We start from the raw sequence: 56139 nt of genomic DNA, 5'->3' as shown, positions 1-56139 counted from the left end.
GCGCGCGTGCTGGGCGCATTGGGACAATCTCGTTTGTCGAGCAACCTGAACCAGATTGCCAAAGCTGCACATCTTGGTGCGTTGCCTGTCAACCCTGAGCTTGAAAAGGAACTAATCGAAGCCTGCAATGCAATCCGTTCAATGCGGTCCGACTTGATGCACGCTTTGGGCTTTCCTGGCACTGGAGGTGAGCCGTGATCTTGAAAGGTTCTCAACGCGGTGGGGCAATGCAGCTGGCACGTCATCTGATGAACGCAGAAGAGAACGAGCACGTTGAAGTTTACGAGCTTCGCGGGTTTGCCTCTGAGGCGTCGTTATCAAACGCCCTGCAAGAAGTCGTGGCAATTTCCAAAGGCACCCAATGCCAGCAAATGCTTTTCTCTTTAAGCGTCAATCCACCTGTCGGTGAAGCTGTCTCCATAGCTGAGTTTAAAGTGGCGATTGAGCGCGCGGAGGCAACACTCGGTCTGTCTGATCAACCCCGCGCCATCGTCTTTCATGAGAAAGAGGGGCGACGTCATGCGCATGTCGTATGGTCGCGGATCGATACAGATGAGATAAAAGCTATCAATCTGCCGCACTTCAAACTGAAGCTCAAAGACCTCTCCAAAGATCTGTATCTAGAACATAGTTGGACTCTGCCGGATGGCTTCAAAGATAAGTCTCTCCGCGATCCGATGACCTTCAGTCGGGAAGAATGGCAACAAGCCAAGCGGGCAAAACAAGATCCGAAGCAACTCAAGGCGATGTTCAAAGAATGCTGGGAAGCGTCTGATAACCGCACGTCGTTTCGCAGCGCTCTAGAAGAAAAGGGCTTTTTTCTCTCGAGGGGAGATCGACGCGGTTTTGTCGCCGTTGATTATCGCGGCGAGGTCTATGCCATCGCCCGCTGGTCGGGACAGAAGGTCAAGGATGTCAAAACCAAGCTGGGTGATCCTTCTTCCCTTCCATCTGTCGAAGAGACTAAAGCTCAAATCGCTGAACGCATGACAGGGCTGATCAAGCGCTACATCCGGGACGCTGAAACAGCGCTTGAAACCAAAGAAGTGGCCTTCGACCTCAAGCAAGCGCAGATCAAAGAACGTCACTGTGCTGCACGCCAAAAGCTGATTGAGAAGCAAGCTGAACGCTGGGCGGATGAGACCGTAGCCCGCGCAAGCCGTTTCCGAACTGGGATTGCCGGGGTGTGGGATTGGCTCACGGGCAAATCCAAGGCGATAGCCAAGCAAAATGAGGAAGAAGCCTATCAGGCAATAAAACGTGATGACGAAGAGCGCGAAGAACAGCGGCAAGCCCAGCTTGAAGAAAGACGAGAGCTTCACGCCGAACTCTTAGAACTAAAGGCCAAACACTCCGATGAAGTTGCCGCTCTGAACGCAGATGTGGCCAGCTATCTCGACCTTGGCGGTGACCATGACCAACAGCACGTTGTTGATCATCATCATGATAAGAATCTCAATCGCACCAACCGTCATCAAGATCATCAGCCAGACCGTGGCGATGTATATGAGTTATAAGCCTGTTCCCCGGAGCCGCTTTCGCTGATGCCGATCAGGAGCGCATGAGGTTCTGCGTCAAGGGTGCGCAGCACCTGTAAGGTTCCCTTGATGCTGGTTCTCATGTGTTCCAGGCAGACAAGAGCGAAGTTGGCCTGCGGGAATAGGTGCAAAATGCTTGTTCCCTGGTGAGCTTGAAGTGGATTTCTTGTTATATCACTAATGAAAAGGGCCACGCGATTAAGCGTGGCCAACTAATACTACGCCATTGGTCTAGTCGTCCTTGTTGTCACGGTCACGAACAACAGATGCGACAACGATACCAAAAGCAGTCAGAGCTGCTAGCGCGTTAAAGAACGCAGTAATGGCGTCTAAGTATTCACATGACAGAATTAATCTCCGTTTCGTCTCGTTAGACATTGGCCTTCAAACTCATGTTTTCAAGTCTCAACACTTTCTGTCGGTGTCTGCATCGCAGTCCATCCAAACCTTTCACTTACGAGGTTGTGGGGAAGCCGGAAAGGCTTCGGATAGACCGGGGCCTCTTGAACAACCAACAGGAGGATCACATGAGACTGATCACACGATTTGATCTGGCAAAGCTCTCAAGCGCTGAACTGCACAAGCTGCAACGCACAACCTTCGGCGCGCTTGTCCGCAGCGACTTTGGCACCGTCACCCGGCGCAATGCCCTGGCCAGTCTGGAGAATATCGAGCGTGAGCTGATCTTGCGCATGCTCTAACCTCTGTGCGGTAAGCCATACCAGCTTGTCGCCTTCCTGAAAGCGGCCAACGAAGCGGCCAAAATTGAGGACAAGAGAACGCTTTTTTGAAAGCTAAATGTATGATAGTATTTAATCTATCTGTTTATCAGAGTCGGCCAAAGAACCGGCCAAGAAAGAGTATATGACTGTACGTGATGACGGAGAAGCAATCGGCCTGTTTGAGCCCCTGATGGTATCAGAGGGCTCCCCTCATCGTGGCAAGCTTAATGATTTGGCGCTGGACCTAGCTGAAAAGTCCACTGGCTTTCGAAGTAGCCTGCCTGCATCGGTTGCCTTAGCGCTATCCGACCTCGTGCGATCTATGAACTGCTACTACTCAAACCTCATTGAGGGGCATGATACGCATCCAATTGATATTGAGCGCGCACTCGCTGGAGACTACAGCGCTGATCCGCACAAACGGAATCTCCAAGAGGAAGCCAAGGCGCATATCGCCGTCCAAAAGTGGATTGATGAAGACGGTTTGACGACCCCGCCGACCGCGCCTGATGCGATCATCCAGCTACACCGCCGATTTTGCGAGTTGCTACCGCCTGATTTACTTGTCGTAGAAGACCCAAAAACCGGTGAACAGGTTCCGGTTGTCCCGGGAGAACTCAGGAAGGGATACGTACAAGTTGGACAGCACGTTGCGATTAGTCCAGATGCGGTGCCGAGATTTCTGGAGCGAATGCATCAGGCATACGCAAGAGCAGGACGTATAGACAGCATCCTCGCTGCAGCTTGTGCACATCATCGTCTCTTATGGGTGCATCCGTTTTCAGACGGAAATGGTCGTGTCACGCGCTTGATGTCGTATGCCATGTTGCGTGACAGCCTCGATACGCGCGGATTGTGGTCCGTTGCGCGCGGTCTTGCCCGCCAGGAACAAACTTACAAGTCTCACCTCCAGTCTTGCGATACCCCAAGACGCGGGGATCTGGATGGCAGAGGAACGCTCAGTGAGGGAGCGCTAGCATCATTTGCCGAGTTCTTCCTTAAGACATGCGTCGATCAAGTTGAGTTCATGTCCGGTCTTATGCAGGCAGATCGTTTACGTGACCGTATTATGATTTGGGCCGAGGAAGAGATGCGAGCTGGTGCGCTGCCACCAAAGTCTGATCTAGTTCTCAAAGGCGTCTTGTATCGCGGGGAATTAGAGCGGGGAGAGGTTACAGACTTACTAGGCATGAGCGAACGTGCTGCCCGACGTATCACATCAGCACTTCTAAATGCTGGCGCACTCCGTTCAGATAGCACACGTGCGCCACTATTCCTGGCGTTTCCGGCTAAGTTTGCGCATAGGTGGATGCCGGGGCTGTTTCCAGAGGAATAGAAGGACTTCGCGCCCCTGACTTTGGATAGCTTGCAAACTTTTGGTATTATCGATGCTCGTTTCACGTGTAGAGTTACGAATGGACGATTTTGATGTGATTTTTCAACAGGCAACCCAGAGCCTGGATACGGAGTACTTTCAACTCCCAATTGCTGAGGGCACGCCAGTCTACCGTGAACGCGTCTACTGTTATGAGCTTTATCATCAGATGAGAAGCCGATGGCCACTCGAGACCGAATACCGGCTCAATGGTGAAATCGATAAAAGGACGCATCCGGTTCTTGCAGATGCTAGAGGCGTTGGGTCTATTCCAGATTTCTTAGTCCACGTTCCCGGAGACATGGATTACAACTACGCAATTATTGAAGTTAAAAGATCTGAGGCCAACCGATCTGAAATCAGAAACGATTTTATAAAACTGAACTCATTTTTAACCCGAGGAAGATATCAAAGAGCGGTGTTTCTTATCTTTGGAGAAGGTGCCGCCTCAGTCGCTAAATCCGCGTTGAGTTTTCTGGACACCCAACCAAACAGTTCATCTATCGAAATCTGGCATCATAGTGAGGTAGGACAACCAGCCACCCGCATACATGCTGCGTGATCAATTTCTTCAAAAGGTCTCGCAGCTAGTCAAAGGTTGACGACTTTAAGATGCTAGATCCGCGCAAACTCTTCGCCTACGACAGAACGCAGTAACTCAAGTAGTTCTACACGGTTGGAACTCGCAGAAGCCGAGTGAAGTACATTGTCAAAATTGAAGAGTAAGCCAGAGTTGCGCCTTGGATTTAAAAACAAGCATTCAGTCCAAACTTCGTCACCCCGTTCAACCGTCGCAGAGTATTTCAGAAGCCAGTACATCAGTACTTGGCGAAAATCTCTTGCCATAAAGTTTCGGTCGGTATGTTTCACTTCAATCAAGATGTTTCCCAAAGCAAAATCTCCATGTCCTGATGCGATCCATCCCAAGCCTGGTATCGAAGGAGCAATGGAAAGCGATGAGGCCGGATGCTGATCCTCAACATTGCGTAACATAGCGACGAGGTTTTGCGCCGTGTGGGATGCCAAGTCTTTGTCCCGCTGGATAAGCGTATCCGGAATCTTCGCATCAAAGTGTTTTTTCTGGCGTTCGACGGCAATATCAAGAACTTCATCCCAGCTTGGATTATCTTCGCCGGTTAAGACTTTCTCTGCCCGCGCCACTGAAAGTTCAAACAGCATCGCCCTGCGTAGTTGACTATTGCTGACAAGATCTTCCGAAACACGACTTACACCGATGAACGAGAATGCTGTTTTATTTAGCGCCGCAACAAGACCTCCTGTAAGTCTCGGAAAAAGAATATCCAACACTCCGGGAATGTCTCGCGCGACTGTTCGCGGATCTCGAAATGGTAATCTATTGGCCATTTTCTTCGACCCAAGTCTGGTAACAGGAGGCAAAGGTTGCCCCTTTGTTGGGCTCGAAACCCAGGCGCCACGAACCTCTTAGTGAGCCGCGAAGTTGATCTCTAGCCTTTTTGCCTTCATCTCCAAAGTTGCCAGCTGCAAGCCATAGCATTCTTTGTTCTTTGGGACTTAAATTCTGCCATTGGCCGCGTAAGCGAGTAAAGCTCGGGCGGTCGGGCCAGTGCCTCCAGCAGTCTATGCAAGCCCGTCTGACTGTACTCGATGAACTATGATCATAAGTATACCTTACATAGACTCCTCTTGCTTCTGTTTTTCTGAATCTAATGGCACGAAGAAAATGTAGATTGTTGGCTTCAGGTATCAAAAGATGAGGTACCTGTGTCGGGATGGCGTCAAGAAGACCATCAATTTGCTCAAATACCGGAGCAAAATCAATGTTTGCGCGAACAGCGTACACACCGCGTAAAATCTTTGACCACGATGCTCGAAACGAGTCTAAGTTACCCGGGTCCAGGAGGGTCGCACATAGTTGCGCTGCGACTTGAGGCTCCTGAAACTTTAATGCTCGACCAATTTGTGCCATCACGAAAGCGTCTGGTTGAGATTTCTCTTTCTCGAGATCAAGTAAGAACTGAATATCGATTTCATTGAAGGATTTTTTGAGTTGATCGTACTGCGCTTGGGCAGTGTCAGAGTATGGATCAAAATGCAGATCCAGTTCACGTAACGCGACGGTTGTTTCATCACCTTGCCCAAGCTGAACTGCTATAAATTCCTTGTAGTGGCTAGCGCTAAGGATCGTTGTCTTAGTCCGGTTCAGAGACAGACCATAGTCCGCCAAGGTATTAGAAAGAGTAGACAGCGCAGCATAGGCATCTTGCTGAGACGTGCATATCAACGTGAAGTCATCGACAAAGCGGTGCCAAACGATGTCCGAGTCCGAAAGAGATGCATCAATAGGTGTCATCAAGACTTCAGCAAGAACCCTCGCGCATTGCCCACCTACCGGGAGCCCAAACGATCTTCCAGATGCTAGTTTGTTGAGTATTCTATCAACCTGAACCGCCACTCTAGAGTTTTCGGGCGCAAGGTCATCAAGCAAGTTTTCCAATCTGTGATGATAAATGTGCTCGTAGAAACCTGAGATGTCTGTTTGGACGACAACAGCCTCCGCTTGCTCCAGAATCGGTTCTTTTAGCGTTGCTTCCTTGTAAGTTCGCCAAGATCTAGTTCTGTCAAACAATCCCTCCCCACCTGCACTCAGTCTATAGGAGTGCGCCCGATTGCTTCGGTTCGGTTCATTTGCTTCGGCTATAGCAAATCCTAGACCATTCAAATAGAGGTTCCAGAAAGGATGTATCTTGGTCGTAATCCGAAAACCATAGGAGCCAGCTGGAACAAGAAGACGCTCCGCGCCAACCGTTAGTTTGTTCATGAAGGCTCTGGCGTTGCATGCCGGCCTAGCGTTAACGTTTTCAAAAAGCCGAATGCATATTTCAGCAAGATCATCAGCCTTATCGCGAATGAAGCCTGCTTCTATATCGTAAGGAAGTGTGTCATTTTCGCCGCTTTGGCCGATTTCTAGAGCCGCCCTGCGAAAGTGGTCTTTTTCAACATTCAACACGTTAGCAGTCTCCCTCATCTAAGATGCTAGACGCGACTAGTAAATTCTGACCACCAAACTCTGTTTGTTTTCTGTCTGACAAAAGGAGGACCGTAAACCATGATAGCTTAGCTAACTTCTGTTGTTCAGTGAGCGTGAAAAAACGTACTGTCGTAAAATTCATTTCGTATATTCTTTTGCTGATTGATTTCCTTGTTCCCAGGCGTCTTGTATGAGAGTCGGCTCGGCGAGGAAAAACTCACCTCCTAATGATCGGCCTCTTGGCCTCGAGCTCAAGATCTGCTGCATAACACGCTCGCCGTGTTTAGCATGTTCAGACGTTGGATAAGCTTTCATGTCGTACTTTGGTCCAGAATGAAGAACCTCCCATCTGAAGGCGCATTCTGGGATTGTCCGGTTGTGATCATCGCAACGTGTTTGGGGCGACTTCGAAAACCCCGCTTTAACAATGATTTGGCCGTTCGCCAGTTTGCCAAGAAATGCGTCTGTGTCACCCTTCAGTCGTAAGATGTACAAGTGTTTTGGCCCTTCAGATTCACGGGTCACAAACGAGCGCTGCGACACCGGCCCGGGTTTGCTAGGAGCCAATATTTCTGTGGCACTACCCGCCGAGGAGCCAAGGATTGGGTTCTCGCCGTAGACATCAACCTCTTGCAAATCGAGCTTTAGAATGTTTTCGGCCTCAGCCTTCGATAGTTGAACGCCGCGGGATCCGATGTGCTGCCATGCACCTGTTCGTGTGGCTTCTGGCGCAAACTTGCGAACATTCATGCGAGATTCTGGCGTTACACGCCAAGCTCGGGTGGTCCTTACCGCATAGTTCCAACGATCAGCTTGATCCGGATCAACTCTCTTAACGTCCCATGCGAGGGGGTGCATGAACTGTTCAGCAGATCCAATTTGATGTGAACACTGCTGAATTCCAATGACGTTGTAGAGTTCGTCCTTTGGAGCATCGCCCGATCCGTAAATGACCACAAGTACACCCGGTTGCGTTTGCCTCAAGAACCCTTGCCGTCTCGTCTCATCAGCAAAGCCAAGAAATCCCCATTTCTCGGGGGCAAAGCCATAAAAGCTGGTCAACCAAACATTCGGCGTATCACGCTTTATGGCTGTTATGGGAAGCATGAGTTCATCAGCAATATGGGCGTCTTCGAAGGCGCGTACGCTTCCATAGCTGCGTACGACATGGGCCTGAACAGAAGGCATCATGCCAGTGCCACGCTCTGGCCAATCATGTGCTGCAAACATTTCAGGAAAGCCGCCATAGTAGTCCTTTGCAATCCGACTGATGGCTTGCGCATCGCCACCTTGCGTGTAGTTGGACGTGTCGCTCATGGCCTATGCCCCGCTGACTTAAACGAGTTTTCCCTGCGTCTGGCGAAAAGGCAGGAGGACGAGGGTATCCTAAGAGATCGAGCATCAGCCTCTTTGCGCTTAAACAGGCCGAATCTTGTTTCGATGTTTGAACAGCATGTTTTGAGCTGCCCTCCCGTTGAAGCGGTTTGTTCAATACTAAATGCGTACATGCGCGCAAACTCCTAGCGTGTTGTAGAAGCTTAGCATTCTCGCCAGCGTTGTGCACGATTGAGCTCACTAAGGCATGGAGATATCCACAAACCCTCCAGTCGCCGTCTATTTGGTCTCGCTGAAGGCGTCTCCATGCGAAGGCGCAGGGTTCGAATGTACATGGTTCGGTGTTGGTGGAGAAGCAGTTCTCCAAGTCTGACGAGCTGGGTTTCAGGGGCAGCGATAGGCTACTGGGAGTGATCCATCTTCGGCAAGATGGCGGCATCCAATCCGCGCAGGGTTGGTCAGGGATGCAAGGGGTGTGACACACTCCTGCTCGATGGGATGGATCCAAGGAAGGGGAGCGCGAATGCTCCCTTCCTTTGGTCTCGATGCAGTCGTCTCCATGAAATGGTCAGGATTTCAAACGGGCAGGAACGCCCTTTGATCGATGGGTGCAGGGAGAGCGAAGTCTCCTTGCTGAGTGGTTGATCGGCGATACGATCTGTTGGCTCTGTATGGGGTCAATGCCCAGAAAGAGCCATCGCCGGGAGGTTGCACAGGAGGGTGGAAAAGCTTGCTTTGGAGCGCCTCCTTGCCAAGCGTTTTGTAGTACAAAACACAGCTTGCGCCTCGCGTTATTGCGGGAGTTTGGAGTTCGAACCGACATAGGTGGAAAAAGTTCGAACTATGAGCTCTAAGAGACCTGCATGCAGATGAAAACTTTCACGAAACTATTATTGAGCGACAATATCCTACCCGGCATATCGTTGAGATCGGAATGCGGGCATGATCGGCTGCTTTTTGGCCTCAATCTCCTTGGTGCTGTCCGATTTACCGCCAGTTATTGGCAGCATGATTTCGCGCTGAGCGAGGTCTCGTGGCTTTTTGAAGGCAGAGGAAGGTGACTTCTTTCTGCCAATTGATGCTGCTGCAACCGTGTCTAGCATTGCAGGAACGTTGATGGTGGCTCCGGAGAACATGTCAGAGACAGAGATGATCTGGATAGCCGGGATATCTCCAAATAATGTGTCCACTTTGCCGAACTCGCGTGCAGCATCCCGCATTCCCTTTGTCGGTTCATGTGCACAAATAAGAACACCGATAGCCTTATCGTCTCTAGTCAACCGGCGCTGTGTTTGAACTGTTCCCGCTAGATCCCGGACCATACCGGGATTCAGACTGCGCCCTCCTTTCACTGAGACGATACCTCTGCTTCGCTCATCGCTCGCAGTAAGATAATAGAAAGTTCCGTCAATGCCGCCATCGTTCCTGAACTTACCGGAATGCATAGCACCAAGCGCACTTACTGCCCACTCCTCGAACTTGAAAGGATGGTTCTTGGCCAGCCAGAGTGCTCCATCGGCACTTTTGGGAATGCCATAAACGTCGTAGGTGACGCCACTGAAATGGTGTTTAAGCCGGTCCTGAACGACATGCATCGATTGAACTGCAACATCAATTCCTATCCAGCTTCTGCCCATCTCCTCGGCTGCATGGAGGGTCGTTCCGCAGCCACAAAACGGATCGAGGATTGTGTCACCTGGGTTTGAAGACGAACCGATAATTCGCTCAAGTAGCGCCAAGGGCTTCTGCGTTGGGTATCCAAGCTTCTCCTTGCTGGATCCATGGAGCGGTTTCACGTCATCCCAATCGTTTTGTAGTGCTACGCCCGGCATTTCGTCCAAATAGCGCTTGTACTGAGGCACGTTCCCAGGGCGAGTTTGGATTATTCGTCCCTCATGGTATAGCTCATGCATTCTTGCTTCAGAATAGCGCCAGTATCTTTTAACACCGAGGAACTCGTAGGTTGGGTTTCTCTTTTTGGGATCGGCTCCTCCGGGAGCTGTTATGTCGCCAAGCCGAAACCTCCTGCCCGTCTTTGGCTCAATATGACGATAGAACTTGTCGACATAGTCTTGCTTGTAGTCTGTATAAAGCGTGTTCCACGTCCATTTAGACGATTTAGTGTAAAAGAAGATTGTATCACGGACGTTTCCGAACTGTTTTCGCCCTTGCGCACCATCATTGTGTGCACTCTGACGCCTCCAGCTTAGCTCTGTTCGGTAGTGCTGCGGTCCGAAGATCCCGTCTAAGACGATCTTAAGATAGTGACTAGCTGTCGGATCACAATGAAGATAGAGGCTGCCGGTCGGTTTCAGAATCCTGTGCAATTCGACAAGGCGAGCTGTCATCATTGTTAAGTATGCCAGCATGTCATTTGTGCCGAGAATTAATCTCAAAGACGATAGAACGTCTGCTGCCTTCCCGCCTTGCGAAAGAACATCCTCGAACGCTTCATCCGCGACGTCACCCCACGACCAGGTGTCGTCAAAGGTTGAGATTTGCGAGTCGGCCCATTTACTTTTGTCGGGGCTTCTAAAAAGCAAGTTGTAGCTAGCATTCGAGTTGAAAGGCGGGTCGAGGTATACTAGATCAACGACTTCATCCGGAATGTATTCGCGCAGAATGTGCAAGTTGTCGCCGAAGTAAAATGCGTTTGTCATACAGATCTCCGTCCTCCTGGCGAAGCAAACGCCCGCGCGTACGGGCTACCCTTAAATGTAGAGCCGTTGCTAGAGCGGAGTTAGCCCTTCAGGACCATCATCTTCATGTTGAGTCATTGGTGCAACGCTCCGTTGTGTAACGGGCGTGCTTCAAAGCAATATGTTGATCTAACCCATGTGCCGTGGGTCATCTCGAAAACAACATGTCCTAAGAGAAGGCATTAAAATCAGTTGTCTTATGGTCTAAAAAGATTCTTGAAAGCTGGGTCGTCGTCGTAATTTGTGCGCTTTAGAGCGACCGGACGGGAACCTGCAAGAAAGAGTACTTGCCAGCCGCCGCTCCTCGCAAAGTACCGCCCAACTTCTTCTGGTGTCAGGAGAGGACTTCGCTGGATATTTTCTGAAAGATTTTGGCTGTATGAGGCTGACTCTGATTTGGTCTCAGATTTTGCAAATGCACCCAGGATACCTTCTTTTTGTCTCGCAGAAAGCTGCTGTAGCTCTGGCATTTCTGACGAACCCCTCTGAACGTTCTGAGAAGAGCTTTCGAGGTTCCTTATGATTTCAACTTCGCCAAGTCTGTCGGAGATGTGTTTGAGTGTAGTCAGGTCGGTGTTTCCGAAAAACTGTAGCAAACCAGCATTTCCAAGAAAGGTTTCCCAACTTCCCTCGTAGTGTCGTTGAAGCTGTGTGAGGTCCTGAAGTATCGTCCACAGCTTAACTCCATATCCGGCCATAAGACCCGCTGCCTTTTCGAGGCAGGCCATGTGTCCAAGTACAGCGAACTCATCCAAAACAAACAGGACTGGTTTGCCGTCAGTTCGCTTGCCAATGGCTTCCATCCGAGAGAATGCTAGGTTGAGGAACATCCTCAACCAACGAGCGTGAGACGCAAGACGCCGTGCCGGAAGGCACAAATACAAGCTCACCGGTTTCTCGCTCGTTTTTAAACTATCAAGTTCAAAGTTCGACCAAATTAATGATTTCCGCATCGCCGGACTATCGAGAAACTTCGTATTTCGTCTAGCAGTGCTTAGGATGCTTCCCCGCTCGCGGTCGCCAACTTGCTTGAGCAAAGCGGCTGCTCCCGAGATTACCCCGCCAAATGCCTCACAATGCTCCATCTCATTGAGCAAGATTCCAAATGGGTCGATTTTGTCTTCTTGTAGCTTTTGCCCATTCTTCTCAGCTAAAAGTCTCATTTGAAGCGCGATATCGGTCGCTCCCTGCGTCAGCAACATGCGGACTTGAACCAGATTGCGCTTGTCTCTTTCATCTTGATGCCTTGAGCAAACAAAGAGGATCAATGCTTCAATAAAGGCCCGTGCGGACTCATCCCAATGTGCATCCCTAGAGTCAGCAGACACGACAATTGCATCTGCAATCAATGAAGCTTCATCAAGCGCGTCCGGGCTCTTTTCGTCGATCAAATCAAGGGGATTAAATGTCCCTCTCAGATCATTTGGCACTCCAGAAGCATCAAATGGATCCAGAACAAAGACTGAATGACCAAGTTCGCTCCTGTTGGTGGCTGTATGATAGGCGTTTTCTCCCTTTGGGTCGATAACGACGCAACTCTCAGGCCAGACGCATAAGTTCGGAATGATGCAGGAACGACCCTTGCCGGCGCGGCTGCCAGCTACGGTGACCACATGTCTGTCGTCATTGTAGCCAACAGCCACATCCTCTTCTGTTCGACCTAGCCATAGATCTCCGGGTTCAAAGCCGCCATGCAACTTGCCCCAGCCACCTGTTGCAATCGGAACATCTTTGTTGGTTTGGGACGGGTTCCCGCGTGGAAATCTCATTGGTGATACACTAGCTTTAAGTTCACATAAGGCATTATCTGGAGAGCATCGGTATGATCGATAATGACGACGAATTCGATATGAACAAGCTATATCCACAGACTGTAAAAGACCAAATCGAGGAAGAGGGCAAAACACAGACTGAGGAAGGTTTAGAAGAGACCGAACTAGAAATCACAGTCACACTCGAGCCATCGGAACTTACCTTCGATCCACCTTTGACGGCGGCTGATAAGGAACTGCAGCGTTTGGACAATGAGGCGGAGATTGCGCAGCGAGAGCTGGAAGAGGCCGAACGTGCCCTAAAATATACGCTTGATGGAAGCGAAATTGGACAAGACGAACTGGAGAGTGGTAACCTAAAAGACATTTTTGATAAAGGAAGAGAAGAATAAGGTATTGAATGATTGAAGACTTTTTACCAAGGCATGAAGATGATGATGTTCTGATAAAGGCGGCTTTCCCTATACCAGAGAAAAAACACAGTGCTTGGGTGCGGCTGCCGAAGTACTACTGGCGGCTTCTTGACTGGATGTCGGATCGCCGGAATGTGACGGCTGGCTACATTATCCACCACTATGCGATTTCTAGATATGAGGATTGGAACCAGATTTCAGGGTACTTTGTGATGTTCATTGACGATTGGATTAAGTGGGAAGCGGAAGGGATTGCCGCAAAACGAAAGGTGCATCGTGGTGGTTGCAACGTCTACCTCAATAGTAGTTTGCCCGAGAAGCGTGTTCCCGCGGCGAATGATGGTCGTGTGAAGCGGATCGAAGCGCACAATTCAAAGCCACCCGAAGTGCCAGAGTAACTTACGCCAAGCCTGTCCGAGCCAGCTCCAGTATTTGTCTAACGAGACGATAAAGACATCTTCGATAGGTGCGTTTGGGCTGGTACTGCACTGACCTATGAAGACAGCGATGAATCCAAGCAAAAAGAACGTCCAGGCCGTTCCAATCATGCTTCGGATTGGACGTAGGATTCTCTCAAGTACCACGCCAATCGCGATAACCTTGACAGTATTGAACTGGCTTGAAGCCATGTAGCGCACTCCAGCCGTGAAGATAAAGGTCACGGCAAGAATGCCGGAGGAGTTTTCTGTGAAGCTGAAAGTATCTCGGAAGAGCTTGATGGTCTGCACCAAAAGAACGGTTACAAGGGCCCATAGACCAAGAAAACGAGTAGCCTTAGATGCTAAGAGTGGGAGCGCCTTTGCTGCGCCTTGTCCGGTTGGGTGGCGTTGAGCGTTTGACAATTGATCTTCAGTTGGCTCAGCGCCTGACTTGTATTCCCCCGTTTTGTCGCGAGTGTTTACCTCGCTGCTATGTGGATCAAATCCTGTCATACTATGAACCCTCGCAGTCTTCGCCAAACATGTCGAATAGGACAATCGGCGTGGTGCAACGGAGAACACGACCAATTGGATAGACGGTCTCTTCGGCCCGGATCAACGATCGCAAACTGACCTGAAGCGGCGCCCCCCAAGGGCTCCACAAGTCACCCATTGCATTGAAGCGGTCTTCGAGCCCTGGTCTTGATAGTTCAACATCAGAGCGCAACGTGATGGGCACTATCAGTATCAATCCGGTTGCCCCTGCTAAGATGGCTCCGCATGCCACCTTCGGCAATCGGAGCTGATAACGTGCAATCATGGAAAGCGCCACGATCAGCTGTAAGCTTGCAAGAAGCCAGGTCGATGCAAGGCCGATTGCAGGCGCAAATGCATACAACATCACAACTTCGCCAAAGGTGTTCAGATCGCCCTCATTTCCTAGACGCCGGTAGTCCTCTCCGACTAGACGTGCGTAGTAGGCGGCGAGATCGTCAACTAAATCGTCCCTGTGCCCATCTTCTGTGAAACTGTCCCAGGTAGCGGCGCAGGGATTTGTGACCTTCGCTGACATTCGTTCTCTGGCATACTCCGCCAGTTCGTCCGTACTTCCCAGCGCACTAAGAAAGTTAGGAATTTGTATCGCGCGTAGGTTTTCTTCGACAGTAGCGTGGACTTTAGCTTGTACAGCTGGATGTTCCAAAAATTCCTGCTGATTTCGGATCTGCGGAACGATATCAGCGCCTTCGCCAAACAACTCATCGATCTTTTCGAACCATTCCTTGCGTACGGCTTCCTGGTCAGAGCTTCTTGAGAAGTCCTTTGCTGTACTATTCGATGCTTTCGTGTAGTCGGCAAACAATTTGTCGAGTGCAAGACAGCTTGCATCCATTGCACCGTTGAAGCCGACGCTGACAAGATCATGGTTGCGAGTGAGATCGTTTTTAAGAACGGTCCGGGCAATCGGTCCAACATCGGATCTGGCCGCTTCAAAGCCGTCGCTAAACAACAAGATCGGATTGAGTAGCGGAAACAGTGTTTGCAAGGGGTGCTCTCGCATTTCATCTCGTGTGATCTCGAGCTGGGGGATTGCCACATCGCCTCGGATCACCCCGTAATTTGTTACTGAAAGCACCAGAGCGTCGCGTCGCATCTCTGCAGGAGCCAATTGCACGAGCCATTGCATAGCCTTCTGCTGCACAGGCATAAGGACGACGAAGGCAAGACCGATTATACCAGCGCAAATAGACAAGCGGCTGATTGAAATCACTTCAGGTCGATCGAGGCGTGACACGTAGGACCTCAGGATTATCAGCGACAAACCGAGTGTCGTGAAAAACTCAGAGAGCCTTTGCAACTGAACAACGACTACCTGGCTAACGAGTGCTACGTCATAGGTTGCCGCGTTTACAATCATGGAGTTCGTGATCAGCGCAGCAACAACGTATACAAGAAGTGCGATCGTCAGGATGAGGCGCATAATGCCTCTACTCTTGTTCGCCGATAATGAGGTTGTGCGTTGGTTCCATACCAACTTCGGCATCGACGGTGGAGATTCTTGCGTCCCTTCTGAAGAAGTTCTTTTGCGTGTCAGATAGTTGAGGTGTGTCTCGCTCTCTGAGAACTATCATTCCATCACGCACTTGCTCATTAATCTCACTGGCTGCAGTAGCGATCTCGGCTTGAGTTGGAATAGGTACATTTGCAAGGGCTTGATCAGCCTGCATTCGCAGCATGATAAAGCCTTTGATCAGCTGTTCCATGTTGACCTGTGGTGTTTGTCTGTGGGTGCGAACACGTTGAGCAGCCGCACGCAGTTGAGCAGCACGTTGCTCTGATCGCAGTTTCTCGAGCATTTCCGTCGCTTGCTCCACAATTTCTTCGACGTTGCTGCATCGAATAGGACGATAGCCGTCTGGTTTCTCGCCATAGGCTGCCATTAACCGTTCTTCGTAGAGCCCTCGGACCTTACGACAGTCGTCAAGTCGATCGAGGCGGCTTTCGCCGAGCAGACAACCGGCTGCATGCACTTTTTCTTCAGCGCGATCGTAGCCGCGACATCGTAGCCAGCCCGGGCGGGAGCCAGACCAAAGTAGGCGGGCTTCTTCTGCTTGCCCGCAGGTCGGGCGGCTGTAGCCATGGGGTAGGCTATCTGTTCTGCTCGACGCTCGTAGGCTCTGCTCATAAAACGCAAGGATATCTTCGCAAACCTGAAGACCATCCAAGGTCGGAGCGTCGGTTTTCACTCGAGCAGATAGAATTGCACACCGCGCGAGGTGAGCAGCGGCAGGCATATCTTCATATCCTAGACAGCCAAGCCAGAAAGGGTAATTGCCCGTAGTCCCTGTAAGCGCCGCACCTACGTCACCACAGTCGATGCTAGGACCGCTAATAGCACCCTGTTGGCTCAGGTTCTCATAAAGTGTTGAACATGTGTTCTGTTCGAAGTTCAGATCTAAAGACTGAGATGCAGCGACTGGTGTTCCCATCAGTGTCGATAGCAACGCACACGCAAAGGTAACGGCTATGAGGCGAAACATCAGAACTCGATCTCTGCAATTTCCAAGCAATCAATGTCTTCGATATTTTCGGGTAACCTCCAAATCTGTCCATTGGACATTTCGATTTCTTTATAGGCCAGTTGCATTGCTGATCGGAAATATAAGGATTTGAGTTGATCGCACCCCATAGAACTTGCTTGTTGAGCGGCGACTTCCTCCGTCAGTCTGTTACGTCCTACTAAGTAAGCAATAACACAGTTTCGAAAATGATTTTTTTTGTTCTCAGGATCGTAGCCAAGACACGGCATCCAAATCGGTTCTACGCCAATCGCGTCGTAGATGACTTCGGCTGCAACCTCGCAGGAAGGAAGCGGGTGCTCCGCGCTTTCCCCCATTCGGTTAACGTAAACACATGGTACCTGACGAACTCCTTTAGCCTTGTAAGCCTCACGCATCATAAATGCGACTTCTAGCATGATTTTTCTACAGTCGTCGGTTGGGTGCAGTCGGCCAAGAATTGACCCCGGTGTTCGTAGTGCTAGGCAATCATAGACAGCCACAGCATCGGTCATATCCATTTGCCAACAGGCATCAACGATGGCCTGTTTTGGATCAGTGTCGTCCAAAAATGAGGTTTGAGCCGCGGTCTGTTGGGCTCCTAACGCAATCCCAAGTGCCATTGCAAAGACGGTCTCTGTAATTGTCCGCATATCGGTCTCCAATGATTTAACTTCAAGTAGATTCCATCTTCCCGACGCTCGCTATGGATGCAAGTCCCTCTGAGGGCGACATAGGGCGACGGGGAGAAAAATTTGCAGCGCGGCTTAGAAAAGTATATATTTATTATATACTTATGAGTAGAAGGAGTAGATATGAGCGAAACTAGTGAAACGACACTTCTCGAAGCCGAAAATGGTCTTGTTGGCAATAACGCCGCAGAGTTGGGCAGTGCGACCAGTTTGATAAGTAGTACATCCCTTATTGCGCCTTGCTCGGCGGACACAGGACTTGGCTGGAACGCATCACTGGCGTTTGTAGATGCAACAGCTGCAACCTCAGTACTAGAAAGTGGCATGCCTAAGGATACCATTGGACATCTTATGGGGCGCACCAATGAGGCCCACGTACCAGGACAGGTCGTACCTTCTGAGCGATTTACGACAGGCATCTGTTTTCAACAAAAAAAGCCATAGGCAACTCATCTCGTTTTTGTTTGCTCCAAGATCAATGACCTTGTTTGGAGGTCACCTGAGGAGTTTGGATTGAGCCAACTGAGAGCTTTTCGACTATGTCGCAGTAGAGGCTGATTAGTCTTAACTTCGAGAGAACACGGCAATAGCGCTTGGGACGTTTGCCAGTCCTGTCTGCTTCCAGAAAGTAACTCATCCAGCGATTCTCAGGATCGCAGAAGACATCATCGATCTCGGGAATGTCGAACGATTTGCCACTTTGCAAAAAGACCCGTCCGTCAAAGCGATAGATCAGGGTCAGCGCATCCAACCACATTACTCTAGATATTCCTTTGGCTGCTGCGGGGTGCCATATACGTTCTAGATAGAAGCTTTCATCTCTTAGCTGCCAGTTCGCCGGGACTACAAAAATTCGTTTGTCGCTAAACATCCTCATCTCCTTCTTGCGTGCAAAGGCGGACTCCCCGCTTTTGTCGCGTTAGTCACAGATGAGTTTTTTGGAAGCCCCTCTTTTAGGATGGCAGTTCACCTAGCCCCTTTCAATTCCCAGAGACCAGAAGTAAGTCAATTGCGATGCAGGCCACGCGCCTGTCATGCGTAAAATATTGATTTCATTGGAGTGTCATTCGAAGGGGTTTGCAAAGTCGTATGTCCTCAGAATTTATCCAGAATACTAAACTGAGTGACGAACAGGTCCATAATCTAGTCTGGGGCTTTGCCTGCGGCGCGCCCAAAACAGATATCTCCGCCCAAACGGGGATCTCGGAAAAACGGATTGTCTCAGTCTCCCTGAGCCTCAGAGAGCGTCTCTATCGACCGCCATTCTATCTCTGGCATGCGCCGGGAGATGTGTTTTTGACCTATGACTGGCCGGAGGCACGCCAAGCTGCCGATGGCGCAGTCTTTGGTGTCGTTGCAATGTGTTACTTCGATAAGCGTTGCCGTTCGAATTATGTTCAGGGGCGGCGTAAAACCCGCCTTTGTCGGCATTGCATGGTGGCGGCGCTCTTTGATGATCAAGACACAGCAAAAGCCGCCGTTGCGTTTACAGATCACATTCATGCCTTCTACCATCACCTCGGGTTCGGCGGCGAACGAGGACGAGATCAAACCGACATTCTGATGGATCGCTGGAAACACACGATGATTGTGCAGCGCGCAAGAGAACAATCGATGGTACGCGAGAACATTCCGGCCTTTGACGATCCGGGTGAGCGTTCTTGCCGTGCCCTCTATAATAAGCTCATCGCTGATCTGAGCGTAGAGCCATTAGCACGCTAGCACCTGTAGGTTTCCCGCCCGACCCCCGGAAATTCACATCTGATCTGGCTAAAAACGGACATGTCTTATGTCCTTGAAATACCACTCAAACCCGGGCTCATCCTTGCGTTGCAACACAGGAAGTTCTGTGAGTGCGGGGGCAAGTGTGGTACAATAAACCCATACGACAAGCGGATTGATCGCGCCTCCGGCGCGGCGTCCGCTTTTTTGTTGGCTGCAGCAATGCTGCAGCGAAAGGAGGCTCAACATGCATGATGATCTGAAATTTGGGGAGAGTCGAAGCCGCTCATTGCACGTCGATGTCGACAAGTATCAGGCAATGCTAGATGCGCCGGATATGGATGAAAATCAAAAGCGCCAGTTTATCGAAGCGCTGTGGCAAGTGATTGTCGGCTTTGTCGATCTGGGGTTTCAGGTACATCCCGTCCAACTTGCCTGTGGACAAGTTGAAAATGCTGCACCTGAAAGTCCTGCTGCAGGCTCAGATATGCTAAACTCTTCCCATCACCCAACATCAGAGTTTACCGCCGCAACCGAGGCAGAAAGGGACGGGCATAAATGACATTGACTCAAGAATTTCCAGATACTTCTGTCTCAGCCCTTTTGTATGCCCGCGTGAGCGATACAAGGCAAAAGACGCATGGTGGCGGTCTGCAAAGCCAGGAACATCGGTGCCGTCAGTATGCTGCAGCGAAGGGCTATGAAGTAGCGGCTGCGTTCACGGACGACTTCACGGGCGGCGGTGACTTCATGAAACGCCCGGGTATGAAGTCGCTGCTGCGTTACTTGGATGAGCACCCGGACCAAAACTTCGTGGTGATATTCGACGATCTGAAACGCTTTGCCCGCGATACCGTCTTCCACCTAAAGCTTCGTCAGGAGTTCAAGGCACGCGGTGCAACTGTGGAATGTCTGAACTTTACCTTTGAGGATACGCCCGAAGGCGCGTTCGTCGAGACCATTCTTGCCGCACAAGGCGAGCTGGAGCGAGAGCAAAACCGCCGTCAGGTAATCCAGAAAATGAAAGCGCGCGTTGAGAAAGGTTACTACGTCTGGAACGTGCCACCGCGCGGGTACTGGTATGAAACCAAACGCGGCGAAGGGCGCGTACTGGTGCGGGACGAGCCGCTCGCCTCGATCATTCAGGAGGCTCTGGAAGGGTTTGCGTCCGGTCGGTTTGAGACCCAGGTTGAGGTGAAACGGTTTCTGGAAAGCCAACCGGATTATCCAAAGTGCCGGTCAGGCGGACATATCCGCAACCAGCATGTGAACGACATGCTCACCAATGTCACCTATACGGGATATTTGGAGGCCAAGTGCTGGGATGTCGCCCTAAGAGAGGGACGGCACGAAGGCTTAATCTCGCTCACAACCTTTGAAAAAATCCAGGAGCGGCTTGCAGCCAAAGCGAAGGCTCCTGCTCGCAAAGACATCAGCGAAGACTTCCCGCTGCGCGGCTTCATCCTGTGCGATGATTGTGATCATCCACTCACGGCTTGCTGGTCGAAATCCAAGACAGGCAAACGCCACCCATATTATATGTGCGCTCAAAAAGGTTGTGAGAGTTATCGTAAGTCCATCAGGCGTGACCAACTGGAAGGCGACTTTGAGGCCTTGCTGCAAAATCTAACGCCAGCGAAAGGCGTGTTTGAGATTGCGAAGGCCATGTTTGCAGATGCTTGGAACCAGCGCCTTGAGCAAGTGAACCAAGCCGCTGAAACCCTTCAACGGAAACTCGGCGAGATTGAAACGAAGATCGGGAGCCTGTTGGAGCGCATCCTGGATGCTTCCAACCCGCGTGTCATTTCGGCCTATGAAGACAAGATCAGCGAGCTGGAACGGCAAAAGCTTCTGACCCAAGATCAGATCGAACAAAGCAACGCTCAAAAGTACCCATTCGAGGAGTCGTTCGAACTCGCATGTAAATTCCTGACCAATCCCTATGAGCTCTGGAAAAACAATGACTTAGGCGGCATCATCACCAAACGTGTAGTCCTGCGTCTCGTGTTTTTGGAAGGTCTGGCCTATTCCCGAAAAGAAGGCGTTCGAACCCCGCAAGTATCTGAACCATTTAGGTTTTTTCAGGGGTTGGGCCAAAACGAGAAAATGGCGGACCGAGGAGGATTCGAACCCCCGACCCCTTGATTCGTAGTCAAGTACTCTATCCAGCTGAGCTATCGGTCCACTGCGGGGCGGTTTAGTGCTGTGTGCCAGCTTATGCAAGCCCAATCGCCTCAAAAAAGCAAACTGCTCCACCAGGACATTCTCCAAGCGTCAGGCTACCACCTTCCCTGCGCCATCCGAGACCAGTTGTGGCGTCAGAGTACCATCACCCTTCGGCAGGCAAATCACGAATTGCGTCCCGTCTGGTCCGGTACCGGCGAGTTCGAGCGTGCCGCCATGCCCGCGGATCAATTCCGCGGAAATCGCAAGGCCGAGGCCCGAGCCGCCTTTGCGCGCGCCGCCCTGGAAAGGTGTGAACAGATGTTCCTTTGCCTTGGGTGGCAGCCCTGGTCCTGTATCGCTGACCTCGATCCACCAGGCCGCATCGTCTTCACGGCCATCGACGCTGATTTCTCCTGGACGTCCCGCGGTCACAAGGGCCTGGCGCGCGTTGCGAACGAGGTTGGCCAGAACACGGTAGAGCTGCTCGGGGTCGGCACGGACCGTCATGCCGAACGGCACCGCGCAAGCAAAGCTGATCTTGGCCTCGCCCACAGCCAACCGCTCGCTGTCGATCACCTCCTCGACAAGGTCGGCCAGAGGCAACACCGTCAGGGTCGGGCTTGGCTCCTCCGCCTTGCCGAAGGCCAGCGTGCTCTCGCAAAGGTGCACGGCTCGGGTGATGCTGCTCACGAGCTTTGGTGCCATCCGTTTGACGGTGGGGTCTTCACTCATTTCTATCCGATCGGTGAAGAGCTGCGCCGAGGTCAGGATATTGCGCAGATCATGGCTGATCTTGCTCACGGCACTGCCCAGTTGAGCGAGCCGGTCCTTCTGGCGCAGCGCTTGCGTCAGATCGGTCTCGAGCGTCTGCAACGCCTCTTCCGCTTCGCGCAGCTCAGTCACGCTAGCCGAAGGCGTGATGATGCGCCGCGCGTCTTCGGGGGCCGCAGCATAGTTCTGCATATGCCCAACGACACCCTTGATCGGCTTGAGCAACAAGGCCCGCATGGCAACAAACAGCAGCGAGGCGGTCACAATCGAAATCACCGCCGAGAGGATCAAGATCCGAATGCCATAGTCGATCATGGCCATCCGCAGCGGCGCGGTCTCCATGGTGATCTCGATCAGCAGCCCGGCATCCCGCACAGGGGCGCCAATCACGCGGATCACCTCGTTTTCGGGCGAGACAAAGCGAGTCAGAGCATCGCGGATCAAAACCACGGGCGAGTTGTCTCGCATGTCATAGGTCTGCGAGATCGGTTGCGGCAGGTCGGAGGCGAGCATCAGTTGCCGCACCTGATCGCGACGCAGCACCACGTTGAAGACGCCCGCGTTCTCCAAGAGCTCCGCCTCGAGCTCCCGGTCGATCATGTCATCCGCAAGCAGAGCCAGCGACGCGATCTGCGCCCGCTCCAGCCGGTTCATCATGTAATCTTCGCGAAACCGCGCGATGGACGGCACGAAAATCAGCACTTCTGCGATCATCACGAAGATAATCGTGAGAACAATCAGCCGGCCTGAGAGCGAGTTGAACATGGCCTTCAACGTTTCACGGGATAAGGCGTTGGACAAGCCCAACAACCCGTTTAACCATCGGGCTGTCGAAGAGCCGCGGGCTGAAATAGGCCCCGGCGGCACGCTTGTTGATTTCGCCGATGGTGGGGTAAGGCGCGACCATCGCTGCAATCTGGCTCATCTTCATCTTGTTCGCCAGCGCCAGCGCCCAGAGGTTGATGAGCTCGCCCGCCTGATACCCGACAATCGACGCGCCAACGGGGCGGCCCTTCACGACCATCACCTTGATGAACCCTTTTGTCTTGCGCTCGGCAATCGCGCGGTCGTTGTGCTCGTAATGAAACCGCACGACCTCCACAGCGTCGCCATGCGCGTCCTTCGCCTGAGCCTCGGTCAGGCCCACCTGCGCCAGCTCCGGATCGGTGTAGGTGGCCCAGGGGATATGGCTGGTCTTCGCCTTCGAGGGCAGCGCGAAGAGCATCGAGCGGATGATCACGCCTGCGTGGTATCCGGCTACATGGGTGAACTGCAGCCCACCCGCCACATCGCCAATGGCATAGACACGGCGGTTGGTGGTGCGCAGGCTGTCGTCCACCTTGATTCCCGTCCGCGTGGTCTCCACCCCCGCGGCTTCAAGGTTCAGCTTCTCGATGTTGGTCTTGCGTCCCACCGCCATCAACAGATGTGTGCCGGTGATCGACCGTCCATCTTCGGTCACCACCTCGATGGCACCCGCCGCGCCCTTGATCTCCGCCGCCTTCGCGTCTTCCTCGATCACCACGCCTTCGTCGCGCAGGCTATCTAGCACAAACTCGGCTAGTTCCGGATCGTCCTTGCCCAGCGCCTTGGCGCCTTCAATCACCGTGACCTTGCTGCCCAACCTCACATGCGCCTGCGCCATTTCCATGCCGATGGGGCCACCACCGATGATGAGCAAGTGCTCCGGCGGTTCCCGCAGATTGAAGAGGGTCTCATTGGTCTCATAGGGCACGCTGTCGAGCCCGGGGATGGGCGGCACAAGCGGCGCAGACCCGGTGGCGATCACGATGCGCCGTGCGGTGATCACCGTATCCCCAGCCTGCACTTCGGTGGGCGAGATGAAATGGCCAAACTCCCGAATGACCTTCACCCCAAGCCCTTCGAACCGCTCCTGGCTATCGACCGGTTCGATCTGCGCGATCACATCCGCCACATGATCCTTCGCTGCTGCATAGTCTGCGGCACCGGGGGCGTCCGCCACACCATATTGCACCGAATGACGCTGTGCATAGGCCACCTTGCCACTGGCGATCAGCGCCTTGGAGGGCACACAGCCATAGTTCAGGCAATCGCCACCCATCTTGTGGCCTTCCAGCAGCACCACGTCCGCGCCCATCTGCACAGCCCCCGCCGCAACAGACAGCCCACCAGAGCCGGCGCCGATGACCAGCACATCCGTCTTGATCCGCGTCATGGCTCAGAGCCCTTTCTTGCCGGTCACGGCCTTGATGATCACCGGCAGCACCGACAGCAGGCTGAGCCCGAGGATCGGCAGCAGGATATGCGGCTCGAAGATGATCCCGAGGTTCGGGCTCTCGCCACGCTCAAACACTGTGCCGAGGCCCGCGCCAACGGAAGAATACACCAGCGAGCCGGGAATGATCCCAAGGAATGTCGAAATCATATAGCGGTGCAGCGGCACGGCCAGAAACGCAGGCACCAGATTGGCCACGAAGAACGGCACAACCGGTACGAGGCGCAGAAAAAACAGCATCGACCACTGGTTCTCGTCGATCCCTTCCTTGATCTTGCGCACGGTGCCCTGCGAGGCATCCATGCGCGCTTTCAGCTTCTCGCCCAAACCATATCGCGCGGCGAGGAAGATCACCGTGGCGCCGATGGTGGCCGCCGTCACGCTCAAGGCGGATCCACCGAAGGTGCCAAAGAGGAACCCGCCCGTGAGCGTCGCCACCAGCGCACCGGGCAGCGAGAACGCCACAATCACGATGTAGGAGATCAGAAACGCCAGCACGGTCATGACAAAATTCGCGTCCCGGAAGGCGATCAGCGCCTCGCGGTTGTCGCGCAGGGCGTCAAAGCTGATGTAGTCTTTCAGGGTGATCGCCCCCACCACCGCAACCCCGAGGATGACGATCAGCGGCAGATGCCGCATCAGGCCCGACTTGGGCGCAGGCTCGGCCCCGGATTTGGGATGGTCGGTCATGTCTGACATTACACTGTCCTCTCAGAGCGCGTGTTTCAATTCAATTGGTAGATGACGGCTTACGGGCGCTGGCGATAGCCCCATCACGGGCGCTTGATCCGGCGTGACGGTTTGCAGCGCCAAAACCGCCGCGACCCCACGTAACTGAAACAAGTTGACGTCGGCTTACGCCGAATTGCGCGAAAATATTGCAATATTAGCGCAGATTGCCGTGCACAGGGTTTGACTTGGGGTCCAGACCGCTTTAGAGCACGGGTTTCGAATGACATCCGGGGGCCGATCCGATTCCGCGCCGCTGGACAGCAGACATGGAGACGGAGCGATGAAACGCACCTACCAACCTTCCAACCTCGTGCGCAAGCGGCGCCATGGGTTCCGTGCGCGCATGGCCACCAAAGCGGGCCGCAAGATCATCAATGCGCGTCGCGCCCAGGGCCGGAAGTCGCTGAGCGCGTAAGCCCGCGCCTTTGGCACCGGTAAATGACATGACGCCGCCGCAGGCTTCTCCGACCCGTGCGACCGCCGGGGGAGACCCGCCTCCGGCGGCGTCTTTACGTTTGCAGACCATGACGAAACGCGCCGATTTCCAGCGCGCCTCCCGCGCCCCGCGCGTCGCCATGCCGGGCTTTATCCTGCAGATGCGCACGCGCGGCCCGGATGAGCCTGCGGGCATCCGCGTGGGCTACACCTGCTCCAAGAAGGTCGGCAATGCCATCGCCCGCAACCGGGCCAAGCGTCGGCTGCGCGAGGCGGCCCGTCACGTCCTGCTCCGATATGGCCGCGACGGGGTGGACTATGTGCTGATCGGGCGGAAGAACGCCACCGCCACCCTGCCCTTCGCACAGCTCGTGGCAGACTTACAGACCGCGGTGCAGCGCCTGCACGCGCGCCGGCCATGAGCCCCCTCGCCCATCTTGTCGCTCTACCGGTCCGCGCCTACCGCCTGCTCTTCAGCCCCTGGGTCGGTCACAATTGCCGCTACCAACCCACCTGCAGCGCCTATGCGCTCGAAGCTCTGGACAAGCATGGCGCCGCGAAAGGCGCCTGGCTCACACTGCGCCGCATCGGCCGCTGCCATCCCTGGGGCCAAAGCGGCTATGATCCGGTACCTGATCCAAAAGACCCGACCGACCCATAGGTCAGGACAGTTTCTCGAAGGTGATGATCACCTCGCCGATATCCACACCAAACCGCTTCATATACGCCCGGTTCAGCACCCGATCCTCGCTCAGCAGCCACATCCAGTCGTCAAACGTCACCCGCAGCGTGCCATCCGGCACCGTCAGGTCGATCTCATACTGCCAGTTGAATGTATCGCCCCGCTCCTCGCCGGTTGCCTCGCCGATCACCCCGGGCGCGGTGCCACGCCACGTCTCCGGCCCGGTCTTCTGCAACGTCCAGATGCGCTGCTCGATGCTACCGTCCTCATAGACGAAATCTTCCACCAGCCGCAGCGTCTCGCCGTCCCACGTGCCTTCGATTTCAATGTCAAACCGCCGCCGCACGGTCCCGAACACATCCTGAAACTGCCCAAAAGCCATCACCCGCCCGTCGAAGAACTCCTCAAGGTTCAACTCTCGGGCCGAGAGTGTCTCATCGTCCAGCGACGGTTTGCCCACGCATCCTGCGAGGACAAAAACACAACCTAGAACACAGAACATGCGGATCATGACGCTCTCCCTGTCTGTTCATTTTACGTCGCGCGCCCGCTTTTGGTTCACCCGCATTGGCGGTATAGAGATGCAAACGTAGACCGGGACCCCCCATGTTCGACACACCCGAGGATATTCACCCGCTCTTTGCCGGTGCGCCGTCCACGACGGAATTCAAGAAGCTGCGCAAACGCATCGTACGCGCCACCCGCGAGGCGGTCGAGCAATACGGGATGATCGAACCCGGCGCGCGCTGGCTCGTGTGCCTCTCGGGCGGCAAGGACAGCTATACGCTGCTGGCCGTGCTGTACGAGTTGAAATGGCGGGGCCTGTTGCCAGTCGATCTGCTGGCCTGCAACCTCGATCAGGGCCAACCGGGCTTTCCTGCCACCGTCCTGCCGGAGTTTCTGGAAAAGATGGGGGTGCCTCACCGGATCGAATATCAGGACACCTATTCCGTGGTGATGGACAAGATCCCGCAAGGCCGTACCTTCTGCGCGCTCTGCTCGCGCCTGCGCCGCGGTCATCTTTACCGCATTGCGCGTGAGGAAGGCTGCAGCGCGGTGGTGCTTGGTCATCACCGCGACGACATCCTCGAGACCTTCTTCATGAACCTCTTCCACGGAGGCCGTCTTGCGACGATGCCGCCAAAGCTGGTGAACGAGGAGGGAGATGTCTTTGTCTACCGACCCCTCGCCCATGTGGCCGAAGCGGATTGCGACAAGTTTGCGCGGGCCATGAGCTACCCCATCATTCCCTGCGATCTCTGCGGCAGCCAGGACGGTTTGCAACGCCAACAGGTCAAGGCCATCCTCGATGGTTGGGAGAAAAACAGCCCCGGCCGCCGCCAGGTGATGTTCCGCGCGCTGATGAACGCACGCCCCTCGCATCTGCTCGATCCAAAGCTCTTCGATTTCGCCGGTCTCGGCCTAAGATAGAAAGAGTTTTATAAAATCCCTGCGCATTAACCGCTTCGATGTTAACGAGCAGGTGAGAGCTCCCGCGCTAGCCTGCAGCTGATGTTGGACGAACATCGGTCTGAAAAGGAAGCATGATGTCAGGGCTCTTTGGGGAAAAGACGACGCGCGCGCGGTCCGTCGTGGCCGAGTTTCTGACCCGGCCTGCCGCACTGGCCTGCTTGCCCGCCGTGTCGCTGGCGGTTTACTGGATGGGCGGTGACAGCGCGCTGATCACCGTCGCCGCCATCATGCCCTTGATCTACCTGCTCACCTTCGGTCCGGGCGGCATCAATACGGACCAAGCCACGGCGCTGCAGCATGGTCTGACCGACACGGCTCTCTTCGACACCCTCGTTGCAGAGCGCTTCAAGGAAGCACGCGAAGGCGCGCTGTCCTCCGCAATTTTCAAAATTGAAATAGATGAAGGAACGGAATTCCCTGACAGATTGGGCCACGCAGCCACAGAGACAATTGTTGCGCGTGTGGGCGAACGTATCTTCGCCGCCCTGCGTGAAGGGGATCTGGTGGCCAAGACGGGCGACTACAAATTCACCGCGTGCCTCAAACCAGTGCGCCAGCTGGATCTGGAGCTGTGCATTCAACTCGCAGGGCGGTTGCAAGCGGCATTGGAAGAGCCGATTTCGATTGATGGCACCTCGGTTTATCTGACCAGTTCCGTAGGCTTTTGTCAGCACAGCCATGTGATCAACCAATCCTCCATGGCCTGGCTTGACGCCGCCCGCACGGCTCTGCGTGAAGCGCAGGCCCACGGGCCAAACGCCATTCGCGCTTACTCCAACGAGATGAAGCGCCGGAGCGAAACGCGGGCTGAGTTGCGCCAGGAAGTAGCCAATGCGCTGGAGGCCGGTCACATCCGCCCCTGGTTCCAGCCGCAGATCTCGACCGATACGGGCCTGGTGACCGGTTTTGAGGCGCTCGCCCGCTGGGAGCATCCGGACCGCGGTATGATTTCCCCCGCGGACTTCCTGCCGGCCATCGAACAGTCGGACATGCTCGAACGGCTCGCCGAAGTGATGATGTATCATGCCTTCGCCGCGCTGAGGGCCTGGGACGAGGCTGGCGTGAGCGTTCCGCAGATCGGCGTGAACTTCGCGGGGCCGGAGTTGAAGAACCCCCGGCTTATTGACAAGGTCAGATGGGAGCTTGACCGCTTCGACCTGACGCCGGAGCGCCTCGCAGTTGAAGTTCTCGAAACCGTCGTGGCACGCGCGCCCGATGACATCATCACGCGCAACATCAACGGCTTGGGACAGTTGGGCTGTCGGATTGACCTGGACGACTTCGGAACCGGCCACGCCTCCATCGCGTCAATCCGGCGCTTCTCGGTCAGCCGGATCAAGATCGACCGGTCCTTCGTCATGAAAGCGGATCGCGATCCCGACCAGCAGCGCATGATCAGCGCAATCCTCACCATGGCGGAACGACTTGGGGTCGAAACCCTCGCGGAAGGGGTTGAAACGGTTGGGGAGCATGCGCTTCTGGCCCAATTGGGCTGTGACCACGTACAAGGGTTCGGCATTGCAAAACCTATGCCTTTTGAAGAGACGCAAGACTGGATCATCCGGCACAATGCAAAGCTTCAGGACATGCCGCGCATCCTCGGAAACCGCACAGGCTAGCCTCTCCCTTCGACCTTTCCGGTGTGGCGCAGAACCAAGTTCGATCAACGGCCGTCTCTCCCCAAAAACAATGAAAAAAGGGCGATTCCGCTTGACCTTTGGTCTTGCACTCTGTTGAACCCACGCTGATATCAATGACATCAGGTGGCTGTCCCAGATGGACGATCAGAACAAGAACCTCATTCTTGCAACAGCCCTCAGTTTCCTTGTGATTCTGGTGTGGTTCATTCTGTTCCCGCCCCCCGAACCGGACACGCAACTCGACAGCCTGCCGCCCGCTCAGTCCACACAGATCGAAAGCGATGGCACAGCCACGGTTCCCGCCACGCCCGCCGACCGGCAGGTTGCTCCAGAGACAGACACCCGCGAAGACGCCCTGGTCGACGCACCGCGCATCCCGGTGATGACGGACCGTGTCAGCGGCTCGATCTCCTTGCTCGGCGGGCGCATCGACGATCTCTCGCTCAACGATTACCGCGTCACGCAAGACCCGGACGCCGAAATTGTCAAAATGCTGTCGCCCGTCGGCACACCCGACGCCTATTATGCCCTCTACGGCTGGGCGCCCGGCGGCGGGCTAGACCCCGCATCCGTTCCCGGCCCGAACACCCTTTGGAGCGTTGCGCAAGGAGACGCGCTTGGCGTCGATAGCCCCGTCACGCTCAGTTGGGACAATGGCGCCGGCCAGACATTCACCCGCACCATCGAAATTGATGAGGATTACCTCTTCACGATCACCCAATCCGTCGCCAATACCGGCGACGCCCCGGTGACTGTGGCCCCTTACGGCGTGCTGGCACGCCACGGCGAACCCTCTGATCTGCGCAACTTCTTCATCCTGCACGAAGGCGTTGTCGCAATGGCAGACGGCGAGTTGACCGAAACCGACTGGTCCGACATGCCGGACTTCGAGTTTTCGGAGCGCGAACGTGCGCGCGCCGAAGTGACACAAGTGACGCAGAACGGTTGGATCGGTTTCACCGATCACTTCTGGATGTCCACGCTGATCCCGGCGCCCGGCAGCGCCTTCAAATCCGTCGCCAAATACGACGAGCGTCGCGACATCTACCAGGCCGAAACCGTCATGCCGACCCAGACCGTCGCCCCCGGCACCTCGGTCACCGTGACCAGCCAGCTCTTCGCCGGTGCAAAGGAATGGGAGGCGATCCGCAACTACCAGTCCGCTGGCGTGGAAGGCTTCATCGACAGCATCGACTGGGGTTGGTTCTTCTTCCTGACCAAGCCGATTTTCTGGTTGCTGCATGAGCTTAACCTGCTCATCGGCAATATGGGCTGGGCCATCATCGGGCTCACGCTGATTATCAAGGCCATCCTCTTCCCGCTGGCCTATAAGTCCTACGTCTCCATGGCCAAGATGAAAGAGTTGCAGCCGCAGATGGAGAAGCTCAAGGAGGAGGCTGGCGACGATCGCCAGAAAATGCAGCAAGGCATGATGGAGCTCTACAAGCGCGAGAAGGTGAACCCGGCCGCCGGGTGCCTGCCGATCCTGCTGCAGATCCCGATCTTCTTCTCGCTCTACAAGGTGATCTTCGTCACGATCGAGCTGCGTCACGCGCCCTTCTTCGGCCCGTTCCAGGACCTCAGCGCGCCCGATCCGACCTCGATCATGAACCTCTTCGGCCTCCTGCCCTTCGAAGGCCCGGAACCCACCTCGATCCTGGCGCTGATCTTCATCGGCATCCTGCCGCTGCTGTTGGGCATCTCCATGTGGCTGCAGCAAAAGCTGAACCCGGCGCCCACCGACCCCACGCAGCAGATGATCTTTGCTTGGATGCCCTGGGTCTTCATGTTCATGCTCGGCAGCTTCGCCAGCGGCCTCGTCGTCTACTGGATTGCGAACAACACGATCACTTTTGCACAGCAATATTTGATCATGCGCAGCCAGGGCTACACGCCCGACGTCTTCGGCAACATCAAGGGCAGCTTCAAACGCAAGGCCGGCGAGGATGCCGAGAAATGACAGCCACCCTGGCGCATATCTGGCGCCACCCGCTCAAGGGCCTGGGCAGCGAGGCGATCCAGTCCGTTGAGCTTGATCCCGACCAGGCTGTGGTGGGGGATCGGCATTGGGCACTTTTGAATACCGAGGCTGAAGATACGGACCTCTGGCAACCGCGCCGCAACTTCTTGCAAGTGGCCTCCGGCCCCCGGCTGGCAGCCCTCACGGCGGAGACGACGGCCCAGGGCATTCGCTTGACCCACCCGGAACGGGAGCCGCTGGAGATGAAGCCTGAAACAGACGGGCAAGCGCTTGGCGCGTGGATCGGGGATCTCTGGCCCGAAAACCGTCCCGGCCCCGCGCGCCTGGTCAAGGCGCCCGTACAGGGCATGACCGATGTGGAGTATTCATCTGTCTCCATCGGCAATCTCGCCTCTCTGCGCGCGCTGAGCCAGAAGGCGGGGGTCGACATCGACATGCGCCGCTTCCGCATCAACCTCTGGCTCGACGGGCTTGCGCCATGGGAAGAGATCGACCTGCTCCAGCGCGCCATCATCCTCGGCACCGCCACGCTCAGCCCCGTGGAGCCCATCGAACGCTGCCGCGCGCCCGACGCCAACCCGGCCAATGGCGCCCGCGACATCGGCATGCTGCGCCTTCTCGAAGACGGTTGGGACACACGCAACTTCGGCGTCTACTTCAAGGTCAAGACAGCAGGAACGGCCCGCATCGGCGACGCGCTGGGATGAGCACCCTGCCCTTCCCAATCTCTGAAGAGCCCAACCCTCAAACGCTTGAACAGGGGCGGCTGCTCTTTGCCGGCGAGACTGAGTTCGTAAAGGGCGTGGTCGCCATGTCCGGCCTGCCCGCGCCCGACCGGCTCGAGGTCTGCTTTGCGGGCCGCTCCAACGTCGGAAAATCCTCATTGATAAACGCGCTCACAGGTCGCAAAGGCCTTGCCCGCGCCTCCAATACACCGGGACGGACGCAGGAAATCAACTTCTTCACCGCCGGTGACGCGCATTACCTCGTCGATCTACCCGGCTACGGCTTTGCCAACGCGCCAGTCCCGGTGGTCGAGAAATGGCAACGCCTGCTCAAGCAGTACCTCTCGGGCCGCCAAACCCTCCGCCGCGCCTTCGTGCTGATCGACGCGCGCCATGGGGTGAAGAAGGTCGATGAAGAGATCCTGAGCCTGCTCGACAGTGCAGCGGTCACCTTTCAGGTGGTGCTGACCAAGGCTGACAAGGTGAAGGAAAAAGAGCGCACAAAAATCCTCGACCAGGTGCGCGCGGCCCTTGCCAAACACCCCGCCGCCTACCCCGAGATCGTCGTAACCTCGAGCGAAAAGGGCTGGGGCATCCCAACCCTGCGCGCCATCATCGCCACACTCGAATAGCCCGCGCCCTTGCGCAGCGCCGCGCTGCGCATCATAACGCCTCGACGGATGGTGCAAAGATGAAGACCCAAGACATGAACCGCGACTGGATTGCAACCGCAAGCACGCTGAACAAGGCCCTGCCCTACCTGCAGCGCTATGCGGGCGCGACCGTGGTGATCAAGCTCGGCGGTCACGCCATGGGCAGCGATGCCGCGATGGAAGACTTCGCCCGAGACGTGGTGCTGATGCGGCAGGTCGGGGTCAACCCGGTAATCGTGCATGGCGGCGGGCCGATGATCAATGCAATGCTCGACAAGCTCCAGATCACCTCCGAATTCAAGAACGGCAAGCGCGTCACCGATGCCGCCACCATGGAGGTGGTCGAGATGGTGCTTGCAGGCCTCGTGAACAAGCGCATCGTGCAGGCGATCAACCGCCAAGGCGGGCGCGCTGTCGGCCTCTCGGGCAAAGACGCGCATCTGATCACCTGCGCGCCCACCGATGTTGATCTGGGCTTTGTGGGCACGCCTCAAGCGGTCAACCCGCGCGTGCTGCGCGATCTGGCGGAGAAGGAATACATCCCCGTGATCGCGCCGCTCGGCGCAGGCGCGGAGGGCGAGACCTTCAACATCAATGGTGACACCGCCGCGGGGGCAGTTGCTGCGGCCCTGAAAGCCGACCGGCTTTTGCTTCTCACCGATGTGGCAGGGGTCAAGAACGCCGAGGGCGCGGTGGTGACCGAGCTGAGTGCCACGCAAATCCGCAGCCTGACCGAAGAGGGCGTCATAGCAGGCGGCATGATCCCCAAGACCGAGACCGCGTTGACGGCCATCGAAGGCGGCGTCCGGGCGGCGGTGATCCTCGATGGCCGCGCGCCCAATGCCTGCCTGCTGGAGCTCTTTACCGAGCATGGCGCGGGCTCCATCATCCGCGCCGACTGACTAAGCTGCGCTGACGCAGATGTGTCATGCTGTCGCTTGGTCTGCGGCCCGGTCTGGCATAAATATATCTCATGGAAAACGAAGCCATCATTCGCCTCGGCATCTTTCTGGGCCTGTTTGCGGTGCTTGCCACGCTCGAAGCGCTGGCGCCACGGCGTGTCCGCAGCCAGCCGCGCAGTCGCAGGTGGACAACGAACTGGGGCATCACTATCGCCAACACGCTGACACTGCGGCTGATGGCCTTCGCCCTGCCCCTGCTGGCCGTGGGCGCCGCCATTGACGCTCAGGCGCAGGGCTGGGGCCTCTTCAACATGATCGGCTGGCCGATCTGGCTGGAGATGGTGATTGCCATCCTGGTGCTGGATTTCGCCATCTGGCTGCAGCATCTGATCACCCATAAGGTGCCGATCCTCTGGCGGCTGCACCGCGTGCACCATGCCGATGTCGATATGGATGTGACCACCGCCATCCGCTTCCACCCGGTCGAGATTGCATTGTCGATGGTGCTGAAAATCGGCCTCGTCTACCTGATGGGCCCCGCCGCGCTGGCCGTGATCATCTTCGAGATCCTGCTGAACGGCACGGCGATGTTCAACCACGCCAACATCCGCCTGCCGCTCTGGCTCGACGCCATCGTACGTCGGGTGTTGGTCACGCCAGACATGCACCGCGTGCACCACTCCGTGCACCGCGCGGAGCATGACAGCAACTATGGCTTTGCCCTCTCGATCTGGGACCAGATGTTCGGCACCTACATCGCCCAACCCAAAGCGGGCCATGACGAGATGGAAGTGGGACTTGAATGGCAGGATGACCGCCCGAGCCGCTTTGGCTGGTCGATTGCCCTGCCCTTCGCCCGAAAATGACCCTCGACCGCATCGCCGCTCTGGCAGAGCCGTCCGGCCTCTTCGTGATGGGATCTGCAAGCCTGGAAGACGGCACGAGCCTGGTGATGGTCGGGGCAAGCGCAGGGCTTTGGCCGGTCTTCACCGTATCAGCGGAATACGCAGACGGGCAGGCCGACCCGCTGGACCGCTGGTCCAAGCGGGTCATTGGCGCCATGGCTGCGGAGGTCAGCGCACGAACGGCCTATCCGTCCGATGGCCCCCCCTATCTCCCCTTCATCGCCTGGGCATTGAGGACGGGGCGGTTTTTCCAAAGTCCGACCGGTATGATGGTCCATGACGAGGCTGGGCTGATGATCTCGATCCGAGGGGCGCTGCTCTTCGATGCACCGCTCGCTGCGCCAGCGCGCGCTCAAGCCAGCCCATGCGACAGCTGCACGGACACGCCCTGCCTCACCGCCTGCCCGGTCGGCGCGCTCTCAGCGGAGAACGCCTACGATGTACCGCGATGCAAGGGTTTCCTCGACACGGCCGAGGGCGCAGACTGTATGACACGAGGCTGCCGTGTGCGACGTGCCTGCCCGGTCTCAGAGCACTTCGGACGCGCGCCCGCGCAATCCGCCTTCCACATGAAAGCCTTTCATCCGCAATGACCCGTACCCTGATCCTGATGCGCCACGCCAAATCCGACTGGACCCATGCGGGCCTGCGCGATCACGACCGGCCGTTGAACGGGCGCGGGCGGGTCTCAGCCAAAGCTCTGGGCGCGTGGTTGCGCGCGCAGGGGCACGTGCCGGATGAGGTGCTGTGCTCGTCGGCAACCCGCACGGGCGAGACAGTGCAGCGGCTGGAGCTCCCGGTTGAGATACCGGTGACCTACACAAGTGACCTCTACCACGCCGAGGCCCGCACAATGCGTGAAGTGCTGATGCGCGCGACGGGAACATGCGTGCTGATGATCGGGCACAACCCCGGCATCTGCGCCTTTGCCAAACGGCTGGTGCGTGCAGCACCGGATCACGTGCGGTTCGAGGACTACCCCACAGGCGCCACTCTGGTGGTGCAGTTTGATATCGCAAGCTGGACGGAGATCGGCTGGCACAAAGGCCAGCCGATTGCGTTCGTTGTTCCGCGAGAGTTGACGTAGCGGCGGCCTGAAAGCCCACCGCACCTGCCTGCTCTGCCCGTCGTGCTGGCAGGTTGGGTGGGCTTTCAGGCCACCCGCCGTTCAGTGACCCAAGATCTGGCTCAGGAACAGCTGGGTGCGCGGGCTCTGCGGATTGTTGAAGAAGGCCTCGGGCTCGTTCTGTTCGACGATCTGGCCCGCATCCATGAAGATCACCCGGTTCGCCACCTGGCGCGCAAAGCCCATCTCGTGGGTCACGCAAAGCATGGTCATCCCCTCTTCGGCAAGCTCGATCATCGTGTCGAGCACCTCCTTGATCATCTCCGGGTCAAGCGCCGAGGTGGGCTCGTCAAAGAGCATGATCCGCGGGCGCATGCAGAGTGAGCGCGCGATCGCCACCCGCTGCTGCTGGCCGCCCGAGAGCTGGCCGGGATATTTCATCGCCTGATCGGGGATCTTGACCTTCTCGAGGAAGTGCATGGCCGTCTCTTCGGCTTCCTTCTTCGGTGTCTTACGCACCCAGATCGGCGCAAGCGTGCAGTTCTCCAGAATCGTCAGATGCGGGAAGAGGTTGAAGTGCTGAAAGCACATGCCAACTTCGGACCGGATCTTGTCGATGTTCTTCAGATCCGAGGAAAGCAGCGTACCATCCACTTCGATGGAGCCCTGCTGGTGCTCTTCCAGCGCGTTGATGCAGCGGATGAGCGTCGATTTCCCCGACCCCGACGGCCCGCAGATCACGATCCGTTCGCCGCGGTTGACCGTCAGGTCGATGTCGCGCAGCACGTGGAAGGTGCCGTACCACTTGTTCATCTTGGAGATGGTGATTGCGATCTCGTCCGAGACCTTCATTTGAGTTGCAGCTTCAGCCATGTCTGAAACCTCCTTTAGCGATGGTCGGTCGCGAGGCGACGTTCGAGCCATTGTGAGTATTGCGAGATGCCATAGCAGACGACGAAGAACAGCACCGAGGCGAAGCCGAGAAGCTCCCAATAGACCCCGTTCCATTCCGTCGAGGCGAGGATCGGGCCACGGATCATGCCGACGATGTCGAACATGCCGATCACCGACACCAGCGTGGTGTCCTTGAAGAGCCCGACGGCGATGTTCACGATCCCGGGGATCGAGATCTTCAGCGCCTGCGGCAGGATGATCAGCCGCATCGCCTGCGGATAGTCCAGCCCCAGCGAATCCGCCGCCTCATACTGCCCCTTGGGCAAAGCGGCGAGGCCACCCCGGATCACCTCGGCGATATAGGCCGAGGAAAACATGGTGATCATGATCACCACGCGCAGGAACAGATCGAGCGAGGATTCAGGCGGGAAGAAATACGCCAGCATCACGCTTGCCACGAAAAGCAGCGTGATCAGCGGCACACCGCGGACAAACTCGATGAAGACCACGCAGACCACCTTGATCAGCGGCATCGACGACTGCCGCCCAAGTGCCAGCGCGATCCCGATGGGGATCGACAGCGTCACGCAGGTGACCCCCAGCATCATGTTCAGCATGAAGCCACCCAGGTCACGGCTCGGTACCGCCGTCAGCATGGCGGTCTCCGAGGCGCCATCCGGGATGATCCAGCCACCCACCGTCCAGACAATGAAGGCCGCGATGATCCCACCGAAGAACCCGTAGGCGAAGCTGCCGGTCACCAGGCGCTGATAGACGACTGCGCCCGCCGCAACACCGGCAAAGGCCACGATGGGTGTCAGGATGGTGCCACCCCAGATCAGCCAGAAGGCAATGAAAGGATAAACCGCCGTGAAGGCCAGAAGCTTGCGCGGCAGGTCAAAGAACAGCACCGGCGCGGCCGCGACGAACAACAGACCCAGCGCCAGCGTTGGACGCCAGTAAAGCTCGGATGGGTACTGGAAGCCAAAGAGCAACTGGTTCCACCGTTCGGTCAGAACCGAGAAGCAGGCTCCCACGGCGCCATCGAGCACCTGCCGGCACTCCGCTAGGCTCGAGGTGTTCCAGATCCCGTTCAGGATCCACGGCATTGTTCCTGACAGGATCTGCCAGATGACATAAAGCGCCGCGATGGTCAGCAGACTGTTGGCGGGCGTCGCAAAGAGGTTCTCGCGCAGCCATTTGACAGGCCCTGTGGCCGCATAGGGCGGCGGAGACGAGGGGATTTCGGTTTCGCGCACGAAGGCGACGGAGTGTGCATGTGTGTCTGACATGGCTCAGCGCTCCTTCAGCTTCACGGCGTTGTTGTAGACGTTCATCACCGCCGAGATCAGCAGCGAGATCGTGAGATAGAACAGCATCAGCAGCAGCACGCATTCAATCGCCCGCCCCGTCTGGTTCAGCGTGATGCCCCCCAGCGTCGCTGTGATGTCTGCATAGCCCACCGCAATCGCGAGCGAGGAGTTCTTGGTGATGTTGAGATACTGCGAAATCAGCGGCGGAATGATCACGCGCAACGCCTGCGGCAGCACCACGAGCTTCATCACCCGTCCGGGCCGCAGGCCAAGGGCCGAGGCAGCCTCGGTCTGGCCCTTGCTGACCGCCTGAATACCCGCGCGCACGTTCTCGGCGATGAAGGCCCCGGTGTAGATCGACAGCGCGAACCACAGCGCGATGAGAGGTGCGCCCACCTGGATCCCACCCCGGAAGTTGAAGCCCCCGAGCTCCGGCACATCGAGACCAATGGGCCGCCCCATGATGTAGAACATCAGGATCGTGGGCAGGAAGAAGATCGCAAGGCTCGGCCAGCCCATGGGCAGCAGCTTGCCCGTGTCATAGAGCAGCTTCGTAGCGTAGCGGCGATAGCCGATCACACCAATGATCGAGGCGATGAAGGTCGCCACCACGACCATCGAGCCTGGGCCCCAGACCGGCGCGGGGATGTACACGCCGCGGTTGGTGAAGGCGAAAAGACCCATCAGCATCGTCGCCTCGGGCTCGTCGCCCCGGAAGGCGCGCGGAGCGGGCATCACGGCGGTCATGATCGTGAAGATGATGATGATCCAGATCAGCACGGGGATGTTCCGGAAGATCTCCACATAGAAGGACATCAGCTTGCGCACCAGCCAGTTGTTCGACAGCCGCAGCACACCGGCAATCACCCCGAAGACAGTTGCCGTGATACAGGCCAGAAAGGCGACGAGCAGCGTGTTCAGAACACCGACAAGGGCGGCCCGCGCATGGCTCGACCGGCTGTTGTACTCCACCAGCGCCTGGTTGATGTCATACCCTGCCGGATCGCCCAGGAAGTCGTAGGCGATGTTCAGACCGGCAGCAGCGAGGTTTGTCAGAAGATTGTTCGCCAGATAAGCGATGGCGATGATCAGCACCAGCAGCGTGATCCCCTGAAACGTCAGGGACCGATACCGCGTGTCATTGATCAACATAGACAGGCGGAAGGACTCCCGCGGTGGGTCCGTCAGTGTCGTCATTTGAATTTTCCCCGTGGTTCCGACCTTGATTTTAACGGGCGCTTTCTGCGCCTCGGTGGTCGGGTCTCTTTATTTTGGGTCGTCATAAGGAAAGGGCGCAGGTTGGTCCCTGCGCCCTTGCCCGTTTGCTCTTAGCGGAACGGTGGCGAGTAGATCAGGCCACCGTCGGTCCACTGGGCGTTCAGCCCGCGGGCCAGACCGATCGGTGTTTCCTCACCGATGTTCTTCGCGAAGATTTCACCGTAGTTGCCTTGCGCGGAAATCGCGCGCTTGGCCCAGTCAGCGTCGAGGCCGAGCATCTCGCCCAGCGTACCTTCGGTGCCCAGCAGGCGCGCCACTTCGGGGTTGCCGGTGTTCGCGGACATCTCGTTGACGTTGGCCGAGGTCACGCCCAGCTCTTCTGCCGTGATCAGCGCGTTCAACGTCCAGCGCACCACGTCACCCCATTCGTCGTCGCCATGACGCACGAGCGGGCCGAGCGGCTCTTTGGAGATGATTTCGGGCAACAGGACGTGATCGCCTGGTGCTTCAAAGGTCGCGCGTGTCGCGGCCAGGCCGGAGGCGTCCGTTGTGTAGACGTCGCAGGCACCGGCAAGGTACTGCTGCTGCGCTTCGGCGTTGGTTTCGATCGGCACGGGCTCATAGCCGATGTTGTTGGTGCGGAAGAAGTCCGCCAGGTTCAGCTCGGTTGTGGTGCCGGTCTGGATGCAGACGGTTGCGCCGTCCAGATCCTTCGCGGAAGACACGCCAAGCGCCTTGGGAACCATGAAGCCCTGACCGTCATAGTAATTCACGCCAACAAAAGTGAACTTCAGGTCAACGTCGCGGCTAAAGGTCCAGGTGGTGTTGCGGGCCAGCATATCGATCTCGCCCGAGGCCAGCGCCGTGAAGCGGGTCTTGCCGGTGGTCGGAACGAATTCGACCGCCGAAGGGTCGCCGAGAACGGCTGCAGCGACGGCGCGGCAGACCGAGACGTCGAAGCCCTTCCACTCGCCATTCGCGTCCGGCGCCGCAAAACCGGCCAGACCGGTGGCCACGCCGCAGTTCAGCGTGCCGCGTGCCTTGACGTCGTCCAACGTACCGGCAGCCGCCGCACCAGCCGACAGGCCAGCAACGGTCAGAGCACCGAGAATTACAGATTTTTTCATTTTTACCTCTTCCTGATTTTCCGCCTTGTCAGGCGGGTCGACCGGCACTCGTTGGCCGGAGGCGATATGCAGGGTTAGCCCCTGCAAGTGGGCCATATACTGGTCGCAATCCGCCGATAAGGTCAAGTGCGTGCGGCTGAAAATGAGACCCGCAGCCCCCCTCGCAGAGGCATTGCCCAATGTGAGCGCTAAAATCCGGGATGGGTGAGATCAAAAACCGCTTTGGCGTGCTGGAAAGCGGTAAATTTCACTGCCGCAGCCGCCTCGGCCTCCTCATCCTGTCCCCATTGCTCCGCCTGCCAGATCTCGTCGAGACGGGAAATGTCCCAAAGCGCTTTGATTGTTTTCAAATCTTGCGCTGCCGCAAAGCCGAGAATCAGGGACCCGGATAGGCTCACGAGGTCATGAAACGCCGTCAACTGAAAGACCGGCAGCGCCTTGACCTCGGCAGAGAGCCGCGCGAGCGCGTCCGGATCCTGCGGCGCATGCATGACACCCACCCGCGGGTGCAACCGGGCGCCCAGGGTCTCTGCCGCCCAGTCGAGCAGCGGGTCCCACGCCGCCGCCTGCCGCTCAACCAACTCTGCGGGCTGCTCCGCGCGGTAGCACAGCAGGTCGCTGTCGCCATATGCGGCGAGCATCTCGGCCACCTCCGCCTGCTGCACAGCGACCTTGTCGATGGCGGCATTGGCGGTGCGTGTAAAGGGCATGCTCAGCGGGTCGACCACATCTCCCTGCGCGGCCCATTCCGCGGCAATGGCTTCGGCCAGCGCACGTGTGGGCGCCTGCAACGCCCGTTTCGCCGGGGTCTTGACCGGGCGGCCATCGAGCGCGATGCCAAAGCCCTCGGCGCCCTCCGTCACCTCCGCCGCGGTCCAGAACCGCTTGGCCTTCCATTCACTCATGGCAACAAACTCCAATGGCGCGCGAGGGTGCGCTCCAAAGTGGCAAAATCACTCGATACGCTGTGCGCGGCCCGCAGCGCAGAAACCGGATGGTACCCCCAGCTCACGCCGAACCCCGCAACTCCGGCGGTGGCCGCCATCTCCATATCAAAGCTCGTATCCCCGATCATGACCGTGCGCGACTTGCCGACACCGGCCTCCGCCATCGCCTGGTAGATCATCGAAGGGTTGGGTTTCGAGGGATGGAAGTCCGCCACCTGCTGGGTCATGAAGACACCGTCCAGGTCATGGGCCTCGATCAGCTTGTCGAGCCCGCGTTTGGATTTGCCTGTTGCAACCCCCAGCACGACGTCCGGCTGTGCGCCCAACCGTTCCAACACCTCCCGCGCCCCCGGATAGAGCGGAGAGGATTGGGCCGCGCCAGTCTTTGCACGCAACGCGATATACGCATCTTTGTAGGCCGTCACCATACGGACGTGATCGCACCGCGGGGCCAGCCGCTGCATCGCCACCTCCAGCGACAGCCCCACGATCCCGAGGATCGCGGCCCGGTTCGGCGCAGGTTGATCCACGGCGGCAAAGGCCTCCGCCATGGCGGCCAGAATATCGGCCTGACTGTCAACAAGTGTGCCGTCCACGTCGAAGATCACCAACCGCAGGTCCCCCGCCATCACAGCGCCTCGAACGGATCTTCGGCAGCGATGTCCTCGGTCCAGCCGAAGGTCTCCCAGCTTTGCGCCATATGCTCGGGCAAGGGCGCGGTGACGGTGATGATCTCGCCCGTTTCGGGCTGTTCAAAGCGCATCATCCGTGCGTGCAGGTGCAGCTCTTTCGAGATGATGCCGCCCAATTGCGCGCCCCAGCCGTCGCCCATATTCTCCTGCCCGGAGCCGCCGTATTTGCCGTCACCTGCAATCGGATGCCCGATCTCGGCCATGTGCGCGCGCAACTGATGGGTGCGCCCGGTGATCGGTTCCATCGCGACCCAGGCCGCCCGCGCACCCACGCGGTAGAGTGTGGCATAAAGCGTATGCGCCCGCTTGGCGCCCGGCGTGTCATCGATGTCGCGCGGATGCAGCGCAATCATCTTCTCGCCCTCCCCGCCGCCTCCGCGCCCCGGCGCCTTCACCAACCCAAAGCGGATCTCACCCAGATAGGGCGTCGGCACCCCGGCCACCAAGGCCCAGTAAATCTTGCGCGTCTCCTTATGCCGCATCGACGCGGTCAACGCTTTGGCCGCCGCTCGCGTGCGCGCCAGCAACAACACCCCCGAGGTGTCCTTGTCGAGCCGGTGCACCAGCCGCGGCTTTTCCTCGAACCCGAACTTCAACGCCTCGGCGAGCCCGTCCACATGGCGCGTCTGTTTCGAGCCACCCTGCGTCGGCAAACCGGCAGGCTTGTTCAGCGCGATCACCTGATCATCCCGATAAATCACGCAGGACTGGATCATCTTTGCATCGGCGTCCGAGATTGTCTTGCGCTCCGGCGCGGGTGCAGCGCCGGCGGGCAAGGGCGGCACACGCACCTGCTGACCGGCCTCCAACCGCGTGGCGGCCTTGACGCGCCCGCCGTCAACCCGGATCTCGCCCTTGCGGCACATCTTCTCGATCCGCCCCTGCGGCACATGCGGAAACTGTCGCCGAAACCAGCGATCGAGCCGCTGGTCCGCGTCATCGGCCTCCACCGTCACCGTCTGCACCCGGCTCATGCCATGACCCCACGCGCCAGCCACAGCCCCAGCATCAGCCCGCCAATCGACAGCGCCACCGACAGCACCACATAGAGCCCCGCCGCGGCCAGATCGCCCCGCTCCACCAGCGTCATCGTCTCCAACGAAAAGGCGGAAAAGGTGGTGAATCCGCCGAGCAGCCCAGTCATCACGAAGGGGCTCAGATGGGTCAGCCCCTTATGCGCCGCCAGCACCACGAATGCCCCCATCAGGAACGAGCCCAGGATGTTGGCCGTCATGATGGCCAGCGGAAACTCCGACGGTCCCGTCAGGCGCAGAAACGCCATGCCCCAGAGGAACCGCAAAGAGGCGCCAATCGCCCCGCCAAAGGCCACCATGATCAGAGATGTCATCATGCGCGGTCTGTCCCGCACGCTCGCGAGATTGTCAAGTTTCGCGCCGCGCGCGTAACTTTGCAAAGTAGGCAAGCCGCTTTTGCAAATCGCGTTCAAACCCTCGTTCGACAGGCGCGTAGAAGGTTTGCCTCGCCATGCCGTCGGGGAAGTAGTTTTGCCCAGAAAATCCGTCCTCCGCATCGTGGTCATAGGCATAGCCCGCGCCATAGCCCTGATCCTTCATCAGGCCGGTGGGCGCGTTCAGGATATGTTTGGGCGGCGGTTCCGATCCGGTCTCCTTCGCCGATTTGCACGCGCCCTTATAGGCCACATAAGCCGCATTCGACTTCGGCGCCAACGCGAGATACGCGACCGCCTGCGCCAGCGCCAACTCACCCTCCGGGCTTCCCAGCCGCTCATAGGTTTGCCAGCTTCGCAAACAGATCGCCTGGGCCTGCGGGTCCGCCAACCCAATGTCCTCCACCGCCATCCGCGTCAGGCGACGGGCCAGAAATCGCGGGTCCTCGCCGCCCTCCAGCATCCGGGCAAACCAGTAAAGTGCCGCATCCGGGTCCGAGCCGCGCACCGATTTGTGCAGCGCCGAAATCAGGTTGTAATGCGCATCCCCGGACTTGTCGTATTGCGCCGCCCGGCGCATCAGCCGTGTGCCGAGCGCCTCCGGGTTGAGCTTGCCTTCGACCGACCAGGCACTCGCCTGCTCGATCAGGTTCAACAGCGCCCGCCCGTCGCCATCGGCCATCTCCAGCAGCGCCTCGCGCGCCGGGCCGTCGAGCGGCAGCGGCGCGCCCAGCTCCTGCTCGGCCCGCTGGGCCAGCAGCTCCAGGTCCTTCAGGCCCAGACGCTCCAGCACCATGACCTGTGCGCGGCTCATGACCGCCGCATTCAGCTCGAACGACGGGTTCTCGGTGGTTGCCCCCACCAGAAGGATCGTCCCATCCTCCATATGCGGCAAAAACCCGTCCTGCTGCGCCTTGTTGAAGCGGTGGATCTCATCCACAAACAGCAGCGTCCCCTGCCCGTTCTGTCGCCGGATCTTCGCCGCCTCGAAGACCTTGCGCAGCTCCGGCACCCCGGTGAAGATCGCACTGATCTGGACGAAATGCATATCCGTCTCATGGGCGAGCAGCCGCGCAATCGTGGTCTTGCCCACCCCAGGCGGACCCCAGAAGATCAGCGAACCGAGCGCCCCCGCGTCCAGCATCACCGTCAGCGGTGCCTCCGGCCCCAGGATCTGGTCCTGCCCGATCACCTCCGCCAAGGTCTGTGGGCGCAACCGGTCCGCCAGGGGGCGATGGCCGCCCGCGTCTGGTGCCGGATCCGTGGCGAAAAGATCCGCCACCTCTCAGACCCCGAACCGCAGGACAACCCGCTGCGTCCCGCGGATCACGCTTAGCGCATAGTTGCGCGCACGCGCCCGGAACGCATCGGCCACATCACGCGGCCGCGTCACCGGGCGGTCATTGATCCCTACAATCACATCGCCCACGCGCACCCCGACCCGGCCACCGAACCGCCCCGCATCGGTCACTACCACGCCGGTGCTCTCCAGCGGCAGGTTGAATTCCGCAATCACCGCCGGGTTGACCCGCGCCAGCCCCAACCCCGGCAGGATGTCATCACGCCCGAGCGTCAGCGCCTCGCGGTCCGGCACATCGGGTGCCGCCATCAGCCGCACCTCGGTCTCGCGCATCTCGCCCCCGCTCAAAAAGCTGATCCGCGCCCGCTGGCCGAGGCCGGTCACGCTCATCCGATAGACCATCTCGGGCGGGGTGTTCACCGGCTGGCCGTCCACCGCGGTGATGACATCGCCCACCGAGACGCCCGCCTGCGCAAAGGGGCTGTCCGCATGCATCGCCGAGATGATGATGCCGCCGGGCCGCTCCAGCCCGAAGGCCTCGGCCATCTCTGCATCGACCGGCTGGCCACCCATGCCCGCCCAGGGCCGCGCGAAACTCGTGCGCCCGTCCTGCGCCTGTGGCACAAAGGCCGCCACCAGATCGGATGGGATGGCAAAGCCGATGCCGTTCGAGCCGCCCGAGCGGGTCAGGATCGAGGTGTTCACACCAATCAACTCCCCGCGCACGTCAATCAGCGCACCGCCCGAGTTGCCGGGATTAATCGGCGCATCGGTCTGGATGAAATACCCCCGGCCCGACCCTGTTGCCGCGCCCGAGCGCGCCAGCCCCGAGACGATCCCGCTGCTCACGGTCTGTCCCACGCCAAAGGGGTTGCCGATGGCCAGCACCAGCTCGCCCACCTCCACCGTGTCCGAGGTGCGCAGCGGCAGAAACGGCAGGTCCTCCGCGCCCTCCAGCTGCAAAATCGCCAGATCGCTCTCCGCATCACCCAAAAGCACCCGCGCGGTGAACTCGCGCCGGTCGGCGAGCACGACGCGAATGTCGGTCGCCATACCCACCACGTGATAGTTCGACACGATGATCCCGTCCGCCGACAGGATCACGCCCGACCCCAGCGAGTTCTGCACCCGCGGCTCGGGCCGCCCGAAGCCTTCGAAGAATCTGTCAAAGAACGGGTCATCCATGAAGGGCGTGCGGCGGCTCTCGGTCACGAAACGGGCATAGATGTTGACCACCGCAGGCGCCGTCTCCCGCACCAGCGGCGCAAAGCTCAGGGTGATCTCGGCGGCGTTCTGGGGCACCCGCGTCTCCGCATGCGCCCAGAGCGGGCCAAGGCAGACCAAAAGCAGGACCAGCCGCTTCAGTGTTCCAAAAATATGCAAGTCGCACCGCTCCAGCACAGAAATCACCGCCAGCATCCTAGGACGTCTCTGCTCGAGATACCGCCCCTGACCGCATAAAAAAAGCCCCCGTCCCGCGTGGGACAGGGGCCAGGGCAGCGCAAAAGCGCCTGTCTTACTCGTCGGCAGCCTCTTCCGCGGCCAGGCGTGCCTTGTCGGCAGCCCCCTTGGCGTCGCGGTCGCGGTCCACAAATTCGATGATCGCCATCGGCGCCATGTCGCCATAACGGAAACCCGCTTTCAGCACGCGCACATAGCCGCCCTGGCGGTCTTTGTAGCGCGGACCCAGCACGTCAAACAGCTTGGTGACATATTGGTCCTGCTTGAGCTTGGCCGCGGCCTGACGGCGTGCGTGCAGGTCGCCGCGTTTGGCCAGCGTGATCATCTTTTCGATGATCGGGCGCAGTTCCTTCGCCTTGGGCAGCGTTGTCTTGATCTGCTCATGTTCGATGAGCGAGCCCGCCATGTTGGCCCAGAGCGCCTTGCGGTGCTCATGTGTGCGGTTCAGGCGGCGGTATCCACGTGCGTGACGCATTTTCTATCTCCTAAAGTGCCCTCTACGGGCGGTTTTGCTTTGTCTGACCGGGTGATGCGTGTCACCCGGTTCTCCTTGGGGCACGCTGGCCCGGATCGTCCCCGCACAAAGCGGGCATGCTGAAGACCCCTTAGAAGGAATCTTCAAATTTCTTAGCCAGATCCTCGATGTTGTCCGGCGGCCAGTCTTCGACGTCCATCCCGAGATGCAGACCCATGCCCGACAGCACTTCCTTGATCTCATTCAAGGACTTGCGGCCAAAGTTCGGCGTGCGCAGCATCTCGGCCTCGGTCTTCTGGATCAGATCACCAATATAGACAATATTGTCATTCTTCAGACAGTTGGCCGAGCGCACGGACAGCTCCAGCTCGTCCACTTTCTTGAGCAGCAGCGGGTTGAACTCCAGGCCATCGTCCTCGTCCGCACGAGATGCAGATTCAGGCTCGTCGAAGTTGACGAAGATACCCAACTGGTCCTGCAGAATACGCGCGGCAAAGGCCACCGCATCATCAGGGCTGATCGAGCCGTCGGTGTCCACTTTCATGGTCAGCTTGTCATAATCGAGCACCTGGCCCTCGCGGGTGGGCTGCACATCATAGCTGACCTTTTTCACCGGCGAATAGATCGCGTCGATCGGGATGAGACCGATGGGCGCATCCTCGGGTTTGTTCTTCTCGGCCGAGACGTAGCCTTTGCCCTGGTTGACGGTCAGCTCCATGTAAAGGTCGGCACCATCGTCGAGGTGGCAGATCACATGATCGCGGTTCAGCACTTCGATGCCCGCGCTCTCGGAGATGTCGCCCGCGGTCACAACACCCGGACCCTTGGCGGAAATCGACAGGCGCTTCGGCCCCTCCACTTCCATGCGGATACTCACGCCCTTGAGGTTCAGGATGATGTCGGTGACGTCTTCCCGCACGCCGGCCACGCTGGAAAACTCGTGCAGCACGTTGTCGATCTGAACGGATGTGATGGCCGCGCCCTGCAGCGACGACATCAGCACCCGGCGCAGCGCGTTGCCCATGGTCAGGCCAAAGCCACGCTCCAGCGGCTCAGCCGTCACGGTGGCCTGACGCGCGGGGTCGTTGCCCGGCTTCACGTCAAGCTGCTGCGGCTTGATCAATTCGGCCCAATTCTTGTGGATCATGCGTCCCTCCATTCCTGTCTAAGCCCCATGTCCAAACGGCCAAGACTCTCGAGGTTTCAAAAAGCGGATTGGGGCCGCGAGAAAACCCGCAGCCCCGGTCGTAATACTCAACTTAAACGCGGCGGCGCTTCGGGGGGCGGCAGCCGTTGTGGGCCATGGGCGTCACGTCGCGGATGGACGTGATGTTGAACCCGGCAGCGGCCAAGGCACGCAGCGCGCTCTCACGGCCAGACCCCGGTCCCTGCACTTCCACTTCCAGCGTCTTCACGCCGTGTTCCTGCGCCTTGCGGCCCGCATCCTCGGCAGCCATCTGGGCGGCGTAGGGTGTGGATTTCCGCGAGCCCTTGAAGCCCATGGTGCCGGCAGACGACCAGGAGATCGCATTGCCCTGCACATCCGAGATCAGGATCTTGGTGTTGTTGAAGGAGCTGTTCACATGCGCCACACCAGCGGCGATGTTCTTGCTGGCCTTTTTCTTAACGCGTACGCGGTCACGTGCCATTGGTCAGACCCTCCCTTATTTCTTCTTACCGGCAATGGCCTTTGCGGGGCCTTTGCGGGTGCGAGCATTGGTGTGGGTGCGCTGACCGCGGACGGGCAGGTTGCGACGGTGGCGCAGGCCACGGTAGCAGCCCAGGTCCATCAGGCGCTTGATGTTCATCTGCGTGTCACGACGCAGATCGCCTTCGACGGTGTAGTTGGCGTCGATGTGCTCGCGCACGGCCAGAACTTCGGCGTCAGAGAGTTCGTTGACCCGGCGGGCCGCGTCGATACCGACCGCTTCGCAAATCGCTTTTGCAGAGGCGTTGCCGATACCGGTGATGTAGGTGAGGGCGATGGGAACCCGCTTTGCAGTCGGGATGTTTACGCCGGCAATACGTGCCACGTGTGCTATTCCTTTTCGTTGCGGGTCCGTAGTTCCGGACCCTTTTTTCACAACGTAAGCCCGAAGCTTTTCAGGGCATCGGGCGTCAGCTGATCAGGTGATCTTGCCTCTTGGGAGCGACCCTCAAGACAAATTGATTCTCAGTCGAGATAGCGCGTGTTATGGGGTTTTTCCCGCATCGTCAACCCGCGCCTCCGACCTGCGTCTCATGGGCCAATCCGCGCCGGAGGTCAACACGCAATCCGATTGTGGACCGGGCGGCTGCACCACGCTAGGTTGTGAAGCATCGCGTTGCCCAGAAGAGACCTCCCATGCCCCACGCCTCCACCCCCCGCACCGCCAAAGCGCCTCCCAAACCGGCGGCCAAAGCCCCCACCGCGCAGCCCTCCGGGACAGCCGCGGCGGACCCTGCGCTCGAGGCACTGCAGGCCAAAGCCGACGGCAGCCCCGCCGTCGCACAGCTCCAGCGCATGACATCCCGCGCCAACGGGGTCGTGCAACGGGAAGTCGATACCTCCTCCAGCCCCTTCCTACCGGACTACGAGGACGATGAGACACCGGGCTGGGACACGAAGACAGGCGTGCCGCAATGGGCCAAGGACCAGTACGAAGCCGAGGCTCAGACAACGCTGATCTGCTCGATGAAAAACGGCAAGATCGGCAGCATCTACTTCCCAGGCGGTCGCATCCGCACCACCCATGGCTCGGGGCCCGAAAAGGCCCCGGACAAGTCGGACCGGGCCGTGCAACGCTACAATCTGCATTTGGCCAGGGCACAGCGCATTTTCGATGCCGCCAACACGGATCTCTTCCCAAACCTCTATTGGAAGACCGACGTGAAGCTGCCCAAGGAAGACCGCGAAAAACTCGCCAGAAAGGAATATGATCGCGCCTTCAAGAGATGGCTGTCAAATCAGCTCATCTCGATCCCCAACGACAGCCTGCCCAATTGGATCGTGCCGGTCACGGGTCCGGACACCGCGCACGACCCGGAAGACGGGGCTCCGGATCCGGTCATGAAGCTGTTCGAGGTCTTCGTCCGTGTGAGCGACGGCAAGGTCGCGGGCTGGCACCCCTCGCGCGGGGTGGCCACCAAATTTGCCACCAACAAACAGGTGATTTCGGTGCTTGAGGCGGCGGTGAAACATATCGACGGGGTGAAGGACGTCAACGAGCGGAACAAGCAGTTTTATACTTTCATCCAAAAGCGCATCCCCGAGTTCGCCAAACTCATCCGCAGCCCCGAAGAGGTCGCCCCGCGTCCGAAAAAGACCTAGCGTCTCAAGTTCGCCTGTTCCGGGCAGGCAGCGATCGTCACGTCCTCATCCATTGCTGAATGGGCTGCTGTCCTTCGATCCGATCCCGCCTGCGCTGGAAAAAGCGGCATGCCGATGATCGCCCGGCCATTCGACGGGGTCTTGTCCCTTTTTGCGGTAATGCTAGGTTCGCCTCATAGTAGTATTGGGTCATACGGTTGAAACGGACATTCAGACATTGAGAACCCTACGCTCCAGACGCCGCACCGCGCCGCCTCCAAAATCGCGCAAGGGCGCGCGCACGGCCCCGCCGGACCGGTCGCTCACCACGCTGCAGGCCAAGGCAAAGGACAGCACCGCCGTCCGCCAACTCCGCGAGATGCAGGCCCGCGCCAGCCTGCCCCTCCAGCGCGTGGATGATCCCAGCACAGCCGCGATCGACGACAGCGGCACCCTCTCCTGGGACAAAAGCAAAGGCGTGCCGGGCTGGGCCAAATACCAGTACAAACAGGACCACGCCCAGGTCGATCAAAGCTCCAGCCCGTTCCTGCCAGAGTATGGCCCCCAACATGACGACCCGGGGTGGACCTATAGCCAAGGCGTTCCGGAGTGGGCCCGCGAGGAGTACAAGGCACAATCCAAGATCACGCTGATGGCCAGCGTCAAGGATGGCAAGATCGGCAGCATCTATTTTCGCAACGGTCGCATCCGCACCACCCATTCGGACGGCCCGGCGCTTGAGCGGGACAACCCCAACGAGCGCACCCAGCGCTTCAATCTCGACTATGACAAGGCGCTCAGCCTGTTCTTCAAAGTGAACAGGGGCATCGACAAACTCTTCTATGCCCAGACCGACCCCTCCCTGCCGGACGATCAGCGCCAGCAGCAATCCGCGGAATGGCTGTTCGACCAATTCAACCAGTGGCTGGGCGTCTATCTGGCCAAAGCCCCCGTGAACCAACTGCCCAATTGGATCACGCCGGTCACCCGCGCCGACGAGGCCTTCGATACGGAGGCCGCTGATCCGCCCGACAACATCACGCTCTTCGAAGTCTTCACCAATGTGAGCAACGGCAAGGTGCAGAGCTGGCACCCCTCGCGCGGCATCGCCGCGAAGTTCGAGACCAACAAGCAGGTGGTCTCGGTTTTGAAAGAGGCCCTGCGCCGGATCGACGGCGAGACCGACGTCAACCGGCGCAACACCCTGTTTTACAACTTCGTCAAAAGCCGCCTGCCGGTCTTCGCGAACCACATCAGAAAGCCCGATCAGGTCTAGCCCCACCGCAAACGGCAGTTTGAGCACGCAACCGCCGACCCGGGAAGGCGGCTGGATGGTCAATTCAACCTCCAATATGGTTCGGGCACTTACCCAGGGCCTCAACAGGGACGCCTCGCTTGAAAGCTCCGATCTCGCGCACTCTATCAGCCACCGGCGCCAACAGGCGGCACATCCGCGGCACAGCCCAACGCAGACGCGCCGACGATGCCCTGGTGGCGCTGCAACAGCGCGCCGACAACAGCCGACAGGTGCGGCAGCTCCAAGCCCTGCAACGCCAGCGGGCGCCGGTCCTGCAAGCCGCCAATGGCGGCACCGATACCGAGGCGGAACTGCCCGCGAACGTCCCGGTCATGATCAGCATCGAGAATGGCAAGATTGGCAGTGTCTACTTTGATGACGGGCGCATCCGCGGCACCCATCTGGACGGTCCGGCAGATGAACGCGGCGACCATGATCTGATCCAGCGGTACAACATCGACATGCGCAGAGCGTACCGCGCCTATTCCGCTGCGGTGACGGCCCGCACCCACAAGAAGCTGACGTTCGAGGAATGGATCTCGGTTCAGCTGTGGACCGACGAGCCGACTTGGGTCATCGAGGAGCTCCCCGCGCCCGCCGACATGACAGAGGGTCCAGCCGACAGGAACGCAACGCTGTTCGAGAACTTCGGCAACTCCGATGCGGACTACGCGGGCTACCATCCGTCCCGTGGCGCAGGAGAGAAGAAGATGCTGTCGCAGAGCGACGTCGACAGTCTCGAGCATGCAGCCGAAGCAGCCGCCGCCGTCACCGAGACCGCCGGGAAGAACCGCGCCTTCTACGTCGAATTGATGGAGAACGCGCCCCAGCTCGCCACCGAGATGCGCATGCCCGAAGAGATCGACGCCGAGACGGCAGAAGAGGCGTTGAGACGAGCCCGAAAGGAATACGACAGAATTCTCTACTGGACCAAGCAGGACTGGTCGACGGGGCCCTTCGACGACCTCTTCGTCCTCAGTCACGAACTCCGGATCTATCGCCAGCGGATCGTGGACGCAGGCGACGACGCGCGCGAGGCTCTCGCATACACCCGCGATCACGACTACCGCTCCGAACTGACAGTCAAGGTGGCCTATGAAGTGCGCGCAAAGCACGCCACAGCACGCGCACTCGCGGCCTGCGACGCCCTCGACGCCCTCCAGCCCCTCGCAGGCAGCGCCGTGGCCAACTTCTTCCGCGACTACGCCGAAGCGATCGAGACCGCGAAGGACGTAGCTGCCCCCGCTCAGCAGACCACCGCCCAGACCAACACCGCCTGAGCCTCTGCAGGCTCTGACGCGCGCCGCGTCACACCGCAAAGGCGCACCGACGGACCCCCAGCAAGCGCAGATTGCCTCGGCCGACCCGCGGCGCTCCTTTCTCAAAGCGCTGAAACTTTGAGCATATGCCTCTTTTCGACCGCGCTCCAGACAAAAATGCTGCGCTGCAGCACGATTGTGCAGGGAGTTGTTAACCATTTTTCGGTAGAACATTTAGCTAACGCGACCGTGGGAGGAGGCCGCTCTGAAAGGAGAAGGCAGATGAACACGAGAGATGCCCTTTTTGGAGTCCAACCGCTTCGGTGGCTCTTGGCCCTGACGCTTCTGTGCCTCGGGACCCTCACCCCCAACCATATCGGCGCGCAAGAACAGGTGACGCCGCGCTACGCGTCCGGACAGGTCGATATCCACAATCCGAACCGGGTCGATGTGGCGCTGGTCCTGGCGGTCGATGTCTCGTCCTCTGTGAAATCCCACGAACGCCGCTTTCAGCGCGAAGCCTACGCCGCGGCGCTGAGCGATCCGCGGGTTGCGGGCATGGCGCTGGGGGGCGGGTCAGGCCGGATCGCCATCGCCTATATGGAGTGGAGCGGACGACACTATCAGCGGGTGCACCTGCCCATGCGGATCATGTCCACGCCGCAGCAGATCGCCCGTTTCGCCGACGACATTCTGGCCATCGAAGACCGCACGGCGGACCCGATGTATGTGCAGCCCACCGCCATCGGCAACGCGCTGCTGGCAGCCGAACAGGTGATGGCCGGTCTCCAGGTGCCCGCCCGTGACTATGTGATCGACATCTCGGGGGATGGGGTGCTCAACGACGGCACCGGCATTCTCGCTGTGCGCGAACGGCTTCTCGCCATGGGCCTCACCGTCAACGGCCTGCCCATTGAGGTCGCCTACGGACAGCCCAACGCCGATCAACTGTCCTTTGATCGGGTGTCCCGGTACTACGAAGACTGTGTCATCGGCGGCCCCGGCGCCTTCCATCTGGTGGCGCGCGGGTTCAACGATGTGCGGGAAACCCTGATCATGAAACTGATGCTGGAAATGGCGGACATGCGGTCCGAAGAGAAGTCCCGGATCGCGAGGGCATGGAACGGCGATGACGACAGCACCGCGCCGCGGATCCTGCCGGCGAACATGATTCAGCTGGCACCGAACGGCGGCTCGGAACCTCCGCAGCGGCCACGAAGCGACTGCGGCGATACGCGAGTGAGTTCGGCCAATCCGTTCATGATCGTGCCCTGAGGCGGCGCTGGAGCGTCAGGCGCCCATCACCGTGCTGATCTCGCCCTGCACGGCGTCGATGGTGCCAAGACCGTCCACGCGGCTGAGCAGACCCTTGGCATAGTAATAGCCGATCAGGGGCGACGTCTGCTTGTAATACTCCATCAGGCGGGTCTTGAGGCTCTCCTCATTGTCATCCGCCCGGCGCTTGAACTCGGTGCCGCCACAATTGCTGCATTTGCCATCTGCGGGGATCGGCTTGGTCTCGTCGTTGTAGACCTCACCGCACATCGCACAGGTGGAGCGCGCCACGATCCGCGCCACAAGCGCTGCGTCATCCACGCGCATCTCGATCACCGCATCCAGGCTCTCGCCCTCGCTGTCCAGTAGTTCGCCCAGGGCGTCTGCCTGCGCCAGCGTGCGCGGAAAGCCATCGAAGATGAATCCCGCGGCTTTGACCGTCTCCAGCTTTTCCTTGATCAGTCCGATCACGATCTCATCGGTCACCAGCGCCCCGCGCGCCATCACGTCGGCGACGATATTGCCCATCTCGGTTCCGGAGTCCTTGGCCTCGCGCAGCATGTCGCCCGTACTCAGCTGCACCATGTCGCGTGTCTCGACCAGATGACGCGCCTGCGTCCCCTTCCCGGCCCCCGGAGGCCCCAGCAGGATAATATTCATCGGCGGGCGGGGCTCCGTTTCTTGCGTGACTTGCCGCCAGACTTACCACGCAACTGGGACTTTTCAAGCAAACCTTCGTATTGGTGGGCCAGCAGATGGCTCTGCACCTGCTGGATCGTGTCCATGGTCACCGACACCACGATCAGCACCGACGTGCCGCCGAAGTAGAAGGGGATCGCAAACTGCCCGCGCAGGATCTCCGGCAGCAGACACACCGCCGCCAGATAGCCCGAGCCCAGCACCAGCACGCGGTTGACCACATACTCCAGGTACTCGGAGGTCTTCTTGCCGGGCCGAATGCCGGGGATGAACCCGTTCTGGTTTTTCAGATTGTCCGCCACATCATCCGGCTTGAAGCTCACATTGAACGTATAGAAATACGCAAAGAAGACGATCATCACCGTGAAGAACGCGAGATAGAGCGGCTGCCCGGGCCCGAAATTCGCCAGCAGCCAGGACATCACCGGATTGGTGGAATTCCCCGAAAACGTGCTGATCGTCACGGGCAACAGCAGCAGCGACGAGGCAAAGATCGCCGGGATCACCCCTGACGGGTTGACCTTGACCGGCAGGTGGCTCGATCCGCCGTCATAGACCTTCATTCCCACTTGCCGGCGCGGATACTGAATATGCACCTTGCGCAAGGCGCGCTCCATGAAGACCACGAACATGATGGTCGCGATCACCATGATGATCACACCGATGATCACCGCAGGGCTCAGCGCGCCCGACCGCCCCTGGCTGAAGAACTGCGCCAGCGCCGCCGGCAACTCCGCAATGATGCCCACGAAGATGATCAGCGAAATACCATTGCCCACGCCGCGCGCGGTGATCTGTTCGCCCAGCCACATCAGGAACATTGTGCCGCCGACCAGTGTAATCACACAGGAGGCGCGGAAGAACATGCCCGGATCGGTCACGATATCGCCCGCCTCCAGGCTCACGGCGAGCCCGTAGGCCTGCAGCGTGGCCAGGAACACGGTGCCATAGCGCGTGTACTGGTTGATCTTCTTGCGCCCCTGTTCGCCCTCTTTCTTCAGCTGTTCCAGTGACGGCACCATCGACGTCAGAAGCTGCACGATGATCGAGGCCGAAATGTAGGGCATGATCCCGAGGGCAAAGATGCCCATCCGCCCCAGCGCACCGCCGGTGAACATGCTCACCATGCCACCAATGCCCTGGCCGGCCTGTTCCATGAACTGGCGCAGCGCCACACCGTCGATCCCGGGCACCGGAATGAAGGTGCCAAGGCGATAGACGATCAGCAGACCAAGGGTGAAGAGGATGCGGTTTCGAAGATCGGTTGCCTTTCCCAGCGCAGACCAGCTGGTGTTGGCGGCCATATTCTCGACGGCAGATACCATGGATTGGCTCTCTTTATCTACGGACACGCCGCCCGGGCCGGAAAAGGCGGGCGGCGTTCGGGAAAACTCACATGACTATGTAAGCGGCACAGGGGCCGCCCACAAGCCTGAACTGGGCTCTCAGCCCTCTGACGTTTCCGCGACCGGCGCCGCCACGGTCAGCGAGCCCCCGGCTTTTTCGACCGCCTCGATGGCCGATTTGGATGCACCCGTGACCGTCAGGTCGAGCTTTGCCGTCACCTCGCCCTTGGCCAGCACCCGGATGCCGTCGCGCTTGCGGCGCACAAGGCCGCTCTCGACCAGCACGTCTTCCGTGATCGCTTTTTTCGCGTCGATCTTCTTCGCATCCACGAATTTCTGGATCAGCCCGAGGTTGACCACGGCAAACTGCTTGCGGTTCGGCTTGTTGAAGCCACGCTTCGGCAGGCGTTGGTAGAGCGGCATCTGCCCGCCTTCGTACCCGTTGATCGCCACGCCCGAGCGGGATTTCTGACCTTTTATGCCGCGGCCACCCATCTTACCGGTGCCAGAGCCCGGGCCACGACCCACGCGCTTGCGTTTCTTGGTGGCGCCTGCGTTGTCAGACAGTTCATTCAGTTTCATTGTCGCTTCTCCTTTGGCCGGATGTACCCCCCAGCGACGGGAGCGGGCAAACACGGCGTTTCGATTCTGATCACCAAAGCGGTGATCGTGGGCGTATAGACGGGCTTGCGGCATGGATCAAGTGGTGTCGGCGCAACAGAGGGCAGTATCTGGCCGCGGGGCGAAGGCCGTCTTAATAAGTTGCACCATCGGAGTCATTTAGATCCCATCGTCTCAGGAAGACGCGCTCTCGTTAGAAACTAGGTCTGCCGAATGCAGCTCCAAGAGTGTCTCTCCAAATCTAGGATTGTACTTTCTTGCTTCATCAAGATCGACTGCCGGAATTGTATGCCGCGAGGTGAAGGCTCTTCCGGTGACATCAGTTAGTCGAACTTTGATGATTACCTGTCCATTTGTCTGCCTCGGAAAGCAACCAC

The 56139-nt window shown here is 58.1% G+C and carries 59 protein-coding genes and 1 tRNA gene (2 of these 60 running past the window's edge); 27 read left to right on the top strand and 33 right to left on the bottom strand.

The features are described 5' to 3' along the window. The 5 genes from Q1A71_RS19680 to Q1A71_RS19660 form a co-directional block, all read left to right on the top strand. Positions 1–198, top strand: partial view of a hypothetical protein gene (locus tag Q1A71_RS19680; RefSeq protein WP_299680580.1) — the end only. Its footprint begins 264 nt before the window's first position; 198 of the gene's 462 nt are visible here — the last part of the coding sequence; the start codon falls outside the window, past its left edge; it ends in the stop codon at positions 196–198. Continuing rightward, positions 195–1517 (top strand): relaxase, encoded by a 1323-nt coding sequence (locus tag Q1A71_RS19675; protein WP_299680577.1) that lies wholly within the window; start codon positions 195–197, stop codon positions 1515–1517. Before Q1A71_RS19680 ends, Q1A71_RS19675 begins: the two co-directional genes overlap by 4 nt. 548 nt (positions 1518–2065) lie before the next feature. Further along, positions 2066–2239, top strand: coding sequence for a hypothetical protein (locus Q1A71_RS19670; RefSeq protein ID WP_299680574.1), 174 nt, complete (start codon positions 2066–2068; stop codon positions 2237–2239). A 163-nt stretch (positions 2240–2402) separates the two neighbouring features. After that, the gene (locus Q1A71_RS19665; RefSeq protein ID WP_299680571.1) at positions 2403–3596 is read left to right on the top strand and encodes a Fic family protein; all 1194 of its coding nucleotides are present in this window, start codon (positions 2403–2405) and stop codon (positions 3594–3596) included. A gap of 79 nt (positions 3597–3675) precedes the next feature. Further along, the gene (locus Q1A71_RS19660) at positions 3676–4197 is read left to right on the top strand and encodes a hypothetical protein (RefSeq protein WP_299680568.1); all 522 of its coding nucleotides are present in this window, start codon (positions 3676–3678) and stop codon (positions 4195–4197) included. Positions 4198–4250: 53 nt separating this feature from the next. Here Q1A71_RS19660 and Q1A71_RS19655 read toward each other — a convergent pair whose 3' ends face one another. From Q1A71_RS19655 to Q1A71_RS19635, 5 genes are all read right to left on the bottom strand, one after another. Further along, positions 4251–4940 carry a hypothetical protein gene (locus Q1A71_RS19655; RefSeq protein WP_299680565.1) on the bottom strand — a complete coding sequence of 230 codons (690 nt, stop codon included), beginning with the start codon at positions 4938–4940 and terminating at the stop codon, positions 4251–4253. Between the two features lie 49 nt (positions 4941–4989). Beyond that, complete coding sequence (locus Q1A71_RS19650; RefSeq protein ID WP_299680562.1) at positions 4990–6624, bottom strand: RNA-directed DNA polymerase; 1635 nt, start codon at positions 6622–6624, stop codon at positions 4990–4992. A gap of 159 nt (positions 6625–6783) precedes the next feature. Then, on the bottom strand, positions 6784–7962 hold the full coding sequence (locus Q1A71_RS19645; protein WP_299680559.1) for a hypothetical protein: 1179 nt from the start codon (positions 7960–7962) through the stop codon (positions 6784–6786). Between the two features lie 926 nt (positions 7963–8888). Continuing rightward, positions 8889–10640 carry a site-specific DNA-methyltransferase gene (locus Q1A71_RS19640; protein ID WP_299680556.1) on the bottom strand — a complete coding sequence of 584 codons (1752 nt, stop codon included), beginning with the start codon at positions 10638–10640 and terminating at the stop codon, positions 8889–8891. 236 nt (positions 10641–10876) lie between these two features. Continuing rightward, positions 10877–12448, bottom strand: coding sequence for a type IV secretory system conjugative DNA transfer family protein (locus tag Q1A71_RS19635; protein ID WP_299680553.1), 1572 nt, complete (start codon positions 12446–12448; stop codon positions 10877–10879). Positions 12449–12501: 53 nt separating this feature from the next. Between Q1A71_RS19635 and Q1A71_RS19630 the strand changes: the two genes are divergently transcribed. Next, on the top strand, positions 12502–12843 hold the full coding sequence (locus Q1A71_RS19630) for a hypothetical protein (protein WP_299680550.1): 342 nt from the start codon (positions 12502–12504) through the stop codon (positions 12841–12843). A gap of 8 nt (positions 12844–12851) precedes the next feature. Next, entirely contained in the window at positions 12852–13262 is a 411-nt protein-coding gene (locus Q1A71_RS19625; protein ID WP_299680547.1) for a hypothetical protein, read from the top strand. Here the strand turns inward: Q1A71_RS19625 and Q1A71_RS19620 are convergent. From Q1A71_RS19620 to Q1A71_RS19605, 4 genes are read right to left on the bottom strand one after another with little or no spacing between them, the layout of a single operon-like run. Beyond that, positions 13236–13796, bottom strand: a complete 561-nt coding sequence (locus Q1A71_RS19620) for a hypothetical protein (RefSeq protein WP_299680544.1) — start codon at positions 13794–13796, stop codon at positions 13236–13238. The genes Q1A71_RS19625 and Q1A71_RS19620 overlap by 27 nt on opposite strands. Position 13797: 1 nt before the next feature. Continuing rightward, entirely contained in the window at positions 13798–15261 is a 1464-nt protein-coding gene (locus Q1A71_RS19615; protein ID WP_299680541.1) for a hypothetical protein, read from the bottom strand. Between the two features lie 7 nt (positions 15262–15268). Then, positions 15269–16321 carry a hypothetical protein gene (locus Q1A71_RS19610; protein WP_299680538.1) on the bottom strand — a complete coding sequence of 351 codons (1053 nt, stop codon included), beginning with the start codon at positions 16319–16321 and terminating at the stop codon, positions 15269–15271. Further along, positions 16321–16992, bottom strand: a complete 672-nt coding sequence (locus Q1A71_RS19605) for a hypothetical protein (RefSeq protein WP_299680535.1) — start codon at positions 16990–16992, stop codon at positions 16321–16323. Before Q1A71_RS19605 ends, Q1A71_RS19610 begins: the two co-directional genes overlap by 1 nt. 162 nt (positions 16993–17154) lie before the next feature. Between Q1A71_RS19605 and Q1A71_RS19600 the strand changes: the two genes are divergently transcribed. After that, positions 17155–17475: a hypothetical protein gene (locus Q1A71_RS19600; protein WP_299680532.1), complete on the top strand. Its 321-nt coding sequence runs from the start codon at positions 17155–17157 to the stop codon at positions 17473–17475. 31 nt (positions 17476–17506) lie between these two features. Here the strand turns inward: Q1A71_RS19600 and Q1A71_RS19595 are convergent, their stop codons facing one another. Continuing rightward, on the bottom strand, positions 17507–17902 hold the full coding sequence (locus Q1A71_RS19595; protein ID WP_299680530.1) for a hypothetical protein: 396 nt from the start codon (positions 17900–17902) through the stop codon (positions 17507–17509). A gap of 218 nt (positions 17903–18120) precedes the next feature. On the opposite strand from Q1A71_RS19595, the gene Q1A71_RS19590 reads away from it, so the two are divergent. The 3 genes from Q1A71_RS19590 to Q1A71_RS19580 all read left to right on the top strand — a co-directional run bounded on the left by Q1A71_RS19590 (position 18121) and on the right by Q1A71_RS19580 (position 20898). Then, on the top strand, positions 18121–18753 hold the full coding sequence (locus Q1A71_RS19590; protein ID WP_299680527.1) for a hypothetical protein: 633 nt from the start codon (positions 18121–18123) through the stop codon (positions 18751–18753). A 247-nt stretch (positions 18754–19000) separates the two neighbouring features. Further along, positions 19001–19315, top strand: coding sequence for a hypothetical protein (locus Q1A71_RS19585; RefSeq protein WP_299680524.1), 315 nt, complete (start codon positions 19001–19003; stop codon positions 19313–19315). Continuing rightward, the gene (locus Q1A71_RS19580; RefSeq protein WP_299680521.1) at positions 19312–20898 is read left to right on the top strand and encodes a recombinase family protein; all 1587 of its coding nucleotides are present in this window, start codon (positions 19312–19314) and stop codon (positions 20896–20898) included. Before Q1A71_RS19585 ends, Q1A71_RS19580 begins: the two co-directional genes overlap by 4 nt. Here the strand turns inward: Q1A71_RS19580 and Q1A71_RS19575 are convergent. The 4 genes from Q1A71_RS19575 to Q1A71_RS19560 form a co-directional block, all read right to left on the bottom strand. Continuing rightward, positions 20861–20937 (bottom strand) — tRNA-Arg (locus tag Q1A71_RS19575). The two genes, Q1A71_RS19580 and Q1A71_RS19575, sit on opposite strands and share 38 nt — an antisense overlap. A gap of 90 nt (positions 20938–21027) precedes the next feature. Then, positions 21028–22455 (bottom strand): HAMP domain-containing sensor histidine kinase, encoded by a 1428-nt coding sequence (locus Q1A71_RS19570; protein WP_299680632.1) that lies wholly within the window; start codon positions 22453–22455, stop codon positions 21028–21030. A 13-nt stretch (positions 22456–22468) separates the two neighbouring features. Then, complete coding sequence (locus Q1A71_RS19565; RefSeq protein ID WP_299680518.1) at positions 22469–23887, bottom strand: FAD-dependent oxidoreductase; 1419 nt, start codon at positions 23885–23887, stop codon at positions 22469–22471. A 3-nt stretch (positions 23888–23890) separates the two neighbouring features. Then, positions 23891–24637 (bottom strand): VTT domain-containing protein, encoded by a 747-nt coding sequence (locus Q1A71_RS19560; protein ID WP_299680629.1) that lies wholly within the window; start codon positions 24635–24637, stop codon positions 23891–23893. A 322-nt stretch (positions 24638–24959) separates the two neighbouring features. Here Q1A71_RS19560 and rpmH point away from each other — a divergent pair, with 322 nt between their 5' ends. Genes rpmH through yidD form a run of 3 tightly spaced genes read left to right on the top strand, consistent with a single transcriptional unit; the run spans position 24960 to position 25775 of the window. Beyond that, on the top strand, positions 24960–25094 hold the full coding sequence (gene rpmH / locus Q1A71_RS19555; RefSeq protein ID WP_037911188.1) for a 50S ribosomal protein L34: 135 nt from the start codon (positions 24960–24962) through the stop codon (positions 25092–25094). Between the two features lie 28 nt (positions 25095–25122). Next, positions 25123–25536, top strand: a complete 414-nt coding sequence (gene rnpA, locus Q1A71_RS19550) for a ribonuclease P protein component (RefSeq protein WP_299680514.1) — start codon at positions 25123–25125, stop codon at positions 25534–25536. Further along, positions 25533–25775: a membrane protein insertion efficiency factor YidD gene (gene yidD, locus Q1A71_RS19545; protein ID WP_299680511.1), complete on the top strand. Its 243-nt coding sequence runs from the start codon at positions 25533–25535 to the stop codon at positions 25773–25775. The genes rnpA and yidD overlap by 4 nt, the downstream gene beginning before the upstream one ends. A gap of 1 nt (position 25776) precedes the next feature. Here the strand turns inward: yidD and Q1A71_RS19540 are convergent, their stop codons facing one another. Continuing rightward, positions 25777–26307, bottom strand: a complete 531-nt coding sequence (locus Q1A71_RS19540; RefSeq protein WP_299680509.1) for a DUF3833 domain-containing protein — start codon at positions 26305–26307, stop codon at positions 25777–25779. 95 nt (positions 26308–26402) lie between these two features. Between Q1A71_RS19540 and ttcA the strand changes: the two genes are divergently transcribed. The 9 genes from ttcA to Q1A71_RS19495 all read left to right on the top strand — a co-directional run bounded on the left by ttcA (position 26403) and on the right by Q1A71_RS19495 (position 35162). Beyond that, complete coding sequence (gene ttcA / locus Q1A71_RS19535) at positions 26403–27227, top strand: tRNA 2-thiocytidine(32) synthetase TtcA (RefSeq protein WP_299680506.1); 825 nt, start codon at positions 26403–26405, stop codon at positions 27225–27227. 116 nt (positions 27228–27343) lie between these two features. Next, positions 27344–28888 (top strand): GGDEF domain-containing phosphodiesterase, encoded by a 1545-nt coding sequence (locus Q1A71_RS19530; RefSeq protein WP_299680503.1) that lies wholly within the window; start codon positions 27344–27346, stop codon positions 28886–28888. A 157-nt stretch (positions 28889–29045) separates the two neighbouring features. Further along, positions 29046–30869 carry a membrane protein insertase YidC gene (gene yidC / locus Q1A71_RS19525; protein ID WP_299680500.1) on the top strand — a complete coding sequence of 608 codons (1824 nt, stop codon included), beginning with the start codon at positions 29046–29048 and terminating at the stop codon, positions 30867–30869. Then, positions 30866–31597, top strand: coding sequence for an MOSC N-terminal beta barrel domain-containing protein (locus Q1A71_RS19520; protein ID WP_299680496.1), 732 nt, complete (start codon positions 30866–30868; stop codon positions 31595–31597). The genes yidC and Q1A71_RS19520 overlap by 4 nt, the downstream gene beginning before the upstream one ends. Then, positions 31594–32247, top strand: coding sequence for a ribosome biogenesis GTP-binding protein YihA/YsxC (gene yihA / locus Q1A71_RS19515; protein ID WP_299680493.1), 654 nt, complete (start codon positions 31594–31596; stop codon positions 32245–32247). Before Q1A71_RS19520 ends, yihA begins: the two co-directional genes overlap by 4 nt. Positions 32248–32306: 59 nt before the next feature. After that, positions 32307–33170 carry an acetylglutamate kinase gene (gene argB, locus Q1A71_RS19510; protein ID WP_299680490.1) on the top strand — a complete coding sequence of 288 codons (864 nt, stop codon included), beginning with the start codon at positions 32307–32309 and terminating at the stop codon, positions 33168–33170. 71 nt (positions 33171–33241) lie between these two features. Continuing rightward, positions 33242–34036, top strand: a complete 795-nt coding sequence (locus Q1A71_RS19505; protein ID WP_299680487.1) for a sterol desaturase family protein — start codon at positions 33242–33244, stop codon at positions 34034–34036. Beyond that, positions 34033–34668 carry a ferredoxin gene (locus tag Q1A71_RS19500; RefSeq protein ID WP_299680484.1) on the top strand — a complete coding sequence of 212 codons (636 nt, stop codon included), beginning with the start codon at positions 34033–34035 and terminating at the stop codon, positions 34666–34668. Before Q1A71_RS19505 ends, Q1A71_RS19500 begins: the two co-directional genes overlap by 4 nt. After that, complete coding sequence (locus Q1A71_RS19495) at positions 34665–35162, top strand: histidine phosphatase family protein (protein WP_299680481.1); 498 nt, start codon at positions 34665–34667, stop codon at positions 35160–35162. Before Q1A71_RS19500 ends, Q1A71_RS19495 begins: the two co-directional genes overlap by 4 nt. Before the next feature lie 81 nt (positions 35163–35243). Here Q1A71_RS19495 and Q1A71_RS19490 read toward each other — a convergent pair whose 3' ends face one another. The 14 genes from Q1A71_RS19490 to rpsM form a co-directional block, all read right to left on the bottom strand. Further along, on the bottom strand, positions 35244–36014 hold the full coding sequence (locus Q1A71_RS19490; protein ID WP_299680476.1) for an amino acid ABC transporter ATP-binding protein: 771 nt from the start codon (positions 36012–36014) through the stop codon (positions 35244–35246). A 14-nt stretch (positions 36015–36028) separates the two neighbouring features. Then, entirely contained in the window at positions 36029–37327 is a 1299-nt protein-coding gene (locus tag Q1A71_RS19485) for an amino acid ABC transporter permease (RefSeq protein ID WP_299680473.1), read from the bottom strand. A 3-nt stretch (positions 37328–37330) separates the two neighbouring features. Then, positions 37331–38545, bottom strand: a complete 1215-nt coding sequence (locus tag Q1A71_RS19480) for an ABC transporter permease subunit (protein WP_299680471.1) — start codon at positions 38543–38545, stop codon at positions 37331–37333. Positions 38546–38676: 131 nt separating this feature from the next. After that, a complete protein-coding gene (locus Q1A71_RS19475) occupies positions 38677–39693 on the bottom strand; it encodes an amino acid ABC transporter substrate-binding protein (RefSeq protein WP_299680466.1) in 1017 nt (338 codons plus the stop codon). A 188-nt stretch (positions 39694–39881) separates the two neighbouring features. Then, on the bottom strand, positions 39882–40598 hold the full coding sequence (locus Q1A71_RS19470) for an ATP12 family protein (RefSeq protein WP_299680463.1): 717 nt from the start codon (positions 40596–40598) through the stop codon (positions 39882–39884). Further along, a complete protein-coding gene (locus tag Q1A71_RS19465; protein WP_299680460.1) occupies positions 40595–41269 on the bottom strand; it encodes an HAD-IA family hydrolase in 675 nt (224 codons plus the stop codon). Before Q1A71_RS19465 ends, Q1A71_RS19470 begins: the two co-directional genes overlap by 4 nt. Next, positions 41269–42306 carry an RluA family pseudouridine synthase gene (locus Q1A71_RS19460; RefSeq protein WP_299680455.1) on the bottom strand — a complete coding sequence of 346 codons (1038 nt, stop codon included), beginning with the start codon at positions 42304–42306 and terminating at the stop codon, positions 41269–41271. Before Q1A71_RS19460 ends, Q1A71_RS19465 begins: the two co-directional genes overlap by 1 nt. Continuing rightward, positions 42303–42683: a fluoride efflux transporter CrcB gene (gene crcB, locus Q1A71_RS19455; protein WP_299680452.1), complete on the bottom strand. Its 381-nt coding sequence runs from the start codon at positions 42681–42683 to the stop codon at positions 42303–42305. Before crcB ends, Q1A71_RS19460 begins: the two co-directional genes overlap by 4 nt. 31 nt (positions 42684–42714) lie before the next feature. Next, positions 42715–44022 (bottom strand): replication-associated recombination protein A, encoded by a 1308-nt coding sequence (locus tag Q1A71_RS19450; RefSeq protein WP_299680449.1) that lies wholly within the window; start codon positions 44020–44022, stop codon positions 42715–42717. Positions 44023–44025: 3 nt separating this feature from the next. Beyond that, positions 44026–45459 carry a trypsin-like peptidase domain-containing protein gene (locus Q1A71_RS19445; RefSeq protein ID WP_299680446.1) on the bottom strand — a complete coding sequence of 478 codons (1434 nt, stop codon included), beginning with the start codon at positions 45457–45459 and terminating at the stop codon, positions 44026–44028. 97 nt (positions 45460–45556) lie between these two features. Continuing rightward, entirely contained in the window at positions 45557–45976 is a 420-nt protein-coding gene (gene rplQ / locus Q1A71_RS19440; protein ID WP_195819755.1) for a 50S ribosomal protein L17, read from the bottom strand. Between the two features lie 130 nt (positions 45977–46106). Next, on the bottom strand, positions 46107–47123 hold the full coding sequence (locus Q1A71_RS19435) for a DNA-directed RNA polymerase subunit alpha (protein WP_299680439.1): 1017 nt from the start codon (positions 47121–47123) through the stop codon (positions 46107–46109). Between the two features lie 112 nt (positions 47124–47235). Continuing rightward, entirely contained in the window at positions 47236–47625 is a 390-nt protein-coding gene (gene rpsK, locus Q1A71_RS19430; RefSeq protein WP_159974560.1) for a 30S ribosomal protein S11, read from the bottom strand. A gap of 15 nt (positions 47626–47640) precedes the next feature. Next, entirely contained in the window at positions 47641–48009 is a 369-nt protein-coding gene (gene rpsM, locus Q1A71_RS19425; protein WP_219505845.1) for a 30S ribosomal protein S13, read from the bottom strand. Between the two features lie 311 nt (positions 48010–48320). Between rpsM and Q1A71_RS19420 the strand changes: the two genes are divergently transcribed. From Q1A71_RS19420 to Q1A71_RS19405, 4 genes are all read left to right on the top strand, one after another. Further along, complete coding sequence (locus Q1A71_RS19420; RefSeq protein ID WP_299680433.1) at positions 48321–49286, top strand: hypothetical protein; 966 nt, start codon at positions 48321–48323, stop codon at positions 49284–49286. Positions 49287–49503: 217 nt separating this feature from the next. Beyond that, positions 49504–50541, top strand: coding sequence for a hypothetical protein (locus Q1A71_RS19415; protein ID WP_299680430.1), 1038 nt, complete (start codon positions 49504–49506; stop codon positions 50539–50541). Positions 50542–50660: 119 nt separating this feature from the next. Beyond that, on the top strand, positions 50661–51842 hold the full coding sequence (locus tag Q1A71_RS19410) for a hypothetical protein (protein ID WP_299680427.1): 1182 nt from the start codon (positions 50661–50663) through the stop codon (positions 51840–51842). A gap of 261 nt (positions 51843–52103) precedes the next feature. Next, on the top strand, positions 52104–53096 hold the full coding sequence (locus tag Q1A71_RS19405) for a DUF1194 domain-containing protein (RefSeq protein ID WP_299680424.1): 993 nt from the start codon (positions 52104–52106) through the stop codon (positions 53094–53096). Between the two features lie 15 nt (positions 53097–53111). On the opposite strand, the gene Q1A71_RS19400 is transcribed toward Q1A71_RS19405, so the two are convergent. From Q1A71_RS19400 to Q1A71_RS19385, 4 genes are all read right to left on the bottom strand, one after another. After that, positions 53112–53756 (bottom strand): adenylate kinase, encoded by a 645-nt coding sequence (locus tag Q1A71_RS19400; RefSeq protein WP_299680422.1) that lies wholly within the window; start codon positions 53754–53756, stop codon positions 53112–53114. Further along, positions 53753–55120 carry a preprotein translocase subunit SecY gene (secY, locus tag Q1A71_RS19395; protein ID WP_299680420.1) on the bottom strand — a complete coding sequence of 456 codons (1368 nt, stop codon included), beginning with the start codon at positions 55118–55120 and terminating at the stop codon, positions 53753–53755. The genes Q1A71_RS19400 and secY overlap by 4 nt, the downstream gene beginning before the upstream one ends. A gap of 120 nt (positions 55121–55240) precedes the next feature. Then, positions 55241–55723, bottom strand: a complete 483-nt coding sequence (gene rplO, locus Q1A71_RS19390; protein ID WP_299680417.1) for a 50S ribosomal protein L15 — start codon at positions 55721–55723, stop codon at positions 55241–55243. Between the two features lie 213 nt (positions 55724–55936). After that, on the bottom strand, positions 55937–56139 hold the final stretch of the coding sequence (locus Q1A71_RS19385; protein WP_299680414.1) for a hypothetical protein. 538 nt of this gene lie beyond the right edge of the window; the window shows 203 of its 741 coding nt (coding positions 539–741); the start codon falls outside the window, past its right edge; it ends in the stop codon at positions 55937–55939.

It is taken from the genome of uncultured Roseobacter sp., assembly GCF_947493125.1.
In the GTDB taxonomy this organism is placed as follows: domain Bacteria; phylum Pseudomonadota; class Alphaproteobacteria; order Rhodobacterales; family Rhodobacteraceae; genus Roseobacter.
The sequence above is the reverse complement of the archived record's forward strand: the minus strand, read 5'-3'. Positions and strand labels throughout refer to the sequence as shown.

Coding starts and splice junctions, on each gene's coding strand:
- Q1A71_RS19585 (WP_299680524.1), top strand. CDS start 19,001: ATGCATGATGATCTGAAATTTGGGGAGAGTCGAAGCCGCTCATTGCAC.
- rplQ (WP_195819755.1), bottom strand. CDS start 45,976: ATGCGTCACGCACGTGGATACCGCCGCCTGAACCGCACACATGAGCAC.
- Q1A71_RS19470 (WP_299680463.1), bottom strand. CDS start 40,598: ATGAGTGAATGGAAGGCCAAGCGGTTCTGGACCGCGGCGGAGGTGACG.
- Q1A71_RS19405 (WP_299680424.1), top strand. CDS start 52,104: ATGAACACGAGAGATGCCCTTTTTGGAGTCCAACCGCTTCGGTGGCTC.
- Q1A71_RS19485 (WP_299680473.1), bottom strand. CDS start 37,327: ATGTCAGACACACATGCACACTCCGTCGCCTTCGTGCGCGAAACCGAA.
- rplO (WP_299680417.1), bottom strand. CDS start 55,723: ATGAAACTGAATGAACTGTCTGACAACGCAGGCGCCACCAAGAAACGC.
- Q1A71_RS19540 (WP_299680509.1), bottom strand. CDS start 26,307: ATGATCCGCATGTTCTGTGTTCTAGGTTGTGTTTTTGTCCTCGCAGGA.
- Q1A71_RS19605 (WP_299680535.1), bottom strand. CDS start 16,992: ATGCGGACAATTACAGAGACCGTCTTTGCAATGGCACTTGGGATTGCG.
- crcB (WP_299680452.1), bottom strand. CDS start 42,683: ATGATGACATCTCTGATCATGGTGGCCTTTGGCGGGGCGATTGGCGCC.
- Q1A71_RS19600 (WP_299680532.1), top strand. CDS start 17,155: ATGAGCGAAACTAGTGAAACGACACTTCTCGAAGCCGAAAATGGTCTT.
- Q1A71_RS19580 (WP_299680521.1), top strand. CDS start 19,312: ATGACATTGACTCAAGAATTTCCAGATACTTCTGTCTCAGCCCTTTTG.
- Q1A71_RS19665 (WP_299680571.1), top strand. CDS start 2,403: ATGACTGTACGTGATGACGGAGAAGCAATCGGCCTGTTTGAGCCCCTG.
- Q1A71_RS19530 (WP_299680503.1), top strand. CDS start 27,344: ATGTCAGGGCTCTTTGGGGAAAAGACGACGCGCGCGCGGTCCGTCGTG.
- Q1A71_RS19435 (WP_299680439.1), bottom strand. CDS start 47,123: ATGATCCACAAGAATTGGGCCGAATTGATCAAGCCGCAGCAGCTTGAC.
- Q1A71_RS19480 (WP_299680471.1), bottom strand. CDS start 38,545: ATGACGACACTGACGGACCCACCGCGGGAGTCCTTCCGCCTGTCTATG.
- Q1A71_RS19505 (WP_299680487.1), top strand. CDS start 33,242: ATGGAAAACGAAGCCATCATTCGCCTCGGCATCTTTCTGGGCCTGTTT.
- Q1A71_RS19625 (WP_299680547.1), top strand. CDS start 12,852: ATGATTGAAGACTTTTTACCAAGGCATGAAGATGATGATGTTCTGATA.
- argB (WP_299680490.1), top strand. CDS start 32,307: ATGAAGACCCAAGACATGAACCGCGACTGGATTGCAACCGCAAGCACG.
- Q1A71_RS19660 (WP_299680568.1), top strand. CDS start 3,676: ATGGACGATTTTGATGTGATTTTTCAACAGGCAACCCAGAGCCTGGAT.
- Q1A71_RS19460 (WP_299680455.1), bottom strand. CDS start 42,306: ATGAGCCGGGTGCAGACGGTGACGGTGGAGGCCGATGACGCGGACCAG.
- ttcA (WP_299680506.1), top strand. CDS start 26,403: ATGTTCGACACACCCGAGGATATTCACCCGCTCTTTGCCGGTGCGCCG.
- rpmH (WP_037911188.1), top strand. CDS start 24,960: ATGAAACGCACCTACCAACCTTCCAACCTCGTGCGCAAGCGGCGCCAT.
- Q1A71_RS19595 (WP_299680530.1), bottom strand. CDS start 17,902: ATGTTTAGCGACAAACGAATTTTTGTAGTCCCGGCGAACTGGCAGCTA.
- yidD (WP_299680511.1), top strand. CDS start 25,533: ATGAGCCCCCTCGCCCATCTTGTCGCTCTACCGGTCCGCGCCTACCGC.
- Q1A71_RS19465 (WP_299680460.1), bottom strand. CDS start 41,269: ATGGCGGGGGACCTGCGGTTGGTGATCTTCGACGTGGACGGCACACTT.
- Q1A71_RS19520 (WP_299680496.1), top strand. CDS start 30,866: ATGACAGCCACCCTGGCGCATATCTGGCGCCACCCGCTCAAGGGCCTG.
- Q1A71_RS19615 (WP_299680541.1), bottom strand. CDS start 15,261: ATGCGCCTCATCCTGACGATCGCACTTCTTGTATACGTTGTTGCTGCG.
- Q1A71_RS19495 (WP_299680481.1), top strand. CDS start 34,665: ATGACCCGTACCCTGATCCTGATGCGCCACGCCAAATCCGACTGGACC.
- Q1A71_RS19400 (WP_299680422.1), bottom strand. CDS start 53,756: ATGAATATTATCCTGCTGGGGCCTCCGGGGGCCGGGAAGGGGACGCAG.
- Q1A71_RS19420 (WP_299680433.1), top strand. CDS start 48,321: ATGCCCCACGCCTCCACCCCCCGCACCGCCAAAGCGCCTCCCAAACCG.
- Q1A71_RS19670 (WP_299680574.1), top strand. CDS start 2,066: ATGAGACTGATCACACGATTTGATCTGGCAAAGCTCTCAAGCGCTGAA.
- yidC (WP_299680500.1), top strand. CDS start 29,046: ATGGACGATCAGAACAAGAACCTCATTCTTGCAACAGCCCTCAGTTTC.
- rnpA (WP_299680514.1), top strand. CDS start 25,123: ATGACGCCGCCGCAGGCTTCTCCGACCCGTGCGACCGCCGGGGGAGAC.
- Q1A71_RS19500 (WP_299680484.1), top strand. CDS start 34,033: ATGACCCTCGACCGCATCGCCGCTCTGGCAGAGCCGTCCGGCCTCTTC.
- Q1A71_RS19565 (WP_299680518.1), bottom strand. CDS start 23,887: ATGACGCGGATCAAGACGGATGTGCTGGTCATCGGCGCCGGCTCTGGT.
- Q1A71_RS19490 (WP_299680476.1), bottom strand. CDS start 36,014: ATGGCTGAAGCTGCAACTCAAATGAAGGTCTCGGACGAGATCGCAATC.
- Q1A71_RS19620 (WP_299680544.1), bottom strand. CDS start 13,796: ATGACAGGATTTGATCCACATAGCAGCGAGGTAAACACTCGCGACAAA.
- Q1A71_RS19610 (WP_299680538.1), bottom strand. CDS start 16,321: ATGTTTCGCCTCATAGCCGTTACCTTTGCGTGTGCGTTGCTATCGACA.
- Q1A71_RS19645 (WP_299680559.1), bottom strand. CDS start 7,962: ATGAGCGACACGTCCAACTACACGCAAGGTGGCGATGCGCAAGCCATC.
- Q1A71_RS19445 (WP_299680446.1), bottom strand. CDS start 45,459: ATGCTGGCGGTGATTTCTGTGCTGGAGCGGTGCGACTTGCATATTTTT.
- Q1A71_RS19630 (WP_299680550.1), top strand. CDS start 12,502: ATGATCGATAATGACGACGAATTCGATATGAACAAGCTATATCCACAG.
- rpsK (WP_159974560.1), bottom strand. CDS start 47,625: ATGGCACGTGACCGCGTACGCGTTAAGAAAAAGGCCAGCAAGAACATC.
- Q1A71_RS19570 (WP_299680632.1), bottom strand. CDS start 22,455: ATGTTCAACTCGCTCTCAGGCCGGCTGATTGTTCTCACGATTATCTTC.
- Q1A71_RS19475 (WP_299680466.1), bottom strand. CDS start 39,693: ATGAAAAAATCTGTAATTCTCGGTGCTCTGACCGTTGCTGGCCTGTCG.
- Q1A71_RS19635 (WP_299680553.1), bottom strand. CDS start 12,448: ATGAGATTTCCACGCGGGAACCCGTCCCAAACCAACAAAGATGTTCCG.
- secY (WP_299680420.1), bottom strand. CDS start 55,120: ATGGTATCTGCCGTCGAGAATATGGCCGCCAACACCAGCTGGTCTGCG.
- yihA (WP_299680493.1), top strand. CDS start 31,594: ATGAGCACCCTGCCCTTCCCAATCTCTGAAGAGCCCAACCCTCAAACG.
- Q1A71_RS19640 (WP_299680556.1), bottom strand. CDS start 10,640: ATGACAAACGCATTTTACTTCGGCGACAACTTGCACATTCTGCGCGAA.
- Q1A71_RS19560 (WP_299680629.1), bottom strand. CDS start 24,637: ATGACCGACCATCCCAAATCCGGGGCCGAGCCTGCGCCCAAGTCGGGC.
- Q1A71_RS19590 (WP_299680527.1), top strand. CDS start 18,121: ATGTCCTCAGAATTTATCCAGAATACTAAACTGAGTGACGAACAGGTC.